We start from the raw sequence: 56902 nt of genomic DNA on the forward strand, positions 1-56902 counted from the left end.
GTGGAGGCCGCCTCGGGCGCCGAGCCCACGCTCGCCATTCCGGACACCATCAAGGCCCGGGACCGCAAGCGCATCCAGGCCTCGCGCTACCTGGAGGCCGCCAAGTCCTACCCCGCCGAGGAGATCGACAAGCCCGGCGCCGCCAAGAGCACGGCCGCCGAGCAGTAGCCGCCGCGCCTCACCCCTGCATCTGGGCCAGCCGGCGCGAGAGGTGCGCATCCCCTCCCGCGTCGATGGCGCGCAGGTGCTCCGGGAGGCTCCCGCCCGCCGCGCGAAGGTGGGCCTCCAGGGAGGGCTTGAGCCCCTCCCACCGGCTCCGCCACCCCGCCTCGGAGCTGCCACGCAGTTCGGGGCGCTCGGTGAGCAGGACGCCCAGGCGCAGGGCCAGCTCCGGATCTCCCAGCGCCTCCGCCTCTTGTGTCACGGTGCGCAGAGACGTGGGCGCCGAGACCGCCCCCTTCCACTGCTGCGTGGCCCGGACAAAGGCCGCCACATCCAGCTCCGCCAGCAGCCCCAGGGCCAGCCGCAGGGGCAACCGGGGCTTGCCCGGCGCCTCCACCACGCGGCCCATGAGCGCGTCGAGCACGGGCCGCACGGGCGTCGTGGGCGCAGGGTCCGCACCGCCCAGCAGCCGGAGCGCCCGCCGCGCCCGCCGCGCCTGACGGGCCACCTGCCAGCTTCGTTCGCCCAGTTGGGACTCCAGCGCCGCGAGCGCCTGCGCCGCCCCATCCACCTGCTGAGCGGTTGGCACCCGCGTGCGGACCCGCGGGGCAAGCACGGGCCGCGGCTCGGCGGCAGGAGTGGCCACGGGCGCGGGCGGGGGCGGGGCGTCGCCTGGCGTCACCTCCCGGTAGCCTTCGCGCAGCTTCTCCGCGACCTTGCGCTCGTACTCCCGGCTCGCGCTCTGCGCGTCGGGGAAGACCTTCTCCTTGCGCTGCCCCGCGGTGCCAATCCGGCCGTAGGTCACGATGAAGGTGGTGTCCTTCAATTCAGGGCTCCAGAACTTGGAGCTGGCCCCCTCGACGAATTCGAACCTGCGCATGGCTCCTGCTCCCTCGGTAATGATCAAAACATGTCCGGCATGACGGGCGGCGGACTGGAGAACACCGCAGCCGCCTGGCGCACGGAAGCCTCATCCGCCGTGAGCAGGCCCACCGAGCGCAGCGCCTCCGGCGTCAGGAAGCCCGTGTAGAGCGGCGCGAGCGTCCGGACGTTCAGCCGCAGCCGCCCCTCACCGCCCCGCTCCACCCGGCCCTGGCCGCCCGAGACGTGGAGCACGAAGCACCCCTGGTTCCCAGGGAAGAGCTCGTCCTCCACCTCCAGGTGCAGGGCCGCGGAGAGGCCCTCGGGATACCCGCGTGCCTCCAGGGCCGCCGGGACATCCAGGATCCTCAGCATCCAGTGGTAGAGCAGCTTCACCTGGTACGTCTGCTCCGGGAGCAGGAGGAGCCACGGCTCCGCGGCCCCGCCCGTCCACACGGCCTCCAGGGCCAGCGACTTGTGGTCGCTCAGGAAGCTCAGCAGCCGCCGCGCCGCCTCCGGGGTGAGGGCCACGAAGTCCGTGAGCGCCAGCTCCTGCTTGAACTCCACCTTGCGCCGGCGCACGAGGTAGACGTAGCCCTCCACGCCCTGGGCCCCCTCGACGAGAAAGCCATAGGCGGTCTCGTTGCGCGGACTGTGAACCCGGTTCCAGTGGTACGGCACGCGGTCGAGATACCCGTGCCGTGAGGCCGCATGGCGGCGGTAGACGTCCTTCAGCGCCGCCTGATCCGCCTCCGTCACCGGCCGCAGCGCCAGGGTCCGCTCGCGGAAGGCGAGCCCCTCCACCTGCACGCGAATCTCGTACCGGGAGCCCGCGGGCTCGTAGCCCACGCGCCGGTAGAGCGTCTGGGTGGACGGAAAGAGCACGGAGAGCGCCATCCCCGCCTCCCGCTGTTCCTGGAGGATCTCGCGCATGAACTGGGTGGCCGTGCCCCGGCCTCGCGCATGGGGGGCCACGCCCACCGCGCCCATCCCCACCATGGAGACCCGGCGCCCGCCGTACCACTGGCCCGTGGAAGTGGGCAGCGCCATGGCCACCACCTGCCCGTTCTCCCGCAGCACCCGGAAGTTCTCCAGACCGGCCTTGTCCAGGAACCCGAGCGCATCCTGAAAGGAGAACGCGAACGCCTGCGCCTCGATGTTGGCCATCGCTTCGCGCTCTTCCGCCCCTGCCGGGGGGCCAAACCGAGGCCTGTCCGTCACCATGAGTCCTCTGCTTTCGGATGAACCCCCGATAGTATTCCAAACCAACCGTGAACCTGTCCTGTCAATCCTGTGGCGCCCAGCTCGTGGTGGAAACCACGCTGCGCACCACCACGTGCCCTTACTGCGCGGCCCCCTCGGTGGTGGAGCGTCCCCCCACGCCAGACCGGCCCCGGCCCACGTTCGCGCTGGGGTTCGTGCAGCTTCCCGAGCGGGCCCGGGAGCTGGCGCGGGAGAACCTCCTGCGGCGCAGCTTCTGGGCCCCCTCCAGCGTCCGCAACGCCTCGGTCGAGGCCCTGCGCGGCATCTACGTCCCCGCCTACCTCTACAGCGTGCTGGTGCGCTCCGAGTTCTCCGCGTCCATCGGCGAGAACTACACGGAGACGGAGACGTACACGGCGACGGAGAACGGCCGGCAAGTCACCCGCACCCGGCAAGTCACCCGCACCGAGTGGCGCCCGCTCCAAGGCCAGCATGCGGAGTACGTCCAGGAGGTGCTCGTCACGGCCTCCTCGGGCCTGAACAACGACGAGCTCCAACACCTGGAGCCGTTCGATTTGCGGCAGCTCCGGCGCTATGACGATGCGCTCATCGCGGGATGGATCGCCGAGGAGCCCTCGCTCTCCCAGGAGCAGTGCCTGGAGCTGGCGCGGCAGGAGGTCCGCGGCCACATGAAGCAGCGGCTCGCGGCCTTCATGCCCGGCGACTCCCACCGGGAGCTGACCTTCTCGACCCAGTTCGACAACGAGGCGCTGTCGGTCTGCCTGCTGCCCGTCTGGGTCCTGGCGCTGCGCCATGACCCGAAGGCCCCCCCGCTGCGCTTCCTGGTCAACGGCCAGACGGGCGCCGTCCACGGCAAGGTGCCCGTCTCCTGGGTGAAGGTCCTCGCCGCGGTGTTGCTGGCCCTCCTGGTGCTGGGCGTCCTGTTCCTCCTCTTCTCGAAGTGAGCCCATGCCTTCCGTCGAGTTCCCGTGCAGGCGCTGCCACAGCGCGCTGGAAGCAGAAGATCTCCGCTGCACCGTCTGTGCCCTCCCCACGCCCGAGCGGGAGCGCGGGCCGGAGGGTCTGGTCAAGGCCCGCGTCACCCGCTGCGGCACCTGTGGGGCCGCGATCGCATACTCCGTGGAGGCCCAGGCGCCCCGGTGTGCCTACTGCACCTCGGTCATGCACACCGAGACCCAGGCCGACCCGGTGGACCAGGCCGACCGGTTCGTCCCCTTCACCGTCGATCCGGCGGCGGCCCGGCAGGCCTTGCAGGCGTTCCTGGGCAGTGGCGGCTTCTTCCGCCCCTCGGACCTGGCGAGCACCGCGGCCATCGACTCCCTGAAGCCACTGTGGTGGCCCGCGTGGGCGTTCGATGCCCAGGCCGTGGTGACCTGGACCGCCGACACCCACGAAGGCGCCCGGCGCAGTGACTGGGCGCCCCATGCCGGCGAGTCCCAGTTCATCCTCCGCGACATCCTCGTCTCCGCCTCCCGGGGCCTGACGTTGAAGGAGACCGCCCGGCTGTCCACCGCGTACGACATCTCCCAGGCCGTCCCCGGGCAGCAGGGGCCTTCCGATGCGCAGGTGGAGCTCTTCGACGTCACGCGCTCGGGGGCGCGCAGACAGATCCTCGCCGCGGTGCAGAGCGAGGCCCGCGCGCACATCGAGCGCACGGAGTTCGCCGGCCGCCGCCACCGGAACCTGAATGTCGCGGTGGTGCTGTCCGGGCTGAAGACCGGCCACCTCGAGCTGCCCGCCTACGTGCTCGCCTACCGCTACCGCCACAAGCTCTACCGGGTCGTCGTGAACGGCCAGAAGGCCACGTGCATCTTCGGGGACAGGCCCCTCTCGTGGGTGAAGGTGGTGCTCACGGTTCTCGCCACGCTGGTGCTGGTTGCGCTGGTGCTGCGCCTGCTCGCCTGAGGCGGGCGTCAGCCCTGGCGCTCGTCGCGGGTCGCGAGGATGTGCCGGTAGGGCACCACGCGGATGAGCTCATCCAGGGTGGTCAGCCCCGCGGCGATCTTCTCCAGGGCGTCATCGACCATCGTCTTGAAGAAGTGCTCCCGCGCGTACTTGCGGATCTGCGCGTTGTGGGCCCCCGCGACGATGAGATCCTGCATGCCCGGATCCACCAGAAGCAGCTCGAAGATGCCCACCCGGCTGCGGTAGCCCGTGTGATGGCAGTGGGCACACCCCCGCCCCTTGCGCGGCTGGATGCCGTCCAGCAGGGAGCCGAAGAGCACCTTCTGCTCCTCGGTGGGCACATCCTCCACCGAGCACTTCTCGCAGACGCGGCGGGCCAGCCGCTGCGCCAGGACGGCCAGCAGCGCATCCGCGATGTCCGTGTTGTCCAGCTCCAGGCCCCGCAGGCGCCCGATGGCCCCCACCGCGTCCGCGGTGTGCAGCGTGCCCAGCACGAGGTGGCCCGTGCGGGCCGCGTTGAGGGCGGTGCTGCCCGTCTCCAGGTCACGCACCTCGCCCACCAGGAGCACGTTCGGGTCCTGCCGCAGCAAGGCGCGCAGCAGGGTGGCGTAGGACATCTGCTGGCTGACCTGCTTCTGGTTGACCTTGGGGACGTAGTACTCGATGGGGTCCTCGGCGGTGATGATCTTCCGCCGGCCATCGTTGAGCTGCGCCAGGGCCGAATACAGCGTCGTCGTCTTGCCGCTGCCCGTGGGCCCCGTCACGAGCACGAGCCCCTCGGGGTTGACGAGCAGTTGCAGGAAGACGCGCTGCATCTCCGCGTTCATCCCGAGCTTGGCGACCGGGACGAGCCCCGCGTCCGAGTCGAGGATGCGGATGACGACGTCCTCGCCCGTGGGGCTCGGCACCACGCTCACGCGGTAGTCGATGGTCTTCCGGTCCTCCAGGCCCCGGTCGATGACGGCGCGGATGCGGCCATCCTGGGGCTTGCGGCGCTCGGTGATGTCCATCTCCGCGAGGATCTTGATGCGGCTGACCACCTCGTGGACCGTCTCCGGATCCATGTCCGTGTACATCTGGTGGAGGATGCCGTCGATGCGCAGGCGCAGGTCCACATCCCCCGGGTAGCTCTCGATGTGGATGTCCGAGGCCTTCTTGTCCACCGCCAGGGTGAGGATGTGGTTGACGAGCTCCACCGCGGACGGCTGGGACTTGGAGGGCGGAACGGGACGGATGACGACATTCGCCAGCACGCGGGGCCCGGCGCCGAAGCCCGCCTCCAGGGCGGATTCGATCTCGTAGCGGTTGAGCCGCACCGGCTGGATGGGCCGCTCCAGCAAGTCTCCAATCTGCTGGACCAGGTGCACGGCGTCCGGCTTCACCATGCCCACCGTCACCGGGGCGTTGGGCTGCTCGGGATCCACCTTGCCCAGCACCACCACCAGGTGGCGGCGGCAGAAGGGCTCGGGAAGAAGCCGCAAGGAGTTGCGATCCAGCTGAAACTGGGAGAGCTCGGCGAAGCCGTCGGGGCCGTTCGGCATGGGATTACTGAACGGTAAACTCTCGGGAGTACCCCGTATAGGGGCGAATGGCCCCATCCCAGCCGGACTTCCAGTCCCCGTCGTGCCGGATGCGGTACGTGCCGGGGAGCGCCGTGGCGGGGATCGTCCACTCGGTGGTGACGTGCGAGCACGCCAGCGTGGGCACGCAGTTGTTGCGCTCCCAGCGGTACTTCGTCTCCCAGTCCCAGTCGTACGCCACGGGGAGCCACGCCGAGCCCGACTTGCGCTGCACCTGGAGGAAGGAGCCCTGGCGCCGCAGGTTGTTCTTCGGGTGGCCGCCCCAGAACTTCACGCTCACCGTCTGGCCCCGCGTGTACGCGGCATTCGCCTGGGTCACGACGCTCCCGAACTCCACCCACAGCAGCTTGTCGTCGAACACCACCCCGGTCTGCAGGGTCGTCTGCTCGTTGCGCAGGTCCCGGGGCGTGGGGCCCGGGGGCACCGGGGCGCCCAGGCGCAGGGCCTCCGCCAGGCGCTCCGTCTCCTGCTGCACCGCGGCCAGCGTCCACGGCCCGAAGTGCGTGGAGGCCCCTTCGTAGTCCTGCTTCGCGTACTCCTCGCGCGTGACCAGGTAGCCCGCATAGGCGTTCGCCAGTCCGGCGATCACCACCTGCTCCACGCCCAGGGGCGCGAGCTGCCCCAGGACGGTCTGGCGCAGCCGCCGGCCCGCCACCGTCGTCATCTCGAAGGGCACCGCCACCAGCGCCAGGTTGCCCAGCGTCACCACCTGCAGCGGGAGCACCTCTGGCGTCCACGGGTAGGGCACCATCGTCCCCATCTCCAGCACGATGGGCTTCTCCGCCTGACAGGACGTCGTGGTGAGCCCGCAGGCGAACTCGCTCCACACCCCGTGGGTCTGCTCACACGTGGCCCCCTCGCGGCCGAAGCCCGGCCCATCCTCCGCGCCCGCCAGCATGGAGACGCCAATGGCCGCCTCACACGTGGTGCGCAGGAGGCCGTCCGTGTACTTCGGGGCCACGGTGACTTCGTCCATCTTCACGTAGGCATGCCGGTAATCCACCGCGCCCGTCACGGGCTGCGTGGCCCCCGCGTAGAGCTGCCTCGCCAGGGTGTACTGCTTGTGGCCCGACAGCTCCGTGCTCTCGAAGTCATTGGCCCCGCCGCCGTCCGTCCCGCCGTGGATGTTGGGCGTCACATCCCCTTCGTTGCTCTGGGCGAAGGCCGCGACGAACGTCTTCGAGGCGAGGTAGTCCGTGCCCTTCTCCTTCTCGAAGAGGTACGAGGCATAGCCCTTGTTGTCCCCGCTGATGAGCCGGTTGCCGTTGCCCATGGACGTGCCGTGCACGGCGAACCAGTTGAGGAGCCCCACCTCCGCGCCCTCCGCGCCCTGGAGCCGCAGCAGCGTCATGCGCTTGTCCGTGTCGTAGGGGCTCTGGCTTCGCTCCGCCGCGGGGTTGCGCAGGTACGCCTCGGGCGAGCGGTTGATGCTGGCGCCGAGCAAGTCCCCCGAGGCGATGCGCAGGCTGCCGGGCGCGAGGTTCGTGTGCGCCCGGACGATGGCCTGGACGATGCCGTCCACGATGGCCTCGAAGTTCTGCCGGTCGTACCCCAGGGTGGTCAGGTTGTAGAGCGCGTAGTGCGAAAATCCCCCGGGTCCGCTGTGGGTGTGCGTGGCGCTGAGCACCACGTTCTCCTCCGAGTAGAGGCTGCCGTAGCGCGCCCTCAGGCGCTCCACCACCTGCTGCCGCACGCCCTGGAAGATCTGTCCCGCGTCCGCGCTGACGAAGGCCACGCGCTTGCCGTTGCAGGGCGAGGCGATGACGAACGCGCGGGCGCGCAGGCGCTGGTGAATGCCCGCCGTCTTCTGGTCGAGCATCGCGTAGCCCATCATCCCCAGCTCCGCGGCGGGGCCGGTGATGTCGTAGATGCCCGAGCCCACCTGGAACGCGGTGTTGCCCGCGCACGCGCCCGTCAGCGCCCCCGGCTCCTCCTCGAGGGCGTCAGGCGCCCGATCGAAAACACCCTCCGGACTGCACGCGCCCAGTACGAGCACCAGCGCCCAGGGCCCCCAGGAACCCGCTGACTTTGGCATCATTCCACCCTCGGTCTGTTCGAAGCGCTTCCAGTCTACTCCTGCCCTGGCCAGGATGAGCCGCTGGATGCCTCGCGCCCGCTCCGGACCCCCAGCAGTTGACGAAGAGGCGCTGGTCCATCGGTTTCCCGGCCTGGACCGGCGGCTCCTCGGCGCCTACTACACCCCCGCCCCGCTGGTGGAGCGCACGCTGGGGCTTGCCCTGGCCCACCTGGGCCCCGGCCCCCTGTCCATCGTGGACCCCGCCTGTGGTGCCGGCGCGTTCCTGTCCGCCGCGGCCCGCTTGAGGCCCAAGGCCCAGTTGCTGGGCCTGGAAGTCACCGGGGAGGCTGCCCAGGTGTGCCAGGCCCGCGTGCCTTCGGCCGAGGTGCACGTGGGCGATGCCCTGCGGGGCGGCCTGGAGCCATTGCTCGCACGCATCCCCCGGGCCCACCGGGAGCTGTGGGTGGGCAACCCGCCCTACAACGGCACGTCCCCCGTGCTGAAGGACCGTGACACCTATGCCCGGCTCCGCGCGCTCCTGCCGCTCGCGCTGCCCCCCGGCACGAGCCTGCGGGACGACTTCGCCTTCTTCCTCCTCATCGCCGCGCACCGGCTCCGCACCCGCCCCGGGGTGCTCGCCTTCATCACCCCCTCCACCCTCCTCGACGCCTTCCTCTATTCCCCGCTGCGCCAGGCCCTGCTGGGCTCGCTGACGCTCCGCCAGGTGGTGGATCTGGGCGCGGGCGCGTTCGCCAACACCCAGGTCCGCACCTGCATCACCGTCTGGAGCTCCCTGCCCGCCCCTGCCGCCCCCATCCTCTTCGAGCGCGGAGCCGGGAAGACCGCCTTCACCCCCGCGCCCCCCGAGTGGCGGCTGGCCCCCACGCCCCCCGAGGCGGCGGAGCTCGACGCGCGCTGGCGGGCGCAAGGCGAGCCCCTCACCGAGCTGGTCCCCGTGAGCCTGCCCGGCGTGAAGACGCGCTTCGACGAGCTGCTCGTGGACGACGACCCGGAGCGGCTCCTCGAGCGCCTGCGCCACTTCGCCCGGACCCCGCCCCGGGGGCTGCGCGCCTTCATGAAGGCCCACGGCATCCCCAGCACGCTGCTGCCCAAGCTGCGCGCCCTCCAGGACGGCCCCGCCTTCCGCGTGGAGCCCGCCTGCGTGCGGCCCTTCTTCCGCTACGCCGGCGCCCGCCACCGGGGCGCGATTCCGCCCGAGGCCCGTGCCTTCTGCTACCTGGACCGGCGCCTCATTCCCCGCGGGGACCACCGGCTGCGCGGGCCGTATGATCCCCACCGCGGCGCGGTAAAGCTGCTCTTCAACGTGCGCGAGCTGCCGCTCTCCTCGGCCCTCCTGGAAGAGGAGGGCTGCGTGCACGACCACCGCCACGCCCGCTTCGCGCCCCTCTGGGTGCCCCAGCGCATCCGAGAGGAAGGGCTCGACGTCACCCGCGATGTGTCCTCCGTGCAGGCCCTGGGTCCCCTCGTCCCCAACCTCTCCCCGCGAGGCCTCGCCTGGGCGGAGCGGCTCGGAGGCCCCCTTCCCGCCTTCCGCGAGCTGGTGCGCTTCCTCAACGGCCCTCAGGTCCAGCAAGTCTGGGCCCCCGTCTTCGGCGCCTCTCGCGTCCTGCCCGTCCCCCTGGCCTCTTTACATGATAATAAAACTTAATTTAACAGATTTACAGGTCTTGACGGTCTTGACGCTTAAGAGCTAAGAATCCGTCTTGTGAGCGAGCCCGGGAAAACCCGGGTTCATTCACAACTCAACCCGCCTCATCCCCCGAGGTAGCACTCCATGACTCGCAAGCTCAACGCGCTGTCCACGGTTACGGCTCTGGTTGCAGGACTGGCTACGGCCCAAGGCTTCGCCGCTCCTTCCGAGATTTCCGTTCACCCCGACATGGTGTCGCAGATGCAGAAGGACTTCGGGCTCAGCGAGGCGCAAGTTCAGCGCCGGCTGGCGTTCGAGGCGGCGGTCCCGGGCATCGAGAAGTCCCTCAAGGGTGAGCTGAGCAACCGCTTCGGCGGCTCGTGGCTGAGCAAGGACGGCCTGCAGCTCATCGTCGGCGTCACCAACGAGGCCGACGCGGCCCTGGTACGCAGCGCCGGCGCCGAGCCCCAGATGGTCACCCACTCCATGGAGCAGCTCGAGGAGATCAAGGCCGCCCTGGACGGCAACGCCTGGAGCGCCGACAAGTCCATCCACGCCTGGTACGTCGATGAGCGCACCAACAGCGTGGTGATCGAGGCCGCGCCGGGCATGTCGCAGTGGAAGGCCCAGGGCTTTGCCGCCCTGGCTGGGGAGAAGAAGGCCGCGATCCGCATCGTGGAGTCGGCCGAGGCCCCCCGCCCGCTGGCCGAGATCATCGGTGGAGCTGCCTACTATATTAACAGCGCCGGCCGCTGCTCCGTCGGCTTCGCCGTGACCGCTGGCGGCTTCGTGACCGCGGGCCACTGCGGCAAGGCGGGCAACTCCGCCACGGGCGGCAGCGGCGGCGCGGGCACCTTCCAGGCCTCGTCCTTCCCCGGCAACGACTACGCGTGGGTGAAGGCCACCTCGAACTGGACCTCGACCAACAAGGTGGCCGGCATCAGCTCGCGCGTCGCGGGCTCCACGTCCGCCGCGGTGGGCGCGTCGATCTGCCGCTCCGGCTCCACGACGGGCGTGTACTGCGGCACCGTCCAGGCCAAGAACGCCACCGTCAACTACTCGCAGGGCTCCGTCTCCGGCCTGACCCGCACCAACGTCTGCGCGGAGCCGGGTGACTCGGGCGGCTCGTGGATGTCCGGCACCCAGGCCCAGGGCGTGACGTCCGGTGGCTCCGGCAACTGCTCCTCCGGCGGCACCACGTACTTCCAGCCGGTCGGTGAGATCCTCAGCGCCTACGGCCTGAGCCTGACCCGCTAATCGCAGCCCGCGACGGGCGCCTGGGCTGGCCGCCTCTTCCGCCAGCCCTGGCGCCCGTTCGCCGTTTCTACCGCCGCACCGCCGCCTGGGCCGTGGGTGTTCGAGTTCCGACGGGTTGACCGCTCCGGGAACTCCGCCCGCTTCAGCCCCACCTCCCCCGCCCGCATGATGGGCGCATGGCGAAGCTCTCCCCTGGAGCAACTGCGCGCTAGGACACAGTGGCGGTGACGCCACGGCCTGGAGCGGAAAAAGGCGGGGCTATGGTCCCCGGCTTCTCCAAGGAGGAACCATGCACCGCAGCCGTTTGGTTGGCATCGTCATCGACTGCAAGACGGAGGACTTCGACACCGCGGCCCGCTTCTGGAGCCAGGCCCTGGGCAGGCCCATTGGCCCCAAGGATCCCGAAAGCCCCCATTACGCGGACCTGAAGATGGAGCCGGATGAGCCCACCGTCCTCGTCCAGAAGGTGGACCACCCGAGCCGGGTCCACCTGGACATCGAGACGGACGACATCGAGGCGGAGGTGAAGCGCCTCGAGGCGCTTGGCGCCAAGCGGGTGGAGTTCATCAAGCGCTGGTGGGTCATGGAGGCGCCCACCGGCCAGCGCTTCTGCGTGGTGCGGCCCCAGCGCGACGGAAAGCTCGGGCCCCACGCGAACGAGTGGGGCCACACGCCCACCTAGACGTAGCCGAACCGGCGCCGGGCGAACCACTCGGCGCCCAGCAGTGCCACCAGCGCCACCAGGTAGTACCACCGGTCCCACAGGGGCTGGTCCTTCGCGCGGCCCACCTCCACCACCGGCGGATCCAACAGCGGCATCTCCGGCAGGCTGTCCAGGGGCAGGCGGTAGGACTTGCCCCCCGTCACCTTGGCGATCTGCTCCATCAGCGCCGGGCGCACCGAGGCATCCGACAGCTCCGGGCCCACCGCCCGCACCGCCACGGCGTCCTCGCCCTTGCCCAGGTCCGTCTCGCCCTTCTTGGCCGTGGCCAGCAGCTTGTACGGCCCCGGCTCGGGCGGCGGGAACTCCAGCCGCACCACGCCGTCGGCCCCCGCGGTGCCCGTCTGCACCGCCACCGGCTTCTGCGTGGCCACCGAGAACAGCTCCACCCGGACCTGCGCATCCTGCGCGGGCTGGTAGTCCGAGGTCCGCGCCGAGATGACCACGCCCACCGGCTTGCCCGGCTCCACGGACGGAGGATCCGCGGAGACCCGCAGCGTCGTCAGGTCCGGGTCCCTCACCAGCCAGCGCAGCGCGTTGCTCCAGAAGCGGTCATACGCGCGGTTGGGCGAGCCCTCCCGGTGCGCCGTGAACGCCCAGTACCAGCTCGCGTCCGAGGCCAGCGTCAGCGCCCGGCCCCGGCCGTAGTCCCACACCGCCACCAGCGGCGCGTTCTTCCCGTCCACCGTGTGGAAGGGGTGGTCGAGCAGCACCGTCGCCCCCTGCCGGGCCCGCGTGGAGTTGATGCCCGCCATGGGCGGCAGCTCCGCCCACGCGCTCTCGGTGCTGGAGGCCCCGCTGCCCAGCGCCGTCACCGGGTGGCGCAGCCCCTCGGGCGTCAGCCGGGCCTTGAAGAGCTCGGGGTTCGCCGGGCCCGCGGCCTCCACGGGCAGCGCCTCCATCAGCGTGGGCATCATCGCGCGGCCCTCGCCCAGCACGCTGTCGCCGCCAATCATCACGAACGCGCCGCCGTTGTGGACGTACTGCTCCAGGTTGCGCTCGAAGCCCGCGATGGACAGCTGCGGATCCACGTGGCCGAAGTTCTGGAAGATGACGACGTCGAACGTGGCCAGCTTCGTGTCGAAGATCTCCTCCATGGGGAAGGGAATCAGCGACAGCTCGCGCTCGGGGTTCACCACCCCCGTCTCATCCGTCTGCGTGCGCAGGATGTAGAAGGACACCATGTCCACGTTGGCGTCCTGGCGCAGCAGCCCGCGCAGGAAGCGCTCGTCCCACGAGGGCCGCCCGACGACGAGCAGCACGCGCACCCGGTCCCGGATGACCTTCAGGGTGAAGGAGCGGGTGTTGTTGTCGCTCACCGCCTCGTCCGGGAAGGTGGGCACCGTGACGGTGTAGACGAAGCGCCCCGTCTGGTCCGGGGTGAAGGTGAAGGCCACCGGCTTCATGTCGTCCTGCGAGCCGAAGCGCACCGACTTGCTCGCCACCGTCTTGCCCTCCTGGCTGAGCACCACGGGGATGTCCTTGCCGGAGAAGCCCCGGCCGTGGATCTCCACCTCCACGGTGAGCGAGTTGCGCACGAAGGCGAAGTCATCCACCTTCAGCCCTTCGATGGACAGGTCCTTGAGCGCCTCCTGGCCCACGGTGAAGGTGGACACCGGCACGCCCAGGTCCGCCAGCGCCGAGCGGGCCCGCCCCACCACGCCCGCGGACAGCTCCGCGTTGTCCGCCCCGTCGCTGAAGAGCAGCACGCCGGAGAGCTTGCGCGCGCCCTGGGAGCCCGCCCCCGCGGCCCGCAGCGCCGACAGCAAGTCCGTGGTGCCCGCGCGCGGCGGCTCGCTGGCGAGCGTGGCGGGCGTCACGGGGGCCAGCTCCGGGTCCACCCCGTACAGCTCCACCGTGAAGCGGTCCTGCAGCGCGGCGAGCTGCGGGGCGGCCCGCTCCAGGAAGGAGGCCACCTGCGCCGAGCGCGTGGGGCCGCCGGGCTCCACCGGGAAGCCCATGGAGGCCGAGCGGTCCACCAGCACCGCCACCCGGTTCTTCATCCGGGCCACCTGGAGGTTGCGGATGCCCGGCTCCAGCAGGAAGAAGAGGGCCGCGAGCCCCGCCCCCACCCGCAGCGTCCACAGCAGGACCTTGCGCCAGCGCGAGGGCTCGCGGCGCACGCCCCACGCCGCCAGCGCGATGCCGAGCGCGAGCCCCACGCCCAGGAGCACCAGGGCCCAGAGGGGCAACGGGGAGAGGCTGACGAATTTCCAGGCGTTGAAGGTCTGTGAGTTCATCAATCGCGCCCTACGGGGCCAGGGGTCCCGAGGTCAGCGCCGCTTGTTGAGGATGAGAGGAAGGTGGACGGCATCGTCCTTGTAATCCAGGCAGAGGGCATACATGAGCAGATTGATGCCCACGCGGATGGCCAGCTCCCGCTGCGGCTCGCCGCCAGGGGTGACGTCGAACTCGTAGTCGCCGCCCTCGCCGCGGCTCCAGGCCCCGGCCAGGTCATTCTGCGAGTACATCACCGCGGCGCGCTTGCCGAGCGTGGCGGCCATCATCTGCGGCTTGTGGAGGAACCGGCCGGGCGCCGCGTCCAGCAGGAAGAAGCTCTTGAAGACAACGTGCGAGGAAGGCACGTCCGTCAGGGGGCTCTGCGGCAGGATGCGCGCCAGCTCGCGGCGGAAGCTGGCGTCGAACCCGTCCCCGTCGCTGCCGTCGTTGGCATCCGCCAGCAGGAAGCCGCCAAACGTCAGGTAGCGCCGGAGGTTCTCCACCTCCGCGGGCTTCAGCGGCGGGAAGCCGCCCTCGCCCCCGAAGTAGAGGAAGGGGTACTCGAAGAGCTCGGGGCTGCTCAGCTCGAAGGGGCGCGCCTCGGGCAGCACCTCCACGGAGGTGCGCCGCTGCAGCTCCCAGGCAATGCGGCGAAGCCCCGACAGGCGCGTGTCCCAGGTGCCGCCATGCCGGGCCACGGCCGGAATGAAGCGGCTCTTCTCACCGAAGGCCGAGGCCCGGCGCGCCAGGAGGGTGCCGAGCGCGGCCGTGCCGAGCAGGAGGTTTCGACGGGTTACACGCCGCGCGGTCATGGGGTCTCTATATACCGTCGACGCGTCCTTGCATTCCCCGCTATAGAGCCCCCCCATGGTGAAAGGCGGACAGACCCCTCCGGAGGAGCCCCTCTCCGCTGGGATGCGTTCGGCCTGGAAGCAGGCGGAGGCCGGGGATGTCGCGGGCGCGCGCCGGGAGGCCCACCGCATCCTGGCCACCCCCACCAGCCCTCCGGAAGACCGGGCCCAGGCCGAGGAGCTGCTGCGCCGGACCCAGACGCCCCGGGCCCTCTACGGGTTCGCCTTGCTGGCCCTGGGTCTCCTCGTGCTGCTCGTCACGCTGGCGCTCTCGCGCTATTAAGATGGGCGTGGACGGACTCCTCCAAGCGCTCCAGGCGTATCAGACGTTCAACCCCCAAGGCTGGGTGAGCATCTACCGCCTGCTCCCCATGTGGGTGGGCATCGTGTGTGCCGCGGTTGGCCTGGGGCTCCTGCTGTTCGGCGGGGGAGGCGCCTTCCGGGCCGTGGCGGGCCCCGTCGGGGGGCTCATCGGCCTGTTCTGGACCGCCACGCTCACCGCCAAGCTGGGCCTCCCGGAGCTGACACCCCGGCTTCCCTCCTTCGTCGCCGCCGTGCTCGCCCTGCTGGGGTTCGCCTTCCCCGTGGTCGTCGTCTTCCTGGGCGTGGGCATTCCCCTGGGGTTGCTGGCCGGGCAGCTCGCGGGCCGCAATGACTTTCTGCTGGGCTTCGTGCCCGCCCTGTTGATCACCGGCCTGATCGGCGCCGTGTTCCAGCGCGTGGTGGCCACCATCGTCGCCTCGGCGGTGGGCGCCTGGCTGCTCGTCATCGGGGCGCTGGCGGCGCTGAACCAGTTCGGCGGGCTGGTGAAGGCGGTGACCCACCAGCCCTGGGGCGTCATCATCGCCGCGGGGTTGTTCACCCTGGCCGGCAGCGTGTACCAGCTTGCCGTGCGCCCCTCCCCCGAGGAGGCGGAGCGGCTGCGCGCCGAGCGCGAGCGGCTGAAGCTGCGCAAGGCCGAGGAGAAGGCGCTCGAAAAACGCTGGGGCGCCAAGTAGGCGTGGAACCCGGGTGACGGTGGCTGACCGGTACGCTTTACCTGCCGTGCCGCAGCGCGTAGAGTCCGCGCCCTTTCACCCAGGACACCCATGGGACAGGCCAGGCGCAAGGAGAAGGACAAGAAGTCTGGAAAGGTCTCGGAGAGCGCCCAGGGCCAGAGCCCGGAAAAGATGGAAACCTCGGAGGCCTCTGTTCCCGCGGAGCCCGGTTCTCCTTCCACCGCCCCCACCCCCGCCGCGCCAGCCGCCTGGTTGAAGCCCGAAGGCCTCTCCCGGCGGGGCTGGGCCCTCCTGGCTGCGGTGCTCCTGCTGACCCAGCTGCCCCTGCTGCACTACGTGCTGTTCCGGGGCCAAGCGCGCATCACCGCCCAGATTCCCTACCAGCAGGACTTCTCCAGCCCGTCCGTGGTGGACACGGACTTCTTCAGCACGGGCGCCTACTGGCGGGTCGAGGACGGCCAGTTGCTCGGCCCCGCCCCCAAGAACAACCCGCTCTGGCTTCAGGCCCGGCTGCCGGACGATGTGGCGCTCGAGTTCGACGTCCGCGCGGAGTACCCCGAGGGGGACATCCGCCTGGAGCTCTTCGGGGATGGCATCACCCCGGCGACGGGCTACGTGCTGGTGCAGGGCGGATGGAACAACACGCTGTCGGTCATCGCCCGCCAGGACCTCAACGCCCCCTCGCTCTCGACGCTCCAGCGGCAGGCCACCCGCCTCGCCCAGCAGCGCAAGCTGCCCTCGGCGGACCTGGTGGCTACGGGCCAGTTCCGCCCGGACACGCGGGTGCGGGTGGAGACCCAGGGCTTCCCCGTCCAGGCGGGCCGCGTCTACCGCTGGCGCGTGGAGCGGCGGGGCACCCTGCTGCGCTGGAGCATCGATGGCCAGCCCCTGCTCGAGCTGGATGATCCGTTCCCCCTCAAGGGACCCGGCCATGACCGGCTCGGCCTGTCGGGCTGGGAGTCGATGATCTTCTTCGACAACCTGCGCATCGTCCCGCTGGATGGCTCCGCCGCCGAGGCGGCCCTGCCCCCGCCGCCCCCGCCGCCCCCGTCGGGCCCCTTCGCCGACACGTTCGACCGGGACACCCTGGGGGACGCCTGGAATGTGACCAACCCCTCGGCCGTGAAGCTGGAGAACGGGGCACTGACCGTGCAGTTGGTCCACAACAAGCCCGTCTGGCTCAAGCAGCCCATCCCCACCGAGGCCACCATCGACTTCGACGTCTGGACGGATGATCCCGACGGCGACATCAAGGTCGAGGCCTGGGGCGATGGCCGGTCCTTCTACTCTGGAGATTTGCGGCTCCAGTACACCGCCAGCGGCTATGTCTTCATCTTCGGGGGCTGGCGAAACACCCAGTCCGCCATTGCCCGCCAGAATGAGCACACCCCGGACCGGGCCGTGCGGGACGGGAAGGCCGTGCAGCCGGGCAAGCGCTACCACTTCACCCTCACCCGCCGGGGAGACACCATCGACTGGAGCGTGGATGGCCAGCCTTTCCTGTCTCTAAAGGATCCAGCGCCACTGCGGGGCCCGCGACAGCAATATTTCGGATTTTCCGGCTGGAAGACGAAGGTCTCCTTCGACAATTTGAAGATACAACCGCTGTAGCAGCCATTGTCCGGCGGTTTCGAGGTACAGCACGTGCGCAGAGTGGGAATCTTCGGCTGGGGTGTTGTGGCTCCTCGCTCCCGGGATATCGACGCTTTCGAGCGAAACCTGTCATCCGCCGAGAGCTGGCTGTCGGCGTTCAACGGCTTCGGCCCGGACAACTTCCTCGTGGGGATGCCCGCGTTCGACTTCGCCGAGTACAAGCCGTGGATCGACGCGCGCTTTCCCCCCAACCGCTTCACGCAGCTCGAGAAGAAGGCCGGCCAGCCCACCCGGTACGCCATCGGCGCGTTCATCCAGGCGCTCAAGCAGAACCCGGGCCTGGAGCAGGAGCTGCAGTCCCTGGGCATCCGCACCCACGTCTACGTGGGCACCGGCCTGGGCGACCTGCCCACCATCCATGACATCACCCTGACGCTGCACCGCGCCCAGCGGCGGTGGGACCGGTTCTGGGCCGAGCCCGCGCGCAACGCGGCGCTGCGCCAGTGGCAGGAGACAAAAGAGCCCCGGCCGGGCCTGCCCCCCGCCCCCGAGACGGTGGACGTGCTGGAGCGGGACGAGGCCGAGGAGGCCTGGTGGCACTACTGGGCCGGCCAGTCCCCGGAGCTGCGCGAGTACCTCGCCGAGCTGAAGGAGATTGAGGGGCTGGGCGTGGAAGGGGACGTGGAGTCCGCCAAGCTCGCCGTCATCAAGGAGAAGCGCACCCGCAGCGCCCGGCTCCAGAAGAAGTGGAGCACCCCCGAGCCGCCGTGGAACTCGGTGTCCGCCAACCTCCTGTGGAACATCCACAACGCCCCGGCGGCGCAGATCTCCATGCTGGGCAAGCTCACCGGCATGACGTTCGCGCCCGTGGCCGCCTGCTCCTCCTTTGGCTACGGGCTGAAGCTGGCCATGGATGCCATCCACCGGGGCGATGCCAAGGCGGTGGTGCTGGGCATGGCGGATCCGCCGCCGCACCCGCTCACCGTGGGCGGCTTCTACAACGCCCGCGTCGTGGCCGCGGATGCCACCGTCTCCAAGCCCCTCACCGCCCTGCGCGGCACGCACATCTCGGGCGGCGCGGTGATGTGGATCGTCGGGGACCTGGAGCACTTCACCGCCAAGGGCTTCAAGCCCCTGGGCATGGAGCCCCTCACCGTGGGCGTCTCCGCGGACGCCGACCACATCATCACCCCCTCGCAGGAGGGCCCCACCCTGGCCATCCACGAGGCGCTCTCCCGCGCGGGCTGCACCCCCGCGCAGATGGGCACGTGGGATCTCCACGCCACCGCCACCCCCGGGGACTTCCTGGAGGTGCAGACGCTGCGCGGCCTGTTCCCCGAGTCGGTGCTCGTCACCGCCCGCAAGGGCACCTTCGGCCACGGCATGTCCGTGGGCGGCGGCTGGGAGCTGACGGCCCAGTACCTGGGCTATGCGCGCGGCAGCCTCTTCCCCACCCCGCTCCGGGAGGGCGAGCTCAACCGGGAGATCGGCAAGGTGCACAGCCGCTTCGTCTACGACCAGGGCGCGCCGGTCCCCGAGGGCTTCGCCGGCAAGCTCTCCATGGGCGTGGGCGGCATCAACGCCTGCGTCATCTCCCGCCCCTGGCGGTGACGCAGGCGCCCGGCCGGGCTCACCCCTTGGGCACGGCCACCAGGTCGAAGTCCGGGATGCGCTCGCGCATGAACTCGCGCATCCGGTTGATGAGCGCGGCTTCAATCTGCCGGGCCCGCTCGCGGCTCACCCCGTACTTGTCGCCAATGTCCTGAAGCGTGAGCGGCTCGTCGGCGGTGAGGCGGTGCTCGAAGATGTAGCGCTCCTTGCCCTCCAGCGACTGGGCGAACTCGGCCAGCTTCTCCCGGAACAGCTCCTTGAGCTGCTCGTTGCCCAGGCGCTCCTCGGCCCCCACCGCCGAAGAGGGCAGGAGGCGGTCGGCGCGCGAGGCCCGCGTCTCGTCCCCCATCGGCGCGTCGATGGACATCTCGTCGTGCCCCAGCCGCTGGTCCATCTCCACCACGTCCTGCTCGGTGACGTTGAGCCGCTCGGCGAGCAGCTTCGGGCTGGGCTCGAACCCCTGGGCGATGAGCTTCTCCTGCTCCTGGCGCAGCTTGAAGAAGAGCTTCCGCTGGGCCTCCGTCGTCCCCAGCTTCACCATCTTCCAGTTGTCCATGATGTAGCGGAGGATGTAGGCGCGAATCCACCACGCGGCGTAGGAGCTGAGCTTCACCCCCCGGTCCGGATCGTACTTCTTCACCGCTTGCATCAGCCCGATGTTGCCCTCCTGGACCAAGTCCAGCAGGGACAGCGGGTTGCGGTGGTACTCGTGGGCCAGCTTCACCACCAGCCGCAGGTTGGACGCCACCAGCCGGTAGGCCGCCCGCACATCCCCGGTTTGCTGGTAATTCTTGGAAAGCGCGTATTCCTCCTCCCGCTTGAGCAGGGGGTGGCGGGTCACCTCGGCCATGTAGGCCTGGAGGGGGTCCTTGCGCGCCACCCCCGCGTCCGCGGAGGGAACCAGGGCCCGGGCAGGGGCCCTGGGCGCCTCCAGCTCCTCGGCCTCGGCGTCCACCTCCTCCAGCTCCTCGGGAGCGGGCTCCAGGGACTCGGGGTCAACCGCCTCGGCCTCCTGCTCCTCGGCCTCCTGGGGGGCCCCGGCCTGCGGTTCGGAGGTTCCCGGCCGCTTCGCGCGGGGCCGGGAGGCCGTTCCATTGGTTCTCTTCCTCCCATTCGCCATGAGGGCTCCATACAGCAAAGTGCCACGATTGTTGCCAGAGGGTAATGCAGGGGCTATGCCCATGCCTGATGAGCGACATTCCGCAAGACCCGAACGCATCGGGCACCCCTGAGACCGAGGCACCTGGCCGTCCCGCTGAGTACGTCGCGGACGTCAGCTTCGAGGACCTCAATCTCTCTGAACCCCTCCGGCGTGCCATCGCCGAACGGGGCTATACCCACCCCACCCCCGTGCAGGCCAAGGCCTTCAAGCCTGTCATGGAGGGCAGGGATCTCATCGTCCGCAGCAAGACGGGCACGGGCAAGACGGCCGCTTTCGGACTGCCCCTGCTGGAGAAGATTCCCGCCGACGAGCGGCGCGTGCGCGCCCTCATCCTGTGCCCCACGCGCGAGCTGGCCCTGCAGGTGGCCGACGAGCTGCGGGAGCTCGGCAAGCACAAGGGCGTGAAGGTGGCGGCCATCTACGGCGGCGCCTCCATGAAGCAGCAGGAGGACGCGCTGGAGGATGGCACGCCCATCATCGTCGGCACGCCAGGGCGCGTGTTCGACCATATCGGCCGTGGCAACCTGAAGCTGGACGGGTGTGACCACGCGGTGCTGGACGAAGCCGACGAGATGCTCAACCAGGGCTTCTACGAGGAAGTCACGCGCATCCTCGACAGGCTTCCGAAGAACCGGCAGGTGCTGCTGTTCAGCGCCACGGTGCCCACGGACATCCAGAACCTGATTGCCCGCTACACCACCGACGCCGAGACGCTGCTCTTGTCCGGCGACGTGTTCACCGTCGAGCACATCCACCACATCCGCTACGACGTGTCGGATGCCTTCCCCAAGCCGCGCAACCTCATCTACGTGCTGGAGAAGACCGAGCCCCCCAACGCCATCATCTTCTGCAACACGCGGGATGACACGGCGCTGGTGACCGCGGTGCTCAACCGCAACGGCTTCGACGCGGAGCTGCTCAACGGGGACCTGCCGCAGAAGGAGCGCGAGCGGGTGATGGGCAAGGTGAAGCGCGGGGAAGTGGCCTTCATGGTGGCCACGGACATCGCCGCGCGCGGCATCGACATCTCCGGGCTGGAGTACGTCATCAACTACTCGCTGCCCGAGGATCCGGCGGTGTACCTGCACCGCGTGGGCCGCACCGGCCGCATCGGCAACAAGGGCACCGCCATCAACCTCTTCTCCGGCCGCGAGCTGGCCACGTACACCACGCTGGAGAAGAAGTACGGCATCAAGTTCGACCAGCAGGAGATGCCCGCCCCCGAGGAGGCGATGCGCCTGTGGACCGAGCGCCACGTGCGCGAGCTGCGCGAGGGGGCCTCGGGCTCCATCTTCGAGGGCTTCCTGCCCCTGGCCGCCCAGCTCAAGCAGCGCCCGGACGCCGATGACCTCGTCGCGTTCCTGCTCAAGTACTTCTTCAGCCACCTGCGCATGGAGAAGGCCCAGGCGGCGCAGGAGCCCGAGCGCCGGGAGACCCCCGAGCGCAAGTTCGAGGGCCGGCGCGAGGGACGCGAAGGCCGGGAGGGACGCGAAGGGCGTGAGGGCCGCAAGGACCGCGAGCGCGGCCGGGAGCGCGGAGAGCGGAGCGAGCGGGAGCGCGCGCCCCGCACCGAGCACGCCGAGCGGCATGCCCGTCCTCCTCGCCGGGATGAGCCCCGGCGCGGCAGCGGCGGCAGCAGCGGCGGCAGCGGCGGCGGCGCGTCGCTGGAGCCGGGCCCGGGCGAGGCCAAGCTGTGGGTGAACCTGGGCACCGCGGATGGCCTGGGGCCGGGCAGCATCGCCACGGCGCTGGAAGACGCGGGCGCCCCCGTGGGCAAGGTGGTGCGCGCGGAGCTGCGCCCCACGTTCGCCTACGTGTTCGTCGCCGAGGAAGACTGCGCGGCCTTCGAGACCCTCAACGGCAAGCAGCAGGGCACCAAGACGCTGCGGGTGGAGAAGAGCCGCCCCCGGAGCGAGCGCCCCGAGGGCGCGGCGCGTCCGCCCCCTTCGCCCGACGCCGGTCCCGGCGAGGTGAAGCTGTGGACCAACCTGGGCATGGATGACGGGCTGGACGAGGCGAAGTTCACCGCGGCGCTGGAGGCCGCGGGAGCCCCGGCCGGCAAGGTGCTCAAGGCCCTGCTCCGCCCCACCTACGGCTATGCCTACGTGGCGGAGGCGGATGCCCCCGCGTTCGAAGGCCTCAACGGCAAGCTGCACGGCGAGAAGGCGCTCAAGCTTGAGCGCCACCGGCCCCGCGGGGCGCGCGACGACCGGCGCCGCGAGCGCCGGGAGGAGCCGCCCGAGGTGCCTGGGCAGACCCGCCTGTGGGTGAACCTGGGCAAGCAGGACGGGCTCGATGACGCGGGCCTCACCGCCGCGCTCGAGGGCGCAGGGGCTCCGGCGGGCAAGATGGCCCGCGTGGAGCTGCGGCAGACCTACGCCTACATCTTCGTCGCCGACGAGGACGCCGCCGGTTTCGAAGCCACCCACGGCAAGCAGCACGGCGAGAAGACCCTCAAGCTCGAACGAGCCAAGAAGCGCTGACGCTCATCCCCGCGAGCCCCGGTCCTCCGGGGCTCGCTCCCGCCTCACCGCAGCCCCCTGGATCCCCCGCACATGAACGCCATCGAGGAGACCAACCACTACTTCCGCAAGGCCGCGCGCATCATGGACGTGGGCACGCCCATCGAGACGCTGCTCGCCACGCCGTTGCGCGAGGTGAAGGTGCAGGTCTCCATCGAGATGGACTCCGGGGAGATCCGCACCTTCATCGGCTACCGCATCCAGCACGACAACAGCCGGGGCCCCATGAAGGGCGGCCTGCGCTACCACCCGCTGCTGGACGCGGCCGAGTGCGCCTCCATGGCCTCTCTGATGACGTGGAAGACGGCGGTGGCCAACCTGCCCTACGGCGGCGCCAAGGGCGGCATTACGTGCGATCCCTCCCAGCTCAGCCTCAAGGAGCTGGAGCGCCTGACGCGCAAGTACGTGGACCAGGTGCAGGACGTCATCGGCCCCAGCCGGGACATCCCCGCCCCGGACGTCAACACCAACCCCCAGGTGATGGCGTGGATCATGGACCAGTACTCGCGCTACCACGGCCACTCGCCGGCGGTGGTGACGGGCAAGCCACTGGAGCTCTACGGCTCCAAGGGCCGCGAGGCCGCCACGGGCCGGGGGCTGCTCTACATCTGCCGGGAAATCCTCCGGGACGTGAACCTTCCGATGAAGGGCACGCGCGTCGCCATCCAGGGCTTCGGCAACGTGGGCAGCCACGTGGCCCGGCTGCTCTGGGAGGACGGGGCGGTGGTGGTGGCCGTCTCGGACATGCTGGGCGGGGTGCGCAACCCGCAGGGGCTGGACGTCGCCAGCCTCTTCGAGCACGTGCAGCGCACCGGCACCGTGACGGGCTACGGCGGCGGCCAGCCCTGCTCCCACGAGGAGGTGCTGGCGGCCGACTGCGAGGTGCTCATCCCCGCGGCGCTGGGCCATGCCATCACCCGGGAGAACGCCAACACCGTGCGCGCGCGCCTCATCGTCGAGGGCGCCAACGGGCCCACCTCGCCCGAGGCGGACGAGATGCTGGAGAAGCGGGGAGTCCTTCTGGTGCCGGACATCCTGGCCAACACGGGCGGCGTCACCGTCAGCTACTTCGAGTGGGTGCAGAACCTCCAGCACCTGGCCTGGGAAGAGGACCGGGTCAACGCGGAGCTGGAGCGCACGGTGAAGGAATCCTACGAGCGCGTGACGCAGATTGCCCGCTCGCGCAAGGTGTCACTGCGCACCGCGGCGTTCATCCTGGCCATTGGCCGGGTGGGCAAGGCCACGGTGATGCGGGGCATCTAAAGCCCCTGGCCTGTAGGCAACACACGGACACCCCGGGGCGCCTCCCTGCCGCACCGCCCCTTTCGCGGGGGCCCTGCTTCCGGTATGGGGCCGCGCCATGGTGACCCTCCAGGACATTCTCGCGGCGCGGGAGCGCATCCGCGGCGCGATCCGGCCTTCGCCCTGCCCCGCTTCGGACTACTTCACGGAGCGCACGCGGTGCTCGGCCGTCGCGTTCAAGATGGAGAACCTGCAGCGCACCGGCGCCTTCAAGGAGCGCGGGGCGCTCAACAAGCTGCTGACGCTCACGGCCGAGGAGAGGGCGCGCGGCGTCGTCGCGGCCTCGGCCGGCAACCACGCCCAGGGGCTCGCCTACCACGCGCGCCGGTTGGGCGTGAAAGCCACCATCGTCATGCCGGAGCGCACCCCGCTCATCAAGGTGTCCCGCACCCGGGATGAGTACGAGGCGCGCGTGGTGCTCAAGGGCGCCAACTTCGATGAGGCCTACGCCGAGGCGCTCCGCATCCAGGCGCAGGAGAACCTCGTCTTCGTCCACCCGTTCAATGATCCGCACGTCATCGCCGGCCAGGGCACCATCGGGCTGGAGCTGCTGGAGCAGGTGCCCTTCGTGGACATGGTGCTGGTGCCCATCGGCGGCGGCGGGCTCATCTCCGGCGTCGCCTGCGCCCTCAAGGAGACCAACCCCCGCATCCAGGTGGTTGGTGTGCAGGCCGCCTCCATCGCCAGCATGAAGTCCTCGCTGGAGGCAGGCCAGGTGACGGAACTGGCCCCGGGGGCCACCATCGCGGAGGGCATCGCCGTGCGCAAGCCGGGAGACCTCACCTTCCCCATGGTGCGCAAGTACGTGGACGAAGTGGTCACCGTGGACGAGGAGGAGATCGCCAACGCCATCCTCCTGCTGCTGGAGCAGGAGAAGAGCGTGGTGGAGGGCGCCGGCGCGGTGGGGCTGGCCGCGCTGGTCAACGGCCACGTGCCCCGGGCGGTGGGGCGCAACGCCGTCGTGCTCTTGTGCGGGGGCAACATCGACATGAACGTCATCAGCCGCATCATCGAGCGGGGCCTGGTGAAGGCCGGGCGCCTCGTGCGGCTGGAGGTGAGCATGCCGGACCGGCCCGGCATGCTGGCCCGGCTGACGGCGCAGGTGGCCGAGCAGCGGGCCAACGTGGTGGAGATCCACCACAACCGGGCCTTCTCCAAGACGGGCCTGGGCGAGGCGATGGTGGGCCTGACGCTGGAGACCACCGGCCGCGCCCACATCCAGGAGCTGCTTGGGGCGCTGGCCCGGCAGGGCTGGCAGGCCACCGAGGAGACCTGACGGCCAGGAGGCCCTCCAAGGGGCCGGCTGCCCGGGGGCCTTCAATCTTCCGGGGGGGCTCGGCCATACTCCGGGGGCCATGAGCCCACACCTGCTTGCCCTCGTTCTTGCCGCCTCGCCTCCGCCCGAGCGGGCGCAGCAGCTGGCCCAGCAGAAGGCCTGGGAGGAGCTCTACCTCGCCTACGCCACCGCCTCGCCCCAGGACTACCCCGAGGCCCAGCGCAAGACGATCGCCAAGCCCCTGCTGAAGGGGTGCGAGGCCCTGGTGGCCGGGGACGCGGTGATGGCGTACTCGCTGGGCGAGCGCGCCGTGGCCTTCGAGGAGACGGCCCCGGGCTTGAAGTGCCTGGCCCGCGCGGCGCTCGGCTCGGATCAACGCGGCACCGCCGAGGAGGCCCTGCGCAAGGGGCTGGAGCGCTTCCCCAAGGAAGGCGCCTTCGGCCTCGAGCTGGGCAAGCTCCTCCTGGAGGACAAGGACGGGCCCGGCGCCGTGGCGGCGCTCACCCGGGTGCCCTCCGGCGCCCCACAGGCGGGCCTGGCCCGGCAACTGCTCCAGAAGGCCCGGGGGCTGGCCTCCGAGGCGAGCCAGGCCCGCTCCCAGGCCGAGGCCATCGAGCGGCAGATGAACGGGGAGGCCCCGGCGGGCGGCGGGACGCTCCAGCACGCGGTGGCCACGGGGACCGGAGAGACCCAGTCCACCGGCTATGGCTCCAGCCTGGGCGCCGACGGCATGCGCACCCGCGTCAACCGGCGCTTCGTGGTGAAGTACTTCAACAACAACCGCGACTTCGGCCAGCGCGCCGACTACGAGGGCCGCATCGTCGCCGCGCTCGACGAGGCCTACGAGCACACCCGCACGATGCTCGGCGAGGCGCGCGAGTCCCCCGTGGACGTCGTCCTCTACACGCGCGAGGAGTTCCGCACCCACCGCGGGGAGGCCTGGGCGAAGGTGGCCGCCGGGCTCTATGCGGATCAAGCCATCCGCATCAACGACGCGGCCGAGCTGACCCAGCGCACCAAGGCCACCCTCGTGCACGAGTACGTCCACGCCGCGCTCGATGAAATCTGCGGCGGCGGGCACCAGCTCCCCACCTGGCTCAACGAGGGGCTGGCCGAGTACGTCGAATGGCGCTACATGGGCTCCGACGGCCCGCCCCGGGAGACCGCCGACATGCTCCAGGCGGCGGCCCGGGGCAACAAGCTGCCCAGCCTGGCCAAGCTGTCCCGGGACATGCTGGTCCGCCAGGCCAACCCCGCCCTGGCCTATGCCACCTCCGCCACGGCCGTCCGGGAGCTGATCCGCCGGGGGGGCACCTCCAAGCTGCTCACCCTCGTCCGGGACGTGGGGCAAGGCACCCGCTTCGATCAGGCCCTCCTGACCCACTACGGGCTGGACGTGGCCCGGCTGGACGAGGATGTCCAGTTCGCCGCCTCGCGCAGGTAGGGAGCAAACGAGCCATTCTGATACGTTTACCCGTAGGCAGGACTCTCCTACACTTTCGCCTTCAAATTTGCGCTTCAGGCGTTCTGGCGGGAACCTCCACCCCGTCTACGCCCTACCCGTAGCAAGGTGGACGGATGTCCGACACGCGCGCGGCGATGAGAGAGTTCCGCTTCCTCGATGAGAAGCGGAAGACGGGGAGTCTGTCTCCCCCAGAGGAGGCCCGTTGGAACGAGCTGCGAGGACACCTCGGTGTCCAAGACGCGCCGGTCCAGGAGCCGCCTGCGGCCGAGGCCTATCCGCAGCAGCCCCAGGGCTACTACGGCCAGGATGGCCAGTGGTACGCCTACCCCGAGGGGTACCCTCCCCCGGCCTACCCACCCCAACCCCAGTACCCGGGCTATCCGCAGCAGCCCCAGGGCTACTACGGCCAGGACGGCCAGTGGTACGCCTACCCAGCCCCGTACCCCCAGCAGCCTCAGGGCTACTACGGCCAGGACGGCCAGTGGTACGCCTACCCGGCCCCGTACCCCCCGCAGGCCTATGATCCGAATCAGGCCTACGCCCAGGGCTATGATCCGAACCAGGGCTACGCCGGGTACCCTCCGCAGCAGGGGTATGATCCGAACCAGGCCTACGATCCGAACCAGGCCTATGCCGGGTACCCTCCGCAGCAGGGGTATGATCCGAACCAGGCCTACGATCCGAATCAGGCCTATGCCGGGTACCCTCCGCAGCAGGGCTACGATCCGAACCAGGGCTATGCCGGGTACCCTCCGCAGCAGGGGTATGATCCGAATCAGGCCTACGATCCGAACCAGGGCTATGAGGGCCAGCCCCAGGCATGGCCCGCGGAGCCGAGCCAGACCTACGCGGGCTATCCCCCGCCTGAAGCGGATGCGAACCCGGAGGCCTATGCCCCGGAAGCGGAGGCTGCCGAGGCCACGCCCGAGGCTTCCTGGCAGGAGCCCTCGGCCTCGCCCGAGAGCATTCAGCTGGGCTCGGAGGACGTCGACATCCCGTCGTTGAGCGGCCCTGCGCCCTGGGCCACGGAGGCCCAGCCCCAGGAGCCCCAGGCTGCGGCCGCCGAGGAACTCTCGGAGGCGAGCGCCAGTGAAGTGACCTCCGCGGACGACCTCATGGAGGTCTCCGACGCCGACGTCACCGACGTGGAGAGCGTGCCGGAGGAGTCCTCCTTCGAGGAAGCCTCCCCCGCCGAGGCGCCCTCCGCTTCGTTCGAGGCGGTCCCCGAGCTGTCCGAGGAGCCGATGGAGTCCTCGGAGGCCATCGAGCTTCAGGGGGACGATGTCGACCTGATCGACGCGGACTCCGATGCCGTGACCGAGGCCGTCCCGGAACAACCTGCCTCCGAGAGCCCCCTGGAGGCCTCCTTCGAGGGGCTCTCCTCCATGGATGCCCCCGCCCAGCCCGAGCCGGCCGCGTCCATGGACGAGCTGGCGCTGGACAGCACGGACATGGTGGCGGACGAGGCGCCGGTGGAAGCCTCCTCCATGGAGGAGCTGTCCCTGTCCACCGCGGACATGGCCGCCGAGGCCCCCGCGCAGGAGGCCTTCCAGCCCGAGCTGGAGATGAGCCCCGCCGTGGAGAGCGCGGACAGCGTGCCGGCGTTGGACGCCTTCCCCGCCGAGGAGTTGCCGCCGCCCGCGGAGGCCGAGGCCCCCACGTTCGATGTCTCCGAGCTCGAGATGTCCCCCGCGGGCGAGGCGGAAGCCGCGCCCCAGGCCCTGGCCGCCGAGCCCGAACCGGAGCCCACCGCCGCGGAGCCCACCCTCGAGGTGGCGGACCTGGGCGCCGAGATGGAGCCCGCGCCGGAGGCCTCGCCTTTCCCCGCCAGCGAGACGCCGCCTTCACTCCAGCTTCGCCCGGTCCAGGTCGCTCCCGACCTTCAGGCGGATACCGTCGAGCTCGAAGAGGACTTCAGCGCCTCGGCTCCTGACGCGGCCCCGGACGTGTCCTGGAACGCGGAGCCAGCCGAAGCGCCCGAGGCCGCGCAGTTCCATCCCCCGTCCTTGCCGTCCGAGGAGATCGACCTCGACGGCAATCCGGAAGAGGCCGTTCCCCTCGCGACCCACGCAGACTTCGCCCAGGAATCGGCCCCGCAGACCTCGTGGGAGTCGGACCGGGCCATGGCCCTTCCCGACGCGTCCGCGCAGGACGGTGTCATGGAGCTGGCGGATTCGTCCGCGGACCTTCAGCCCATTGTCCCTGAAGGGAGCGATGGCTGGAGCGCCGAGCCTGCTTCCGCGGAGACTCCCCTGGAGCTTCAGCCCGTGGCCCCCGAGGCGGGCGACGGCTGGAGCGCCGAGCCCACCCCGGCGGAGCCTTCCCCGGAGCTTCAGCCCCTGACCTCCGAAACGGGCGACGGCTGGAGCGCCGAGCCTGCCTCGGCAGAGCCTTCCCCGGAGCTTCAACCCCTGACCTCCGAAACGGGCGACGGCTGGAGTGCCGAGCCTGCCCCGGCGCAGCCTGAGCCCGTGGAGCTACAGTCCGAGTGGGGCTCGCCCGAGGGAGAAGCGGCTCCGGCAGAGGCCTCCGCATGGGCTGATCCCGCGCAGCCTGCCGCGGCGGACTGGGCGGCCCCCACCGGAGACGACTCCGCGTGGGCCAGCCCCGAGACCACCGCCTCCTCCACCGAGTGGGGAACCCCCACGGCCCAGGAAGCCGCCCCTGCCGCGATTCCCTCGGAGTGGGGAGACGCACCCGAAGCCTCCGTCCCCCCCGAGGCGCCCGGCTCCCAGTGGGCCGTACCGCCTCCCGAGACGCCCTCCGAGTGGGGCTCGGTGGACGCAGCCACGGATGCCCCGCCGGCCCAGCCGTCCGCATGGGAGCCCCCTGCGGAGAGCCCGCCCGCCGAGTGGGGGGCTTCCGAAGAGGCGCAGCCCGTCCTCGAGGCCACGCCCGCGGAACAAGATGCCCCCTGGGGCGCCGCGCCCGAGGCCAGCCCTCAGGCCGAGTGGACGGAGACGGCCGAAGCCCCTGCCTGGTCCGCGGCCGAAAGCACCCCTGCCACGTCCGCGTGGGAGACGAACCCCGCGGAGCCGCCCCCGGCCGCTCCGGCCGCTGCCTCGTCGGACGATGAGTGGACGGAGACCCCATCGGAGGAGCCCGCACCAGCCCTGGGATGGGCCACCGACGCCTCTGGCACTCAACAGCAGGCCGCGGACTGGGCCGAGCCCGAGCCCGAGTGGGCCAAGAACCCTCCCGCGCGGGACCAGTTCGGCACCTCTTCGGAGATCAACACCTGGGGAACGGAGCAGGAGGCCGACTACAGCTTCCAGGGACAGTCCGCCCCGGTGAGCCCCTTCGCCGAGCCGATGGAGAACCTGGAGTCCGGTGCCTCGCGGCCGGTGCCCGAGGCGTCCGCCTTCGCGTCCCCCACCGAGGAGGTTCCGGAGCCGGATCTCATCATCGACGATGTGCCGCCCGCGGCCCCCATCGAGGCAGCCGAGTCCGAGCCGAGCATCGACGTCACCTTCGAGGACGCGCCGCCTCCGCCCCCGCCTCCCGCCGAGGAGCTGCCCGTGGTGGAGCTCGCCGACGTGGAGTTCGCGGAAGAGCCCGCGGCGGCCGTCCCGGTGGCGATGCCCCCGCCCCCGCCCGCGCCCCCTGCGCCCGCACGCGCCTTCGCGAGCGCTCCCGTGGCGCCCCCGCCCCCGCCGAGCCTTCCGTCCATCGACATCGAGGAGGCGCCGCTCTTCGAGCCGGTGGGCAATCCGCTGGAGTTCCAGGCCGCCCAGGCCCCCTCCTGCTTCGTGGAGGGCGAGCACCGCGTCATCATCCACACCGTGGAGGGCCAGGTGAAGCGCGGCACCATCCGCGATGTGGACCTGCTCGACGAGAACATCGCCCTGGAGCAGCAGACTGGCTTCACCCCGGAGCGCATCCCCGGCAAGCGCATGAAGGCCATCTTCTTCATGCTGCCTGCGGGCGCGCGCCAGCCGCAGGCCGAAGGACAGAAGATCCGCGTCACCTTCAATGACGGCCGCCAGGTCGCCGGCTTCTCGCGCGACTTCAAGACCGACGGACAGGGCTTCTTCCTCATCCCCGCGGACAACCGCACCAACACCGCGCGCATCTTCGTCTACCGCTCGAGCATCCAGGCCATCGCCGAGGGGTAGTGCCCCGCAAAAAGAAGAGGGGCCTCGTCACCGAGGCCCCTCCGAAGGGCGTTCACGCCGGAGCGTGCGCCAGGACTACTTCTTGGCGGGCGCCGCCGCGGCCGGGGCCGCATCCTTCTTCACGAGCTCCAGGTCGATCATCACGTTCACCTCGTCGCTCACCGCCACGCCACCGGCCTCCAGCGCCTGATTCCAGGTCAGGCCAAAGTCCTTGCGGTTGAGCTTCGTCGTCGCGGAGGCACCACGGCGCGTGCCACCCCAGGGATCCTTGATCTCGGTGGACGAAGACTCCACGTCCAGGGTGACCGGCTTCGTCACACCGTGGAGCGTCAGGTCGCCCATCACCTTGAACTTGTCCTTGCCGTCGGCCTTCACGCTCTTCGACTTGAAGGTCATGGCCGGGTACTTCTCGACGTCGAAGAAGTCCGGGCTCTTCAGGTGCGCGTCGCGCTTGGGCTGGTTGGTGTTGATGGTCGTCGTGTCGACGCTCGCGGTGATGGTCGTCTTGGAGGGATCCTTGTCGTCCAGGTTCACCGTGCCGGTGACGCTGCCGAACTCGCCCGCCACGTTCGTGATCATCATGTGCTTCACGGTGAACTTGGCGGACGAGTGCGCGGAATCAATCTCCCACGTGGACGCGGCGGCGATGGAGGGCACGGCAAAGACGGCGGCGGCGATGGCGGACTTCAGCAGCATGTTCATGGATGTTCTCCCGTGATGCGGTTCAAGCGCGCAGCGCGAAGCTGCGCATGGACAAAGTTCCGTGATGAAAGCCCTCGAAGACCGGCATGAGGCGGTCCTCGGGGAGGGCAGCACCGAGGACGAAAGAGAGCGGAAGGAAATGCTCGGCGGTTGGATGCGCCAGGCGCGCATTCGGTGCGCGCATCCAATCGAGCAGGCCAGAGAAGTCGCGGGCGTCCAGGCGCTCCGCCACCCAGGTGTCGAACGCCTGGGCCCAGGACTCCGAGGGCGCGGCCTTGTCCGGGAACAGCCGCCGCAGGTTGTGGCTCACCCCGCCGCTGCCCAGCAGCAGCACGCCCTGGGAGCGCAGCGGGCGCAGCGCCTGCCCCATGCGCATCACGTCCTCGGCCGAGGCGCCCCGGGGCATGGACACCTGCACCACCGGGAGGCTCGCCTCGGGCAGCGCCAGCCGCAGCGGCACCCAGGTGCCGTGATCCAACCCGCGCCCGGCATCCGCCGCGCTCGCGAAGCCCGCGGCCGCCAGGAGCGCCACGGCCTCCTGGGCCACCTCGGGGGCGCCCGGGCACGGGTACGTCAGCCGGTAGAGCGCCTCCGGAAAGCCGCCGAAGTCATAGATGAGGGGCGGGGTAGCGCTCGCCGTGACGCGCACGCCTCCCGGGGTCTCCCAGTGCGCGGAGACCACCACGAGCGCCCGGACGCCGTTCACGCTCTCGCCGAAGCGGCGCAGCGCCTGCGGGTAGGCATCCGTGTCCAGCGCCACCAGGGGCGAGCCATGGGAGACGAAGGCCGCGGGGGCCACGGTGGACGCGCCCGCCCGGGGCCCTACCGTCTCCGAGATGCCCGCCACGCCGACGGCCGCGGCCATCTGGAGCACCTCGCGCCTGTCGAACCCCGAGCCCATGGGGCTCGTCCATAGCAAGGTGGGGACCAACGTCAACTATCGTTCAACTGCCCGGAATCACTCCGGCCATTTCCCCTCCCCTGGCACCCCTGCTCTCAAAATGATAGGAGAGGCTCTCTTTTTGAGAGCACCCTGCCCTATGACCCACCGTTTGGACCTCAAGGATTTGCTGTCGTTCGACCCGGAGGGCGGCCTCATTCACTTCGCGGGCCAGCGGGCCCTGCTGATGGATGCCGTGGCGCTGGGGCTCCTGCGCAAGGAGCTGATCTCCATGCTGGGGATGACGGCCGCCCGGGGCATCCTGACACGGCTGGGGTATGCGCACGGCTGGCGGACGGCGGAGGCCATGAAGACGGCGCTGCCGTGGCCGGACGAGAGCTTCTGGCGCCGGGCGGGCGGGCGTCTGCACACCCTTCAGGGCCAGGTGCTGCTGGAGCCCGTGGAGCGGGGCCCCGAGGATGGGCCCGCGCCGTTCGCGGAGGCCCTGTGGCGCGAGTCCTACGAGGCCGAGCAGCACCTGCTGCACGTGGGGCAGGCGGATCAACCGGTGTGTTGGAGCCTCACGGGGTTCGCCAGCGGGTACATGAGCTACTGCAACGGCAAACCCATCTACTGCCTGGAGACGCGCTGCGTGGGCAAGGGGGACGCGGTCTGCCAGATCCTCGGCAAGTCCGCCGAGGAGTGGGGCTCCACGTGCGTGGAGGCGCTGAGCTTCTACGAGACGCGGTGCATGGAGGGGGTGCTCGCCCAGGTGACGGAAGCCCTCAAGGAGGCCGAGCAGAAGCTCCGGGTGAAGCGGCGCACGCTGGCGCGCGTGGTGGGCGAGTCGGAGGACCCCTCCGGGCTGGTGGTGCGCACGGAGGGCATGCGGCGGGTGCTCGCCCTGGCGCGGCGCGCGGCGAAGGTGGACTCCACGGTGCTCATCACCGGCGAGAGCGGCGTGGGCAAGGAGCGCGTGGCCCGGCTCATCCACGACGAGTCCGAGCGGGCCCACAAGGCCTTCGTGGCCGTCAACTGCGCGGCCGTCACGGAGAGCCTCCTGGAGAGCGAGCTGTTCGGCCACGCCAAGGGGGCCTTCACCGGCGCCACGCATGACCGGCCCGGCCTCTTCGAGGCGGCCAGCGGCGGCACCCTCTTCCTAGACGAGGTGGGCGAGGTGCCCCCCGCCATGCAGGCCCGGCTGCTGCGCGCGCTCCAGGAGAAGGAGGTCCGCCGCGTGGGAGAGAACCAGAGCCGCAAGGTGGACGTGCGCGTGGTGGCCGCCACCAACCGCAACCTCTTGGAGGAGGTGAGCACGGGCCGCTTCCGGCAGGACCTCTACTACCGGCTGCGCGTCATCGAGCTGAAGGTGCTGCCGCTCCGGGAGCGGCGGGACGACATCCTGCCGCTGGCCCGGCAACTGCTCGCCGAGGCTTCGGAGCGGCTGGGCCGCAAGGTGGCCTCCTTCTCCCCCGAGGTGGCCGACCAGTTGCTGCGCTACGGGTGGCCGGGCAACGTGCGCGAGCTGGCCAACGCCATCGAGCGCGCGGTGGCGCTGCACGAGGGCACACGCATCGAGCGGGACGACTTACCGGAGGAGGTCCGCGAGGCCCAGCCCAGCATCCTGCCGGGCAGCGCGCCCCGGACGCTGGAGGACATGGAGCGCGAGTACATCCTCGCGGTGCTGGCACACAACAGCGGCAACCGCTCGCGCACCGCGGAGCAGCTCGACATCGGACTAGCCACGCTCTACCGCAAGCTCAAGCAGTACGGCCACCCGGAGGTGGCCAACTGAGTCAGTTGAGGTACTGGTCGTCCGAGCGCTCCTCGCGCACCACGCGCATGTTGCGCGAGCGGTTGCGAAGCTGGCGCTGGAGCTTCCAGTGCTGGAAGTGCAGCAGCAGGCGGCGGGGGCTCGCGCCGCGCACGTAGACGAAGATGAGCACCAGGCCAATCACCTCCGGCAGCTGGCGCAGCAGCCCCTCCACGGGGCCTCCGCCGCTGGTGAGCACCGACAGGAACACGAAGCCCGCGCCGATGCCGGCCAGCGCGTTGCCCGACAGCGGGATGCCCCAAAAGTTCGCCTGTCCCTTGCCAATGGTGAGCCCGTACGCGACCCACAGCACGCTGGTGAGCACCGTGCCGCCCGGGTAGATGGCGGCCACCGGCACCAGGAAGGTGGTGATGGCGGTGGTGAGAAACCCGGCCGCCACGGTGCAGCCCAGCCCCACCAGCAGGAACTTGCGCGTGCCCCAGGTGGCCTCCAGCCACCCACCGATGGACCAGATGATGAGCGCGCCGAAGAGGATGCCCAGGGGGCTCGTCTCGATGAACGCGTACGTGAAGGGCTGCCAGAGGAAGCTGCCCAGCGTCCCCGGCACCAGCAGCAGCAGGCCGCCCTGGGCGTTCCGCGTCAGCAGGAACATCACCGAGCCAGCCACCAGCGCCAGCGCCAGTTTGGCCGCCGTCGACTCCAGGCCGGAGAACCCTCCGCCTCCTCCGCCAAATCCCCCGCCCGAACCACGCATCGGTCGCATCCGTCCTCCTCCAGGCTCGCGCTTCGAGCCGCCTAAAGGTGGTGGAAGCCACGCCCGTTCGCAACCACTTCGTCGCCTACTGGTCGCTCTAAATGACGAAGGGCGCCCCCCCTCGAACGAGGAGAGCGCCCTGCGCACACGTCCGGCGGCCCTCTGGCCGCGGCCCTCAGGCCTTCGGCCGGTAGAACAGCGTGATGGTCAGACAGTGGAACTCCTTGTCCGACGACTGCGTCACCACGCGGTCCACCACCTCCACGTTGGGGTTCTCCTTGAGCCACTTGGTGATGTTTTCCCCCATGTTCTCGCGATCACGCGCGAGCGTGGTGGAGAACACCTTCACACCCGTGAAGTTGGCAACGCCCATTCCGACCCTCGTTTAAAACCAGCGATTCCGCACCTTTACCGCGAGTCCGTACGCCCATCAAGAAACGGCGCCGATTTTCCGGCGCGCGCGCCGGATTGCCCGGGGGGCGCCGCACTCAGCGTACGACCCGGCGGCCCTGGCAGCCGACCTCATCCTTGCAAGCGGGACCGATCCCATCCGGGTGTGCGTGAAAAGGGGTCTTGTCGCTCTCCTCCACCCCACAGAGCACACACTTGCGCTTGCGGTTGCGGCGCTCGGCCCGCCGCTGCTCGGCGATTTCCTTGGCCCGTTCCCGGGCCGTCTTCGCGTCCAGCTCGTTGCTCATCTCGTGTCCCGGTTGAGAAGTCCGTCCCCAGCTCAGAGCGCCTCGACCAGCAGCGCAATCCCCTGGCCCCCGCCAATGCAGGCCGAACCGATACCATAGCGGGCCCCCCGGCGCTTGAGCTCGTACACCAGGCTCAGGGTGATGCGCGCGCCCGAGGCCCCCAGCGGGTGGCCCACCGCGATGGCGCCGCCGTTGACGTTGGTCCGGTCACGTGGCAGGCCCAGCTCCTTCTCCACCGCCAGGTACTGCGGGGCGAACGCCTCGTTCACCTCGAACAGGTCCACGTCCCCCAGGCCACACTGGGCGCGCTCCAGCAGCCGGCGGATGGCCGGCGCGGGGCCAATGCCCATCACCTTCGGGTCACACCCGGAGATGCCCCAGTTGACCAGCCGCGCGAGGGGCTTCAGCCCGTGCTGCTTCACGAAGCTGCCGGTGGCCATCACCATGGAGCCCGCGCCGTCGCAGATGCCGCTGGCGGCGCCCGCGTGCACCACGCCGTCCTTCTTGAAGAGCTTGGGCAGCTTGCGCAGCCCCTCCACGGAGGTGTCCGGACGGTTGTGCTCGTCACGGGAGACCACCGTGTCCCCCTTCTTCCCCTTCAGGGTGATGGGTGAAATCTCTTCCTGGAGCCGCCCTGCCTCCTGGGCCGCCGCGAAGCGCTTCTGCGAGAGCACGGCGTACTCGTCCACCGCGTCCTGGGAGAGCTGGTAGTCCACCGCGAGCTGCTCGGCCGTGAGCGCCATGGCCATGCCGGTGTGGCTGTCGGTGAGCGCGCTCCAGAGCATGTCCTCCAGGCCGCCCTTGCCCAGCGGCAGCCCCCAGCGCGCGCCGCGGATGACGTGGGGCGCCTGGCTCATGGACTCGGTGCCGCCTGCGAGCACGCACGCGGCCTGTCCGGTGAGCATCATCTCCGCGGCGGTGATGAACGCCTGGAAGCCCGAGCCGCACAGCCGGTTGACGCCCAGCGCCGGCACCGGCACGGGCACGCCCGCGCGCAGCCCCACGTGGCGGGGCAGGTAGATGGCGTCCGCGCTCGTCTGGACGACGTTGCCGTAGACGACGTGCTCGACGTGCTCGGGCGAGACGCCGGCCTGGGCCAGGGCCGCTTTCGCGGACTCCACCGCCAGGTCCGTGGCGCTCAGGTCCTTGAGGCTTCCCCCGTAGGTGCCAAACGGGGTGCGCTTGCCGGACAGGAAATAGATCTCTTCGTTCTTGGAGGCGGTCTTCATGGGCAGGTGCTCCGGGGCCGCGGGCCCTGGGGGCCCCTTACCTACTCACAACCGGCGCGCCATGCACGCACGACGTGAACTCGTTTCAGCCCCCGCCGGGCTTGCCCCCCAGGAAGGCGCTCACCAGGATGGCCAGCGCCGCCACGGCCCACAGCAGCCCCGTGAGGTTCTGCCGGCGAACCTCCTTCTGGCCAAGCCCTCGGTACCATGACCGCCCGGTCTCCACGCGGCCCTCCCAGGTGAACGTTCCCGAGGGCTCCAGCCCCTCCAGCCGCTTGAGGTGGGCCCGGAAGAGCCGCTCCGGCGGTGCGTCCTCCAGCCCCCCCGAGCGGTAGCGCCCTGGAATGTCCAGCGCCGTACGCTTGTAGCCCGCGGTGATGACGAACCCCCCGGAGACCAGGGGCGTCAGGAAGTAGAGCCGGGGCAGCCCCTCCGGGGAGAGGTGGAGCGTGGCGAAGACGCGCTCGGAGGGGTGCGCGTAGTCATACGAGCGGGTGGCGCGCCGCAGCCGGGGCTTCTCCTCGTGGCTGCCGAGCGCATCGAAGCCCAGCGCCTGGAGCCGGGAGGCCAGCGGCTCCAGCTCCGCGGGCAGCTCCATCTGGTCCGCGGGGTCCTCGGGCTCCACGCGGACGCTGGCCGGAAACAGGAAGAGCCAGGCCCGCCAGGCATTGAGGAACAGCAGCGCCACGGCCAGCCCGAGGCCCGCGAGCACGGTGGCCAGCTCGATGAAGACGTTCATGGGGGCAGTCCGCGGCACGGAACCATGGGGCGGCACTCTAGCCCGCGCGCAGGTCCCCCCGCTGGACTCCTTCCCCCCGCAGCTGGGCCGCCAGCGCCAGCAGCCCCGGGGCATTCGCCGCGCGGAAGGCCCGCTCCGCCGCCTCCAGCGCCTGGGTGGCCTCCAGCGGCGAGCGCCCGCACCACCGCTCCGCCAGCGCCAGGTTCACCAGCCCCGTCTGCAGCACGTTGCGCGACTCCTCGGCCACCGCCAGCGCCCGCTTCAGGTGCCCGAGCCCCTCCTCGAAGGGGACCAGGGGCGCCAGGGCCCTCCGGGCGAGGATTTCATCGAAGGGGTTCTCCGTCAGGGGCTCCAGGGCCCGCGCCAGGGCCGCCTCCGCGGCCTCGCGCGCGGCGGCCTCGCGCCCCTGCGCCCGCTCGAAGCGCGACTGGTAGACGCGCACCAGCGTCTCCAGGCAGCAGGGCTTGTCGCTCGCGGCGGCCAGCGCCCGGGGCAGGGACTCGCGCGCGGCGAGCCCATCCCCGGCGAGCACGTCCCGGCAGGCCTCGAACACCTGCATGCCCAGTTGCAACGCCCGGTCCTCGGGCAGTCCCCGGGCCACCGTCTGCCCCCGGGCCAGCACCGCGTCCACCTGCGCCGGCTCGCCCCGCTCCAGGTGGAACGGGGGCAGGTAGAGGGCGAGGTTGCGCTCGGGCAGCCGCGGGTTGCCCAGCTTGCGGATGAGCTCCGTCTTCTCCGCGTTCACCGGGGCCAGCGCCGCGGCATCCCCGGTGAAGCAGGCGCGCACCAGCTGGGTGAAGAGGTGGTTCATGCGGATGTCGCTGAACCCGTACGCCTCCGCCACCTCGAAGCCGTCGCGCGTGGCCTCCGCGTCCAGCGGCTCGCCGCGCAAGGCGCGGACCATGTTGAGGAAGTAGCACCCCATGCCCAGCGCCCACGCCAGCCACCGGGAGGGACGGCCGCCCACCGCGTCGCGGAAGGCCCGCAGCCGCTCCACCTGCTCGCGCTGCGCCCGGAGCACGCCCGCGAAGTGGCCGGTGTGCAAGCAGAGCCCCGCCCGGGCGATGAGCACCCCGGCCCGGTAGGGCGAGTCCACCGGCTGCTCCGTGTCCAGCCGCTCCACCAGCCCCCGCAGGTCCTCCGCGCGGCCCAGGAGGGCCAGGGAGATGGCCTGAAGGATTTGCAGCTCCGCCTTCTTCCAGAACACGTCCACGGGACGGGGCGAGGTGCCCAGGACAATCCCCCGGAACACGTGGCTCAGCCGCGCGGCCCGCTCGCCCTCGGGGGCCGTGCGCGCCCCATCGAGCTGCTCGAGCGCCTCCAGCCGGCCCGCGGCGAGGTCCACCGTGGCCTCCCAGTGACAGAAGAGCTTCTCCGCGTACGTCAGCGCGGTGGGCGGCTCGCTCGTGTGGCTCACCTCGATGAGCGTGGCCCACGTCTGGACGAGCTGCGCGTTGCGCTCGGGGGACGCCGGCTCCTGCTCCAGCAGCGAGGCCGCCTCCTTCAAGAGGAGCGTGGCATCCAGCAGCGCCTTCGCCTCGATGGACGCGTGGCCCGCGCGCAGCAAGGGCTCGATGGCGCGCCGGGGCTGCGTCGAGCGGGCGAAGTGGTAGCCCACGGCCCGCTGCGCGGCGGGACTGTCGCTCCCGAGCGACCGGAGCACCTCGGCGACGCGGCCGTGGAAGGCCCGGCGGGCGTCCTCCGACGTGCTCTCGTAGAGCGCCTGGTGCACCGCATCGTGCGTGAAGATGTAGCGCCCCTCCGAGAGCTGGAGGAACTGCCGGGCGAGGATGTCGTCGAGCGCCTGGAACAGATCCACTTCGATCATGCCCGCGAGCGCTCGCACCATGGGCAGCTCCAGGCTGCGGCCGGCCGGGGCGAGCCTTCGCAGCAGCGCCACCCGGTCCGGGGGCACCGTGTCGAGGCGGGCCAGCACCGCCTGCTCGATGGTGGCCGGCAGCGGACACGTGGACAGGTCGGATTCGGCCCGCCACCGTCCCCCCACCCGCCGCAGCGCCTCCTCCTCCACCAGGGCGCGCAGGCACTCGGTGGCGAAGAACGCGTTGCCCGCGGTGGTGGCGTGCAGCCGCGTCACGAAGCCGGGCGGCACCTCCAGCCCCGGGAGTGCCTGCTGCAAGAGCGTCTCCATGTCCCGGGCCGTCAGCGGCGCCAGCTCCATGACCGTGGCGAGCCCCTCGTCCACCGTCTGGAAGGCGAGGCTCAGCCGGCTCAGCATGTCCGGCCGGAAGGAGCCCACCACCAGGCCGCGCGAGTGGTGCAGCGCCCGGATGATGACGTTGAGCACCTCCACCGTGGCGGAGTCCGCCCACTGGAGATCCTCGAAGCACAGGACGAAGGTGTGCCGCTGCGCGAGCGCCTGCAGCCACTCGGTGAGCGCGCCGAAGAGGGCGATCTTCTCGGCATCCTCGTCCTTGAAGCGCGGGCAGGGCCCCACGGCCAGCGCGGGCGCCACCCGGCCCAGCACCGGCCCCAGGCGCTCGCCCAGCTCCGGGGACGTCAGCGGGACGAGACACCGCAGCGCCTGCGCCACGGGCGCCAGCGGCGCGAGCCCCTCCGCGCGGCACTGCCCCAGGCCATAGGCCATCTCCGCCAGCTTCGCCTGCAGCTCGAACTCCTGGAGCAGCCGGGACTTGCCCACCCCCGTGGGGGCCCCGACGAGCAGCGCGCGGGACTGGCCCCACTCGGCCTCCGCCAGGCTGTGCATGAGCCGCTCCAGCTCCCGCTCGCGGCCGACGACTTCCGGCACGTGCAGGTAGCTGGCGCGGGCGGCCAGCGGCTCCTCGGGCAGGGGCTGGCCACTGGCCTGGCACAGCGCATCCAGCAGCGCGCCCGCGTCCTGGAAGCGGTCGCGCGGGTCCTTCGCCAGCAGCCGCAGGATGATGTCCTCCAGCGCGGGCTCCACGGCACAGAGCGTGGAGGGCTTCGGGGGCTGCCGGGTGAGGTGGTCGGCCAGCAGGGCCGACTGGTTGCGCCGCTTGAAGGGCAGCCGCCGGGTGGCCAGGAAGTAGGCCATCACCCCCAGCGAGTACAGGTCCGCGCGCCCATCGATGCTGGCGCCGCGCTGCCACTCGGGCGCCATGTACTCCAGGGTCCCCTTGAGCTTGCCGGGGCTGGGGGTGCCCAGCTGGTGCATCACCCCGAAGTCCATCAGCTTCACATCCCCGGTCTCGGTGATGCGCACGTTGCTGGCCTTGATGTCGCAGTGGACGTACAGCCGCGCGTGGATGAAGGCCAGCACCTGCGCCATCTGGATCAGGATGCGGTAGATGGTGGGCGTATCCAGCAGCTGCTCGCGCGCCAGCACGCTCAGGTCCTTGCCACCTACCACCTCCATGGTGATGAAGCGGTTGCCCGAGGCCGTCATGCCCCAGTCGAACACCTGGAGGGTGCCCGGGTGCTGGAGCTTCGTCATGGCGTAGAACTCGTGCCGGAACATCAGCACCAGCTCCTCCACCTTGGCCGGGCTCAGCCCATCGGGGACCTGCATCTCCTTGAGGGCCACGGCGCGCATTTCCTGGAGATCCTCCGCCAGCCAGATGCGCCCCATGCCCCCCGCGCCCAGCACCTCGATGATCTGGTAGCGGCCCTTCACCAGGGTGCCCGCCTCCAGCGAGCGGCGCACCACGGGCCGCACCCCTTCCTGGAAGAGCGAGGTGCGGCTCCGGTCCTCCAACGTGCCCAGCGTCGGGCTACGCTCGTCGAGGACTGAAGTCTTTTCTTCGTCGCTCATCACGGCGCGGATGGGAACAGGGACGAGTGCGGAGGCCAGAGCGTGAGATATCACCTTTCAGTACCCAGATCTCCTTCTGCGGATCCCCACGCCGTCCCGGCCCATTCGGAAGAACGGGCGCTGCACCGCGCCGGGCCGGACGCGAGTCCTTGCGACAAGACGCTACGGGCTTGAGTTAACGGCCTGTTTTTTTGTCATCAACCTCCCGAGGGGCCAAGCGAGGGGCACACACACGCCGCGAGGCTGGCTCGGGGGGCAAGCGGGCCCCGGACAGCGTGCCTGGGCGTGCGCATCGTCTTCCTGGAGGCCCCATGGGGGCCCTGCGCCCCCGGCGAGGAGACGAACGATGCGAGCCTTCCCCCTCTTCGGACTTCCCCTCCTGCTGGGCGGGGCCCTGATGACGGCGTGCGGCGGAACGGACCCCGGGTTCCTGGGGCCGGAGGCCTTGCGCCAGGCCACGGTGACGCTCGTCCCCGGCCACTGCGCCGGGGTCATCGTCGAGGATGGGCGCCACCTGCTGACCGCGGCCCACTGTGTGGACCCGCAGGCCCCGCGCATCGAGGCGGAGCTGCCCGGCGGGGCGAGGGTGAGCGGCCAGGCCCTGCGCATCGACCCCGGACAGGACCTGGCCCTCTTCCAGCTCGATGCGGTGGCCCCCGTGACGCCCCTGCCCCTCTCCCCGGAGCTGCCCACCCCGGGCGAGCCGCTCCTCTTCGCGGGCCGCCCGGATCGCCCGGGGGAACTCCAGCAGGTCTGGCTCGAGCGGCTCGGCCGGTGCCCCTCGCTGCCGGACGTGCCCCAGGCCCTGTTCACCACGCTGCGCGGGGAGAAAGGCGACTCGGGCGCGCCCGTGGTGGATGCCCAGATGCAGGTGGTGGGGCTGGTCCACGGGGGCGCGGCCTGCAGCATCGCCGCCCCCACGGCGAGCTTCGCCCCGGTGGTACGGCAGTCCGTCGAGGACGAGCTCCTCGCCGCGCAGTGAGGGAGGCCCCCGGAAAGCCATGGGTCCATATGGACCCCTTTCTTTCCGCGCCCTTGCGGGAGATGCTTTGTCCTCCGTAGGACGCAACCCCCCTCGGCGGCTCTCAGTGGGCTTGGGCCCGCCGGGAACTCTCACTTCGAGCCCTTACCCCCATGAAGCCTCGGGTTCTCATCGTGGAGAATACCTGGACGATGCGGGAGACGTTGCGCCTGCTGCTGTCCGGGGAATTCGAGTGCTCGGTGGCCGCGGACGGGGAGACCGGACTCGCGCAGCTGCTGGAGCACCCGGTGGACGTGCTCGTCTCCGACGTCGGCCTGGACGGGATGGACGGCTATGAGCTGTGCTGCCGGGCGCGGGCCGAGCCGCGGCTGCAGCACCTGCGCATCCTCTTCGTCAGCGGCCACATGCCCCGGCTCAACGCGCCGGCCTGCTGCCAGCCGGACGCGTACCTCGTCAAACCCGTGAAGCCCCCGGTGCTCATCGCCCACCTGCACGCCCTGCTCCACCCGGAGCCGGCCGAGCTGCCCCTGCGGGTGGGCCGGCAGCACTGAGGCCCGCTGCCCCCCGGCCCAGGCTGTTGGCCGTGGACAGGAGGCGGGGCTTTCTCATTCTCCCTCGGGGGCCACGGGCTATGCTGCGCCGCCCTTCTGCCCGAACCGAGGTGCTGCTTGATCAACGCCCTGACCCGCGTTCCCCCTGCCCAGAACGAGCCCATCCTCTCCTACGCGCCCGGCGCCCCCGAGCGCGCCGTGCTGCAGAGCGCCCTCCAGCGGATGGCCTCCGAGCGCCTCGACATCCCGCTCATCATCGGCGGCAAGGAAGTGCGCACCGGCAAGACGGATGAAGTGCGCATGCCGCACAAGCACTCCCACGTGCTGGCCACCCTGCACGAGGCGAACGCGAGCCACGTGGAGCAGGCCATCCAGAACGCGCTCTCCGTGAAGGACGCGTGGAGCCAGATGCCCTTCCAGGAGCGCGCCGCCATCTTCCTGCGCGCCGCGGAGCTGCTGGCCACGCGCTACCGCCCGCTGCTCAACGCCTCCACCATGCTGGGCCAGTCGAAGACGGCCCACCAGGCGGAGATCGACGCGGCGTGCGAGGCCATCGACTTCCTGCGCTTCAACGTGGCCTTCGCCGAGCAGCTCCTGTCCCAGCAGCCGCTGAGCGCGCCGCAGACGTGGAACCTGACGGACTACCGCCCCCTGGACGGCTTCGTGCTCGCGGTGGCGCCCTTCAACTTCACCTCCATCGCGCTCAACCTGTGCACCGCCCCGGCGCTCATGGGCAACGTGGTGCTGTTCAAGCCGGCCTCCACCGCGGCCTACAGCGCCTGGTTCGTCATGGAGCTGCTGCGCGAGGCGGGGCTGCCGGATGGCGTCATCAACTTCCTGCCCGGCGATGGGCCCACCATCGGCAACGTGGCGCTGACGAGCCCGCACCTGGGCGGCATCCACTTCACCGGCTCCACGCCGACCTTCCAGGGCATGTGGCGCACCGTGGGCGAGAACATCCACCGCTACAAGCAGTACCCCCGGCTGGTGGGGGAGACGGGCGGCAAGGACTTCATCTTCGCCCACGCCTCGGCGGCGGATGACGTGGACGCGCTGGCCACCGCCATCGTGCGCGGCGGCTACGAGTACCAGGGGCAGAAGTGCTCGGCCGCCTCGCGCGTCTACATCCCCGAGTCGATCTGGCCCAAGCTCAAGCCGCGCCTGCAGGAGTTCATCTCCGAGCTGCGCATGGGCGATGTGACGGACTTCCGCAACTTCATGGGCGCCGTCATCGACGAGAAGTCCTTCAAGAAGGTCTCTTCCTACATCGAGCTGGCGAAGGCGGGCGGCGCCGAGGCCTCCATCGTGGCCGGCGGCGACGCGGACCGCAGCGAGGGCTGGTTCGTGAAGCCCACGCTCGTGCAGCTCACCAACCCGCGCCACCGCATCATGCAGGAGGAGATCTTCGCCCCGCTGGTCGGCGTGCACGTGTACCCGGACGCGCGGTTCGAGGAGACGCTGCGCGAGTGTGACCAGGCGGCCACGTACGCGCTCACGGGCGCGGTGTTCGCGCGGGACCGGAAGGCCATCTCCACCGCGTCGCGCGAGCTGCGCCACGCGGCCGGCAACTTCTACATCAACGACAAGCCCACGGGCGCCGTCGTGGGGCAGCAGCCGTTTGGCGGCTCGCGCGCCTCGGGCACCAACGACAAGGCGGGCTCCATGCTCAACCTCGTCCGGTGGACCTCTCCGCGCACCATCAAGGAGACGTTCGTTCCCCCCACCCGCGTGCCGTACCCCTTCATGCAGGGCTGAGCCGGATGCCATTTCAGGGACTTGGTGGACTGGAGACGTACGCGCTCGAGGATGGCGGCTGCCGCGTGGAGGTCATCCCCTCGCGCGGGGCCCTCATCACCCGGATGACGGTGGACGGGGACGAGGTGCTCTTCCTGGACGAGAGCACCGTGGTGGACCCCACGAAGAACGTGCGCGGCGGCATTCCCGTGCTCTTCCCCGCCGCCGGGCGGCTCCCTGGGGATACCTACCCCGTGGAGCGGCAGGCGTACACGATGGCGCAGCACGGCTTCGCCCGGAAGCTGTCGTGGACCGTGCGGCAGGTGGAGAAGTCCCTGCTGGTCATGGGGCTCTCCTCCTCCGAGGAGACGCTGCGCCAGTACCCCTGGCGCTTCGATGCGCAGATTGCCCTGTCGCTGGAGGGCTCCCGGCTGACGATCGACTTCGATCTGGAGAACCGGGACACGCGCCCGCTGCCGTTTCACCTGGGCTTCCACCCCTACTTCCAGGTGGCCCAGGCCGCCAAGGCACAGTCCCGCGTGGAGACGGACGCCACCCACGCCTGGGACAACCAGCACAGCGTGGAGATCCCCATCACGGGGCTGGACCTGACGGCCTCCGAGGTGGACCTGCACCTGAGGGACCACTCCCGCCCGGGCACCACGCTGCACCGGGGCCCGGGACGAAGGCCCGTGCACCTGTCCTGGAGCCCCGAGTTCCGGGTGCTCGTGGTGTGGACGCTTCAGGGGCGCGACTTCGTCTGCGTGGAGCCCTGGACGGCCGCCGCGGGGGCGCTGGCCACCGGTGAAGGACTGCTCACCGTGCTGCCCGAGGAACGCCTGTCGCTCGCCTTCGACATCGAGGGCTGAGCAAGGTTCATGACACAATCAGCCCTCTTGCCGAGGCCGCAACGGACGCAAGAGGCCCGCGTCATTGAGCAGCGCATGAACACGGTCCGCCAACGCGACATGCGCCTCGTTGACGGCACAGAACCGCTCAGGGGTTGGGCAGGGCAGGCGTACCCCCAAGAGGGCCCCTGTCCTTCCTACGCTCCGGGGCCCGGAGCCCGGTGGAACAGGGATGACGCATGGCGGCGAATCATGATTAGTCCGATAAAATCGCCAGAACAGGTTTACCTGTAAAAACATTTTAATCGTTTTATAATGGACTTGAGCCACCCATTCCGCGCTGGCACCCTCCCAGAGGATTCATCCCATGAAGATGAAGACGTTCATCACCAGCCTGTCTTTTGGTTCCCTCCTGATGGCGTGCGGCGGGATGGAGGCGGACACCGCGCCGACGGACGCGCCGACGCTGAACACATTGGCCGCGCTCCGGCCCGCGGACGCCAGGGTCTTGGGACAGCCGACGGATCGGGTGTTGCGGGTGTACAACAACAACATCGAAAACCTGGTCATGAACAACTCCGACGGGACCTGTACCCGCGTCTCGGGTACGGACCACCTGAAGTCGATACTCGTCGACGACGCGGGGAAGACCGGAACCTCCGGAGTGGTCGCTCCCGATCTGCTCATCGTGCAGCAGATACGCGGTACCGGGCAGGCAGAGGCCTACGCCGACCAGCTCTCCGCCATGTTCGGGCTGCCGGCGGGGACGTACAAGGCGATCGTTGTCTGGTCCGATCCCGAGTCCTGGGGAAGTACCCACAAGTGCAGTGATCAGTCGTTGGGCGACTTGAAGAAGAAGCAGACCAACGGAATCATCTACAACACCGGGCGGTTGAGTCTGGCCGCCGGCGACGTCTCGGCCTACTGGAGTGCCGGGTGGCTCAAGCCGGGAACGCCGTACAACGGGGGGGATGGATGCACCCTGTACAAGCCGCCGGACAGCGATCCCGACACCACGGATCAGTACAAGTGGAAGCGCACCAGCGCCATCGCAGCGCGCTTCACCATCAAGGCGACCGGGACCACGGTGTTCGCGGCGACCATGCACCTTCCGCAGGAGAACTCGGCGAACGCGTGCGCGGGTGACAAGGACACCGGCATCAAGGGGACCGGTATCCACCTCGGGGCGGACGCGACCCGCTTGATGAACGCATCGACGATCCGCATCGTGGGCATCGACGCGAACCGCAAGAACATCTCCTCGACCACGCTCAGCGATCAGGGCATGACCGGCTACGGTACGGCCGCCACGAACGGGGCATCCAAGATCGACTACCTGTTCGTCAAAGGGGCCGTGCAACCGTCGCCGATCAACTACACGGTGAGTGGTACGAAGTCGAACCACCGCGCGCTGTACGCCTTCATTAACTTCTAGCGGGCAGCGTCAAGAAGCCATCAGGCGAGGCGGCGGAGCATGAGGCGCATCATGCCACGCTTCCTTCCAGCCACGATTGACACCGCCGCACCTCGGCTCCCGCTCGTGCATCCGCGCCTCGTCTCCGCCCGCTTTTGTTTGCACTCACCCCGTGCCGGTGGGGCGCTCTCCTGAAGGAGGGAGGAAGGCCATGTCGTGCTGGCCCCAGAGCGGCGGCTGCGTCTCTCCCGTGAAGGCCCGGAGCTGGCGGTAGTCCCGGTACTCCGCCTGGAGCGTCAGCAGGTCTCCGGCCTGGACCCGCTGGTCTCCCTGCGGGTGGAGAATTTCCTTGTCCCCCCGCCGCAGGGACAGCGCCAGGGTGCCGAAGCGGTCGCGGATCTCCGAAACGGTGATGCCCGGCAGCCCCGTGCGCGCCTCGAAGATGGACACCACCATCAGGTGCCCGCACACCCGGAACGAGTGGACGATGCGCGGATCCAACGCCGCCAGCGCCATGGCGGGCGCCGCCAGCGACGAGCTGGAGAGCGCCTCCGCCTTGAACGTGTCGCGCACCTTCGCCACGAGGTCGTCATCGAACAGGCGGATGACCACCCGGATGTCCGGGTTGAGCCGCCGCGCGTCCAGGGCGATGTTCAGGTTGGCCAGGTCATCGTCCGTCGAGCACACGATGGCCGAGGCCGCCTTCACGTTCAGGCGAGGCAGGCACTGGGGGCTGCGGATGTCGTCGATGAGCAGCGGCACCTGCTCGTCCCGGAGGACGTTGACGAAGGCGGCATCCTCCTTCTTCTCCACCACCACCACGTCCTTGCCCATGGAGCGCAGCTGATCCACCACCCGGAAGCCCACGCGCCCCGCCCCGCACACGATGATGTGGCCCTTCAGCGTCTCGGCGATCACTTCGATCCACTCCTTGTCGCTCTTGTGCTTGGCGAAGAACAGGTACGCGAAGCGCACCACCCCATCCACCACCAGGGCGATGCCCACCGGAGGCACCACCATGTTGAGCAGGATGCCCATCCAATCGTCCGAGCAGTCCAGCGACGGCTGCCCGAACAGCAGGAAGTAGACGTGATGCAGCGCCTTGCCCGCCCCCACCGGCTCACCGTTGGGCCCCTGGCACCGCCACTGGAACAGCGGCGGCGCCCCCAGGAACAAGACCGCCGTCAGCACCAGGGTGATGCGGAAGCGCTTGATGAGCGCGCGCAGGTACCGGAGGTTGGCCACCACGCGCCAGCGTGGAGGAGGCGTGTCCATCATGGCGAGGGGTGGATGCCCGCGGCGGCCTCGGCCCGCGCCCGGCGGCGCTCCAGCAGCCACACCGCCAGCACGCCCAGCTCGTAGCAGAGCAGCATCGGGCCGGCCATGAGGGACAGGTTCACCACATCCCCCGTGGGCGTGAGGATGGCCGCCGCGATGAGGCACACCACGAAGGCGTGGCGCTGGTACTTGAACAGCCACCGGCTCTTCACCACGCCCACCACCCCCAGCAGCGCCATCACCAGCGGCAGCTCGAAGATGACGCCAAAGGCCAGGATGAGCACCAGCACCAGCGAGAGCTGCTCGTTCATGGTGAGCATGGGGCGCGTCCACTTCAGCGCCGCGTGCTCCGCCTGCGCCGCCGCCAGCTCCTTCTGCAGCCGCCACAGCCCCGCCAGCTCCTCGGCGCGCGTGGGAGCCCCGCCCGCGAGCAGGCTCGCGGCGCGGTCCATCGCCTCGGAGGCCGCCGGGAAGTCCTTCCGGCCAAACGCCTCCACCGCCACCACCCGCTGCTCCACCGCCTGGCCCAGCACGGCCCGCCCCGGGGCCCCGAAGCCGTCCGCCGCGGCATCCAGCAACTGGCCGAGCCCGTTCAGGCGCGCCGCCAGCTCCACGCTCTCGGCGGGCACCGGCCGCGGCGCCCCGGGCTTGCCCTCGCCGGAGGCCTCCAGCGCCTCACTGGCCGACTTCGCCAGCTGGCCTGCCCGTTCCACCTCGCCCACCCGGAGGAACCGCAGGGTGTCCTCCGTTCTCAGCCGTCCCGTGTCCAGCCGGGACTCCAGCGCGGCGGTCTCCTCCTCGTTGAGGAGGAACTTGAACATGGAGGGCAGCACCGCGAAGTAGCAGAACATCGCCCCCAGGAAGAACGCCATCGAGCCCAGAAACACGAAGGGCGAGGCGAAGCGGCGCTCCTCCGGGTAGAGACCAGGCGAGACGAAGCCCCAGATCTGCCAGAGGATGACGGGCGTGGTGAGGAAGATGCCGCAGTACACGCCCACCTTCATCAGGACGTTCAGCTCCTCGATGCCCGAGGTGTAGATGAGCGCCCGGCTCTCCGGGGGCAGCGCCGCCAGCACCGGCCGCATCAAAATCCCGAAGATGGGCTTGGCGAACAGCAGCGAGATGGTGCCCAGCACGAGCACCGCGAGGGTGCACTTCATCAGGCGCTGGCGAAGCTCCGTGAGGTGCTCCGCCAGGGACATGCGCAGATCGGGATCGAAGGAAGGAAGTGCCAAGTCTAGCCCTGCTTCGGCGAGTTACGGGCCACCGTACCCGGGATGGGGGCAAAGGCCGGCAGCGGCTCCTCCTGCCCCGGCTCCTCTCCATCCGTCTTCACGGCCACGGCGGCCGGAGCCGCCTCGGCCCCTTCCGCCACCGCCACCGCATTGGGCGCCGGTGCCACGCCCTCGTGCCCCAGCACCTCCGCGGGCGACGGCAGGGCCGCCATCGCGGGCCCCATACTGGGGAGCGAGGGTGCCACGGGCGGCAGGGGGGCCGCGGGCGGGGGCGCGGGCTCCCGCTGGAACTCCTGGTCCATCTGGTAGAACTCGCGCATCACCACGGTGCGCACGTCATCCGTCTGGCGCCGGAACTCGCGCAGGAACTTGCCGATGCCCCGTGCCAGCTCCGGCAGCCGCTGCGGCCCAAGGATGAGCAGCGCGGCCACCAGGATGAAGATCATCTCGCCTGCGCCGATGTTGAACATGAACGGACGGCTCCACGGAAGGCAGACCCAGGTTATCGCGCCCTGGCGCGGCGGGTGCAACCCACAGATGCCGGATAGCGGCCTCCTGGCACCGTGGTTGTCCGGCAGGCGGCCGGCCCCCGGCCCCGGGAGGGGGCCCCCGGCGGCCCCGGCGCCCAGGAGGGCTTAGACCCGGAAGCGCCGGACCTCGCCCCGCAGCACCTCGGCCTGCTTCTGGAGGTGGTCGATGGCCTCCTCCAGCTGACGCACCGAGCGCGTCTGGTGCTCGGACACGGTCTTGATGGTGTCCACCGCCTTGAGCACCTGCTCGCTGCCCTTGGTCTGCTCCTTCTGGGCGCGGTTCAGGTGGGTGACCATGTCGTTGATGCTCTCGATGGAGCGCGTAATCTGCTTGCTGCCCTGCGTCTGCTCCTGGCTGCTGCGCTGCACGTGCGCGGTGATGACCTTCATCCGCTCGGCGCTCTTGATGATCTGCTCGCTGCCCTTGGCCTGCTCGTTGGAGGCCTTGGAGATCATCTGCACCGTCTCGGAGATGCGCTGGATGGCCGTGGTGACCTGGCGGCTGCCCCGGGCCTGCTCCACCGTGGCGCGGGCAATGGCCTTCACCATCTGCGTGGCCTTCTGGGCGCTGTCGTTGATCTTCCACAGGGCCCCTTCGGCATCCCGGCCCAGCAGCACGCCCTCCTCCACGTTCTTCACGCCCTGGTTCATCACCGACACGGCGTTGCGGCTCTCCTCCTGGATGCTGCGGATGAGCTCGGCGATCTCCTTGGTGGACGCGCCCGTGCGCTCGGCCAGGTCTTTGATCTCCTCGGCCACCACCGCGAAGCCCTTGCCGTGCTCGCCGGCCTGCGCGGCGATGATGGCCGCATTCAGCGCCAGGAGGTTCGTCTGCTCGGCCACGTCGTCGATGACGTTGAGGATGTTGCCAATCTCGGAGATGCGCCGGCCCAGGCTCTCGATGACGCCCGCGGCGGTGCGGCTCGTCTCCTTGATGCGGTCGATGCCGCTGAGCGTCTTCTGCAGCGACTCCACGCCCGACTGCGCGTCCTCGGACACCTGCTCGGACAGCCGCGCCGTCTCGTTGGCGTTCGTCTCCACCTGGCCGATGGAGGAGTCCATCCGCTTGATGGACACGGAGGTCTCCTCCGTGGAGGCCGACAGGCCGGAGATGTTGGTGGCCACCTCGCGGATGGAGAAGGACATCTCCTCGATGGCGCTCGTGGTCTCCTCCACGCTGGCCGTCATGGACTGCACGTTCTCGGCCACCTCGTCGTTGGTGGCGGCCATCTCCATGATGGAGGAGCTGCTCTGCTCGGCGCTCTGGTAGAGCACCTCCACGTTCTCCGCGATGCCCCGGAGGCTCGCCAGCATCTCCACCATGGAGGTGGAGGTCTCCTCCACGCGCGACTGCACCGTGGAGGCGCCCGAGGACACCGTGGTGCCCGTGCGCGAGATCTGCTCAATCACCCCCGCCAGGCTCTCCGACACGCCCCGCACCCGGCCCAGCGTCTCGCGCCAGCTCAGGGCGATGCGGTTGAGCGCCTCGGCCAGCTTCCCCAGCTCGTCCGCCGCGCCCACCTCCACGCGCCCCGTCAGGTCCGACTCCGCCAGGCGGCGCGCCATGGACATCATCGCCTCCAGGGGGTGGAGGATGAGCACCCGGGAGATGGGCAGGAAGAAGAGCATGACGATGAGCAGGCCCAGCCCGAAGATGGCCAGCACCGTCCACCGCAGCGAGACCACCTCGGAGGTGAGCGCGTCGGGGTTCATCGCCATCACCACCCAGCCGGTCCCGTTGTCCAGGGGCTCGACGATGAGCCGGGTGCCGCCCGCGAGCTGGGGATCCGTGCCCATGCGGTTGCGCAGCAGGTGCTCGGTGGCCAGTTCGATGCCCTCGGGGCGCCGGCCGCTGGAGGCCACGAAGTCGCCCTTGCGGTCGAGCAGCGCGGCGAACTGGACGTCCTCCTCACCCCGGAGCGGCTCGAAGAGCCCCTGCAGGTGCTCGCCGGGCTTGATTTCCAGCTTCTGGCTGAAGACCAGGCGGGCGAGCTGCTGGGCCTTGAGGTGCCCGTGTTTGGAGAGATCCCTGTCGAGGAAGTCCTCCACCCGCTCCTGCACCACGAAGGCCAGCACCAGGAACAGCACTGCCTGCGCCAGGGTGAAGTACCCGAAGAGGACGCCTCGAAGACCCAATCTCTGAAAGCGGCGAGCCAAGGGCCGCAATCTACGGAGGGAATCCGACAAAGGGCAAGGAACGGAAAGGTCCCCTTCCCCCCGGAAGGGTAAGATTCGAGGATACCCGTGGCACCACCCTCCGCGGCGAGTAGGTCCCGGGTTGCCGACGCTCCGAGTTTCCCCGCCATGACGCTTCCGACCCTCCTCTTCACGGATCCCCTCTTCCTCCAGCACGACCCGGGCCAGGGACACCCCGAAAGCCCCGCCCGGCTCCGGAGCATCCTCTCGGTGCTCGCCCGGGCGCCGGTGGCGGGAACCCAGGTGCGCTCGCCCCGCTCGGCCACCCCGGCGGAGCTGGCCTCCGTGCACACCCCCGAGCTGCGCCACGCCCTGCTGGAGATGGCGGGGCAGCGGGGGCAGATCGACGCGGACACCCTCGTCTCCCCGGACAGCTACGACGCGGCCATCCTGGCTGTTGGAGCCGCCGTGGGCGCGGTGGAGGAAGTCATGGCGGGCCGGGCACGCAACGCGTTCGCGCTGGTGCGCCCCCCCGGCCACCACGCCGAGCCGGGGCAGGCCATGGGCTTCTGCCTCTTCAACAACGTGGCGATCGCCGCCGAGGCGGGGCGGAAGCTGGGCGCCGAGCGCGTACTGGTGCTCGACTGGGACGTGCACCACGGCAACGGCACCCAGGCCGCCTTCGAGTCCCGTCGGGACGTGCTCTACCAGTCCGTGCACCAGTACCCCTACTACCCAGGCACGGGCGCCCCACACGAGGTGGGACAGGGCGCGGGCGAGGGCTTCACCGTCAACTGCGGACTGCCCGGCGGCGCGACGGATGCGGACTACCGGTCCATCTTCGAGGATCTGCTCCTGCCCGTCGCGGACGCGTTCCAGCCGCAGCTCGTGCTGGTGTCCGCAGGGTTTGATCCGCACCGGAGCGATCCCATCGGCGGGATGATGGCGACCGAGCGGGGCTTCGCCGCGATGTGCTCCGCGGTCCGGTCCCTGGCCGAGCGCGTGTGTGGGGGGAAGCTGGTCCTGGTGCTGGAGGGGGGCTATTCCCTGGAGGGGCTGTCCCAGTCCGTCCATGCCTGCACCGAGGTGCTCACGGGCCGCCAGGACTCCTTCCCGGCAGGGGACACCTCTGCGGACGCGGCCCAGGCCATCGCGCGGAGCCGCGCGGCGCTGCGGCCCTACTGGTCCTGCCTCTGAGGGCTCACCACGAGGCCATGCTCACCGGCTCCGGCGGATCCTCCGGCGAGGCGAACCGCTCCACCGTGTGCAGCAGGTCATCGAGGTCCACGGGCTTGCGCAGGTAGCCCGCGGCGCCCAGCCGCGCCACGTCCCGGGAGCTGACGCCCTGGCCCGAGACGACCACCACCGGGATGGAGGCCAGCTCCGCGTTGGAGTTCTGCTCGGCCCGGAAGGCCCAGCCGCTCACGTCGGGCATCATCAGATCCAACAGGATGAGCTCCGGCCGCAGCCCTCCCTTGAGCTGCTCCAGCGCCTCGCGGCCATCGTGCGCGACGGCCACGTGATACCCCTCCATCTCCAGCGCGTCTTGGAGCGCGAGCAAGATGTCATGATCGTCGTCGACGACAAGCAAGCCGCTCGAATGCTCCATGGGTCTCTCCTTTGGCTCCCCTGACGGTGACGACGGTCGGGGACAGGTGCCACCCCACCACCCGAAGGGCGCCCAGCAAGGGGGCAAGCAGCGCCCGCGCTTCCGGCATTGCTTTCCATGCGGACAAGGGCGCTACGGCACACCCGGCGAAGCATCCTTATCTAGAAAAGAGACGCAGCTTTCCCTTTCGGACAGATGACACCCATGCACCCCATGACCAGCGCTTTTCCCGAGAATGAGATGGGCCGGCGGGCGGCGCAGGAGGCCGGAATGCCGGGGCTTGCCGGGAGCGAACACGCCGAACATGCCCTGCTGCTGCTGGCGGAAGTGGGCCGCCTGCTCTCCGTTCAGCGCGGCGGCCTGAAGCCCGTTTTGCGGCGGATCGCCCGGTTGACGACCTCGGGCCTCGCCAGCTTCTGCTTGATGAAGCTGGTGCGCCCCAATGGCCAGCTCGAGCGGGTGGCCCTGGCCCACCAGAACCCCGAGGCCGAAGCCCAGCTCCGCGCCATGCCCCACCAGTTTCACCAGGACAGCATCTGTAGCCCCCTGGTGGATGCGCTTCACAGCGGCACCTCGCAGTTGCTCGTGAACTACCCCGTGGAGATCCGCCGGCGGCTCCCCGTGCTGCCCGAGCACCTCGCCCAGCTCGAACGGCTGGATCCCCGCTCTCTGATGGTGGTGCCGCTCGTGGGCCACCGGCGCGTCCTCGGGCTGATGCTGCTGGCCCGCAGTGGCACCCTGCCCCCGTTTGATGCCACGGACCTCATCGTCGCCGAGGAGCTGGCCCGGAGCATCGCCGTCTCGCTCGATGACTCCCGCCTGCTGCGGGAGGCCCGGCGCGCCGAGCGGCGAGCCCGGTTCCTGGCCCGCTCCAGCCGCGTGCTCGCCGGTTCACTCGACTACCGCGCCACGCTGGACCAGGTCGCCCGGCTCGCGGTGCCGGCCGTGGCGGATCTCTGCGCGGTGGACATGCTCGAGGAGGACGGGACCATCAGCCGGCTCGCCGTGGCGCACCGGCACTCCGAGCAGATCTCCCGGGTCTGGGAGCTGGCGCACCGCTGGCCCTCGCACCTGGAGGATCTCTATGGCCCGGGACGGGTCATCCGCACGGGCGAGCCCGAGCTGCGAAGCGAAATCCCGGACACGGGCCTGCCCCGCGCGGCGCGGGACTCCGAGCACCTGCTCAGCCTGCGCGGCCTGGAGCTGGAGTCCTATCTGGTGGCGCCCCTGAAGGCCCGGGGCCGCACGCTGGGGTCCATCACCTTCGCCTATACGGGCTCACACCGCTCCTACCGCCGCTCGGACCTGCGGCTGGCGATGGAGCTGGCGGCCCGCGCGGGCCTGGCCGTGGACAACGCCCTGCTGTACGGCGCCTCGCAAGAGGCGGTGCGGCTGCGGGACGAGTTCCTCGCCGTCGCCTCGCACGAGCTGAAGACGCCGCTCACGCCCCTCAACCTGCGGCTGCAGAGCCTGCGGCGCGAGCTGGAGCGCCGGGGAACGCCCGTGAACCCCGCCCGGGTCCAGGAGCACGTCGCGGCGCTCCAGCGGCAGTGCAAGCGGCTGGGCACGTTGGTGGACAGCTTGCTGGATGTCTCGCGCCTGGAGGCGGGCGTGTTGGTGCTCGACCGGGAGTTTTTGGACCTGACGGCGCTGGTGCGAGACGTCATCAGCCGGTTCTCGGCCCAGGCGGCGCGCACGGGCACGCCCCTGGACGTCCAGACGGTGGGTCCCATCGTGGGCAACTGGGACCGGGTGCGGCTGGAGCAGGTGGTGAGCAGCCTGCTGAGCAACGCCCTCAAGTACGGCATGGGCCACCCCGTCCACATCCGGGTCGAGCAAGGCCCCGCGGGGGCCCGCTTCACAGTGCGCGATGAGGGCATTGGCATCTCCCCGGAGAACCTGTCGCGCATCTTCGAGCGGTTCGAGCGGGCGGTCTCCGCGGAGCACTTCGGGGGCCTGGGGCTGGGGCTCTACCTCACGCGCCACCTCGTCGAGGCGTTCGGGGGCTCCATCCACGCCACCAGCCAGCTGGGCAAAGGCGCCACCTTCCAGGTGGACCTCCCCCTGGCCTCACCCACGTCTTGACGTACACCGGCCCCTGGCCCAGCGTGCCCGCCACAACTGGCAGCCAGGGGATGACAGATGAAGCAGATGCACTACGGAACGGCCTTGGTCACCGGGGCCTCGAGCGGCCTGGGACGCGGACTGGCCCTGTGGCTTGCCCGGCGGGGCACGCGCGTGTTCGCCGCGGCCCGGCGGCAGGAGCAACTGGACGCCCTGGCCCAGGAGGCGCGCGCGGCCGGGGCCACGCTGGAGCCCGTGAAGATGGACGTGGCCCAGGCGGACGCCACGGTCGAGCGCATCCGCCAGCTCGACGCGGACTGCGGGGGATTGGACCTGGTGGTGGCCAACGCCGGCGTGGGCGGCGCCACCTCCGGCAAGCAATTTCCCTGGGAGTTCACCAAGCAGATGATCGACATCAACGTCACCGGCGCGGTGGCGACGCTGGGCGCGGTGCTTCCACAGATGGTGGAGCGCGGCCGGGGCCACCTGGTGGGCATCTCCAGCCTGGCGGCGTTCCGGGGCCTCCCCACCCGCGCGGCCTACTCCGCCTCGAAGATCTTCCTCTCCTCCTTCATGGAGAGCCTGCGCGTGGACCTGCGCGGCTCGGGCGTGCGCGTCACCTGCATCTACCCCGGCTGGGTGAAGAGTGAAATCACCGCGAAGAACACCTTCCCCATGCCCTTCCTGATGGAGACGGAGGAGGCGGTGGAGCGCATGGGCAACGCCATCCTGCGCGGCGAGCCCGTCTACGCCTTCCCCTGGCAGATGACGCGCTTCATGAAGCTGCTCCAAGCCCTGCCCAACCCCCTCTTCGATGCCTTGATGAGCCGGCGCCGCTGAACCGCGTCCCGGCCGGCCCTCACGCCCGGGCCTCGCCTCCGGACGCGGGCGGCCGGTCCGCCGACACGGTGAGCAGGCCGTGGAGCACCAGGAGCACCACCGTGTACCCCAGCAGCTGGGAGGCCACGACTGCGACGCCCAACTTCTCGGCCACGAAGCCCGCGGCGCTCGGCAGCGCGGCGACGCCCAGCGTGCCCGCGCTCACCTGGAAGCCCACCGCGTGCGCGGCCACGTCCTTGCCCACCCGCCGGGGCGTCTCCGACATGAGCGCCGGGAAGATGGGCGCGAGCGCCAGGCCCAGCAGCCCCAACCCGACGGGCGGAGGCACCGCGGGAATCGTGAACAGGAGCGCGCCCACCACGGCCAGCCCCGTGCTCAGCCGCAGCATGCGCACCGGCCCCAGCCGCTCCACGATGAAGCCCGACAGGACGCGGCCCACGAACAGGCTGCCCCAGTAGAAGCTCGTCCACGTGCCGGCCTCCGCCGTGCTCAGGCCCCGGCCCTCCTTGAGCACCGTGTAGGACCACTGGCCCGCCGTCACCTCCACGCCCGTGTAGAAGAAGAAGATGAGGCTCTGCAGCTGCACCCGGGGCCGGCGCAGGGCCTCCCAGCCGGAGGCGGCCGGCCGCACCGTGGCTGGGCGGCTCTCCCCTTCCGCCGC

46 protein-coding genes (2 of these 46 cut by a window edge) are annotated in these 56902 nt (G+C 70.3%); 24 read left to right on the forward strand and 22 right to left on the reverse strand.

The window, feature by feature from the left end; all coding sequences use genetic code 11:
- A protein-coding gene (locus tag KY661_RS16220; RefSeq protein WP_225411056.1) for a hypothetical protein crosses the window boundary here: on the forward strand, positions 1-168 show its 3' portion. It extends 624 nt beyond the left edge of the window; the window shows 168 of its 792 coding nt (coding positions 625-792); its start codon lies beyond the left edge, outside the window; its stop codon occupies positions 166-168.
- A gap of 10 nt (positions 169-178) precedes the next feature.
- Here KY661_RS16220 and KY661_RS16225 read toward each other — a convergent pair whose 3' ends face one another.
- On the reverse strand, positions 179-1042 hold the full coding sequence (locus tag KY661_RS16225) for a WGR domain-containing protein (RefSeq protein ID WP_225411057.1): 864 nt from the start codon (positions 1040-1042) through the stop codon (positions 179-181).
- A 23-nt stretch (positions 1043-1065) separates the two neighbouring features.
- A complete protein-coding gene (locus KY661_RS16230) occupies positions 1066-2247 on the reverse strand; it encodes a GNAT family N-acetyltransferase (protein WP_225411058.1) in 1182 nt (393 codons plus the stop codon).
- Positions 2248-2294: 47 nt separating this feature from the next.
- Between KY661_RS16230 and KY661_RS16235 the strand changes: the two genes are divergently transcribed.
- Positions 2295-3191, forward strand: coding sequence for a hypothetical protein (locus tag KY661_RS16235; protein ID WP_225411059.1), 897 nt, complete (start codon positions 2295-2297; stop codon positions 3189-3191).
- Positions 3192-3195: 4 nt separating this feature from the next.
- Positions 3196-4152, forward strand: coding sequence for a zinc ribbon domain-containing protein (locus KY661_RS16240; protein ID WP_225411060.1), 957 nt, complete (start codon positions 3196-3198; stop codon positions 4150-4152).
- 8 nt (positions 4153-4160) lie between these two features.
- On the opposite strand, the gene KY661_RS16245 is transcribed toward KY661_RS16240, so the two are convergent.
- Positions 4161-5693, reverse strand: a complete 1533-nt coding sequence (locus tag KY661_RS16245; RefSeq protein WP_225411061.1) for a GspE/PulE family protein — start codon at positions 5691-5693, stop codon at positions 4161-4163.
- Positions 5694-5697: 4 nt separating this feature from the next.
- Positions 5698-7767, reverse strand: coding sequence for a neutral/alkaline ceramidase (locus tag KY661_RS16250; protein ID WP_225411150.1), 2070 nt, complete (start codon positions 7765-7767; stop codon positions 5698-5700).
- 67 nt (positions 7768-7834) lie between these two features.
- Between KY661_RS16250 and KY661_RS16255 the strand changes: the two genes are divergently transcribed.
- The 3 genes from KY661_RS16255 to KY661_RS16265 all read left to right on the forward strand — a co-directional run bounded on the left by KY661_RS16255 (position 7835) and on the right by KY661_RS16265 (position 11339).
- Positions 7835-9418, forward strand: a complete 1584-nt coding sequence (locus tag KY661_RS16255) for an HsdM family class I SAM-dependent methyltransferase (RefSeq protein ID WP_225411062.1) — start codon at positions 7835-7837, stop codon at positions 9416-9418.
- A 126-nt stretch (positions 9419-9544) separates the two neighbouring features.
- Positions 9545-10657, forward strand: a complete 1113-nt coding sequence (locus KY661_RS16260; RefSeq protein WP_225411063.1) for a S1 family peptidase — start codon at positions 9545-9547, stop codon at positions 10655-10657.
- A 289-nt stretch (positions 10658-10946) separates the two neighbouring features.
- Positions 10947-11339: a VOC family protein gene (locus tag KY661_RS16265; protein WP_225411064.1), complete on the forward strand. Its 393-nt coding sequence runs from the start codon at positions 10947-10949 to the stop codon at positions 11337-11339.
- Here the strand turns inward: KY661_RS16265 and KY661_RS16270 are convergent.
- Together KY661_RS16270 and KY661_RS16275 are read right to left on the reverse strand one after the other, a co-directional pair.
- Positions 11336-13618, reverse strand: coding sequence for a glutamine amidotransferase (locus KY661_RS16270; RefSeq protein ID WP_225411065.1), 2283 nt, complete (start codon positions 13616-13618; stop codon positions 11336-11338). The genes KY661_RS16265 and KY661_RS16270 overlap by 4 nt on opposite strands.
- 33 nt (positions 13619-13651) lie before the next feature.
- Entirely contained in the window at positions 13652-14410 is a 759-nt protein-coding gene (locus KY661_RS16275) for a DUF4159 domain-containing protein (RefSeq protein WP_225411066.1), read from the reverse strand.
- A gap of 103 nt (positions 14411-14513) precedes the next feature.
- On the opposite strand from KY661_RS16275, the gene KY661_RS37285 reads away from it, so the two are divergent.
- The 4 genes from KY661_RS37285 to KY661_RS16295 all read left to right on the forward strand — a co-directional run bounded on the left by KY661_RS37285 (position 14514) and on the right by KY661_RS16295 (position 18651).
- Positions 14514-14732 carry a molecular chaperone DnaJ gene (locus tag KY661_RS37285; protein WP_263437078.1) on the forward strand — a complete coding sequence of 73 codons (219 nt, stop codon included), beginning with the start codon at positions 14514-14516 and terminating at the stop codon, positions 14730-14732.
- 1 nt (position 14733) lies between these two features.
- Positions 14734-15447, forward strand: a complete 714-nt coding sequence (locus tag KY661_RS16285; protein WP_225411067.1) for a hypothetical protein — start codon at positions 14734-14736, stop codon at positions 15445-15447.
- Positions 15448-15537: 90 nt separating this feature from the next.
- A complete protein-coding gene (locus KY661_RS16290) occupies positions 15538-17058 on the forward strand; it encodes a DUF6250 domain-containing protein (protein WP_225411068.1) in 1521 nt (506 codons plus the stop codon).
- 33 nt (positions 17059-17091) lie between these two features.
- On the forward strand, positions 17092-18651 hold the full coding sequence (locus KY661_RS16295) for a beta-ketoacyl synthase N-terminal-like domain-containing protein (protein WP_225411069.1): 1560 nt from the start codon (positions 17092-17094) through the stop codon (positions 18649-18651).
- A 19-nt stretch (positions 18652-18670) separates the two neighbouring features.
- Here the strand turns inward: KY661_RS16295 and KY661_RS16300 are convergent, their stop codons facing one another.
- Positions 18671-19771 (reverse strand): sigma-70 family RNA polymerase sigma factor, encoded by a 1101-nt coding sequence (locus tag KY661_RS16300; RefSeq protein WP_225411070.1) that lies wholly within the window; start codon positions 19769-19771, stop codon positions 18671-18673.
- Between the two features lie 68 nt (positions 19772-19839).
- Between KY661_RS16300 and KY661_RS16305 the strand changes: the two genes are divergently transcribed.
- The 5 genes from KY661_RS16305 (at position 19840) to KY661_RS16325 (ending at position 30493) form a co-directional block, all read left to right on the forward strand.
- Complete coding sequence (locus KY661_RS16305; RefSeq protein ID WP_225411071.1) at positions 19840-22296, forward strand: DEAD/DEAH box helicase; 2457 nt, start codon at positions 19840-19842, stop codon at positions 22294-22296.
- Between the two features lie 72 nt (positions 22297-22368).
- Positions 22369-23598, forward strand: a complete 1230-nt coding sequence (locus KY661_RS16310; protein WP_225411072.1) for a Glu/Leu/Phe/Val family dehydrogenase — start codon at positions 22369-22371, stop codon at positions 23596-23598.
- A gap of 97 nt (positions 23599-23695) precedes the next feature.
- The gene (ilvA, locus tag KY661_RS16315) at positions 23696-24913 is read left to right on the forward strand and encodes a threonine ammonia-lyase (protein ID WP_225411073.1); all 1218 of its coding nucleotides are present in this window, start codon (positions 23696-23698) and stop codon (positions 24911-24913) included.
- A 79-nt stretch (positions 24914-24992) separates the two neighbouring features.
- Positions 24993-26357 carry a peptidase MA family metallohydrolase gene (locus KY661_RS16320; protein ID WP_225411074.1) on the forward strand — a complete coding sequence of 455 codons (1365 nt, stop codon included), beginning with the start codon at positions 24993-24995 and terminating at the stop codon, positions 26355-26357.
- 134 nt (positions 26358-26491) lie between these two features.
- A complete protein-coding gene (locus KY661_RS16325; protein ID WP_225411075.1) occupies positions 26492-30493 on the forward strand; it encodes a DUF6982 domain-containing protein in 4002 nt (1333 codons plus the stop codon).
- A gap of 75 nt (positions 30494-30568) precedes the next feature.
- Here KY661_RS16325 and KY661_RS16330 read toward each other — a convergent pair whose 3' ends face one another.
- Both KY661_RS16330 and KY661_RS16335 read right to left on the reverse strand, forming a co-directional pair.
- Positions 30569-31195, reverse strand: coding sequence for a YceI family protein (locus KY661_RS16330; RefSeq protein WP_225411076.1), 627 nt, complete (start codon positions 31193-31195; stop codon positions 30569-30571).
- Positions 31196-31217: 22 nt separating this feature from the next.
- Entirely contained in the window at positions 31218-32096 is an 879-nt protein-coding gene (locus KY661_RS16335) for a dioxygenase family protein (RefSeq protein ID WP_225411151.1), read from the reverse strand.
- A 139-nt stretch (positions 32097-32235) separates the two neighbouring features.
- On the opposite strand from KY661_RS16335, the gene KY661_RS16340 reads away from it, so the two are divergent.
- Positions 32236-33870 (forward strand): sigma-54-dependent Fis family transcriptional regulator, encoded by a 1635-nt coding sequence (locus tag KY661_RS16340; protein ID WP_075007604.1) that lies wholly within the window; start codon positions 32236-32238, stop codon positions 33868-33870.
- A 1-nt stretch (position 33871) separates the two neighbouring features.
- Here KY661_RS16340 and KY661_RS16345 read toward each other — a convergent pair whose 3' ends face one another.
- The 6 genes from KY661_RS16345 to KY661_RS16370 form a co-directional block, all read right to left on the reverse strand.
- Positions 33872-34612 (reverse strand): rhomboid family intramembrane serine protease, encoded by a 741-nt coding sequence (locus tag KY661_RS16345; RefSeq protein ID WP_075007603.1) that lies wholly within the window; start codon positions 34610-34612, stop codon positions 33872-33874.
- Between the two features lie 166 nt (positions 34613-34778).
- Positions 34779-34976, reverse strand: coding sequence for a hypothetical protein (locus KY661_RS16350; protein ID WP_225411077.1), 198 nt, complete (start codon positions 34974-34976; stop codon positions 34779-34781).
- Between the two features lie 115 nt (positions 34977-35091).
- A complete protein-coding gene (locus tag KY661_RS16355; protein WP_075007601.1) occupies positions 35092-35301 on the reverse strand; it encodes a hypothetical protein in 210 nt (69 codons plus the stop codon).
- Between the two features lie 32 nt (positions 35302-35333).
- A complete protein-coding gene (locus KY661_RS16360) occupies positions 35334-36530 on the reverse strand; it encodes an acetyl-CoA C-acetyltransferase (RefSeq protein ID WP_225411078.1) in 1197 nt (398 codons plus the stop codon).
- An 85-nt stretch (positions 36531-36615) separates the two neighbouring features.
- On the reverse strand, positions 36616-37269 hold the full coding sequence (locus KY661_RS16365; protein WP_075007599.1) for a hypothetical protein: 654 nt from the start codon (positions 37267-37269) through the stop codon (positions 36616-36618).
- A gap of 37 nt (positions 37270-37306) precedes the next feature.
- Positions 37307-41020 carry a serine/threonine-protein kinase gene (locus KY661_RS16370; protein ID WP_225411079.1) on the reverse strand — a complete coding sequence of 1238 codons (3714 nt, stop codon included), beginning with the start codon at positions 41018-41020 and terminating at the stop codon, positions 37307-37309.
- Between the two features lie 346 nt (positions 41021-41366).
- Between KY661_RS16370 and KY661_RS16375 the strand changes: the two genes are divergently transcribed.
- The 4 genes from KY661_RS16375 (at position 41367) to KY661_RS16390 (ending at position 45156) form a co-directional block, all read left to right on the forward strand.
- The gene (locus KY661_RS16375) at positions 41367-42002 is read left to right on the forward strand and encodes a S1 family peptidase (protein ID WP_225411080.1); all 636 of its coding nucleotides are present in this window, start codon (positions 41367-41369) and stop codon (positions 42000-42002) included.
- A gap of 152 nt (positions 42003-42154) precedes the next feature.
- Positions 42155-42553 carry a response regulator transcription factor gene (locus KY661_RS16380; protein WP_075007597.1) on the forward strand — a complete coding sequence of 133 codons (399 nt, stop codon included), beginning with the start codon at positions 42155-42157 and terminating at the stop codon, positions 42551-42553.
- Between the two features lie 117 nt (positions 42554-42670).
- Entirely contained in the window at positions 42671-44308 is a 1638-nt protein-coding gene (gene pruA, locus KY661_RS16385) for an L-glutamate gamma-semialdehyde dehydrogenase (RefSeq protein ID WP_225411081.1), read from the forward strand.
- Between the two features lie 5 nt (positions 44309-44313).
- Complete coding sequence (locus KY661_RS16390; protein ID WP_225411082.1) at positions 44314-45156, forward strand: aldose epimerase family protein; 843 nt, start codon at positions 44314-44316, stop codon at positions 45154-45156.
- Positions 45157-45174: 18 nt separating this feature from the next.
- Here the strand turns inward: KY661_RS16390 and KY661_RS37730 are convergent, their stop codons facing one another.
- The gene (locus tag KY661_RS37730; RefSeq protein WP_398577201.1) at positions 45175-45435 is read right to left on the reverse strand and encodes an Imm52 family immunity protein; all 261 of its coding nucleotides are present in this window, start codon (positions 45433-45435) and stop codon (positions 45175-45177) included.
- Positions 45436-45502: 67 nt separating this feature from the next.
- Here KY661_RS37730 and KY661_RS16395 point away from each other — a divergent pair, with 67 nt between their 5' ends.
- The gene (locus KY661_RS16395; protein ID WP_225411083.1) at positions 45503-46570 is read left to right on the forward strand and encodes a hypothetical protein; all 1068 of its coding nucleotides are present in this window, start codon (positions 45503-45505) and stop codon (positions 46568-46570) included.
- Positions 46571-46714: 144 nt separating this feature from the next.
- Here the strand turns inward: KY661_RS16395 and KY661_RS16400 are convergent, their stop codons facing one another.
- The 4 genes from KY661_RS16400 to KY661_RS16415 form a co-directional block, all read right to left on the reverse strand.
- Positions 46715-47827, reverse strand: coding sequence for a potassium channel family protein (locus KY661_RS16400; protein ID WP_225411084.1), 1113 nt, complete (start codon positions 47825-47827; stop codon positions 46715-46717).
- Positions 47824-49029, reverse strand: a complete 1206-nt coding sequence (gene tatC, locus KY661_RS16405) for a twin-arginine translocase subunit TatC (RefSeq protein ID WP_225411152.1) — start codon at positions 49027-49029, stop codon at positions 47824-47826. Before tatC ends, KY661_RS16400 begins: the two co-directional genes overlap by 4 nt.
- A 35-nt stretch (positions 49030-49064) precedes the next feature.
- Positions 49065-49532: a Sec-independent protein translocase subunit TatA/TatB gene (locus KY661_RS16410; protein ID WP_225411085.1), complete on the reverse strand. Its 468-nt coding sequence runs from the start codon at positions 49530-49532 to the stop codon at positions 49065-49067.
- Between the two features lie 165 nt (positions 49533-49697).
- On the reverse strand, positions 49698-51749 hold the full coding sequence (locus KY661_RS16415; RefSeq protein ID WP_083423256.1) for a methyl-accepting chemotaxis protein: 2052 nt from the start codon (positions 51747-51749) through the stop codon (positions 49698-49700).
- A gap of 147 nt (positions 51750-51896) precedes the next feature.
- On the opposite strand from KY661_RS16415, the gene KY661_RS16420 reads away from it, so the two are divergent.
- On the forward strand, positions 51897-52925 hold the full coding sequence (locus KY661_RS16420; RefSeq protein ID WP_225411086.1) for a histone deacetylase family protein: 1029 nt from the start codon (positions 51897-51899) through the stop codon (positions 52923-52925).
- 4 nt (positions 52926-52929) lie between these two features.
- On the opposite strand, the gene KY661_RS16425 is transcribed toward KY661_RS16420, so the two are convergent.
- A complete protein-coding gene (locus KY661_RS16425; protein ID WP_225411087.1) occupies positions 52930-53337 on the reverse strand; it encodes a response regulator in 408 nt (135 codons plus the stop codon).
- A 270-nt stretch (positions 53338-53607) separates the two neighbouring features.
- Between KY661_RS16425 and KY661_RS16430 the strand changes: the two genes are divergently transcribed.
- Together KY661_RS16430 and KY661_RS16435 are read left to right on the forward strand one after the other, a co-directional pair.
- The gene (locus KY661_RS16430) at positions 53608-55422 is read left to right on the forward strand and encodes a sensor histidine kinase (RefSeq protein WP_225411088.1); all 1815 of its coding nucleotides are present in this window, start codon (positions 53608-53610) and stop codon (positions 55420-55422) included.
- A gap of 57 nt (positions 55423-55479) precedes the next feature.
- Positions 55480-56241 (forward strand): SDR family NAD(P)-dependent oxidoreductase, encoded by a 762-nt coding sequence (locus KY661_RS16435; protein ID WP_225411089.1) that lies wholly within the window; start codon positions 55480-55482, stop codon positions 56239-56241.
- Positions 56242-56260: 19 nt separating this feature from the next.
- Here the strand turns inward: KY661_RS16435 and KY661_RS16440 are convergent, their stop codons facing one another.
- Positions 56261-56902, reverse strand: partial view of an MFS transporter gene (locus KY661_RS16440; protein ID WP_225411090.1) — the 3' portion only. 570 nt of this gene lie beyond the right edge of the window; 642 of the gene's 1212 nt are visible here — the last part of the coding sequence; its start codon lies beyond the right edge, outside the window; the stop codon is at positions 56261-56263.

This window comes from Allostigmatella hybrida (assembly GCF_020103775.1).
GTDB lineage: Bacteria > Myxococcota > Myxococcia > Myxococcales > Myxococcaceae > Hyalangium > Hyalangium aurantiaca.

What these genes read in the sequence shown, in the direction of transcription:
- KY661_RS16410 (WP_225411085.1), bottom strand. Translation starts at nt 49,532, where the DNA reads ATGTTCAACATCGGCGCAGGCGAGATGATCTTCATCCTGGTGGCCGCG.
- KY661_RS16435 (WP_225411089.1), top strand. Translation starts at nt 55,480, where the DNA reads ATGAAGCAGATGCACTACGGAACGGCCTTGGTCACCGGGGCCTCGAGC.
- KY661_RS16320 (WP_225411074.1), top strand. Translation starts at nt 24,993, where the DNA reads ATGAGCCCACACCTGCTTGCCCTCGTTCTTGCCGCCTCGCCTCCGCCC.
- KY661_RS16305 (WP_225411071.1), top strand. Translation starts at nt 19,840, where the DNA reads ATGAGCGACATTCCGCAAGACCCGAACGCATCGGGCACCCCTGAGACC.
- KY661_RS16225 (WP_225411057.1), bottom strand. Translation starts at nt 1,042, where the DNA reads ATGCGCAGGTTCGAATTCGTCGAGGGGGCCAGCTCCAAGTTCTGGAGC.
- KY661_RS16285 (WP_225411067.1), top strand. Translation starts at nt 14,734, where the DNA reads ATGGGCGTGGACGGACTCCTCCAAGCGCTCCAGGCGTATCAGACGTTC.
- KY661_RS16265 (WP_225411064.1), top strand. Translation starts at nt 10,947, where the DNA reads ATGCACCGCAGCCGTTTGGTTGGCATCGTCATCGACTGCAAGACGGAG.
- KY661_RS16240 (WP_225411060.1), top strand. Translation starts at nt 3,196, where the DNA reads ATGCCTTCCGTCGAGTTCCCGTGCAGGCGCTGCCACAGCGCGCTGGAA.
- KY661_RS16365 (WP_075007599.1), bottom strand. Translation starts at nt 37,269, where the DNA reads ATGAACGTCTTCATCGAGCTGGCCACCGTGCTCGCGGGCCTCGGGCTG.
- KY661_RS16420 (WP_225411086.1), top strand. Translation starts at nt 51,897, where the DNA reads ATGACGCTTCCGACCCTCCTCTTCACGGATCCCCTCTTCCTCCAGCAC.
- KY661_RS37730 (WP_398577201.1), bottom strand. Translation starts at nt 45,435, where the DNA reads ATGTTTTTACAGGTAAACCTGTTCTGGCGATTTTATCGGACTAATCAT.
- KY661_RS16360 (WP_225411078.1), bottom strand. Translation starts at nt 36,530, where the DNA reads ATGAAGACCGCCTCCAAGAACGAAGAGATCTATTTCCTGTCCGGCAAG.
- KY661_RS16335 (WP_225411151.1), bottom strand. Translation starts at nt 32,096, where the DNA reads ATGGGCTCGGGGTTCGACAGGCGCGAGGTGCTCCAGATGGCCGCGGCC.
- KY661_RS16325 (WP_225411075.1), top strand. Translation starts at nt 26,492, where the DNA reads ATGTCCGACACGCGCGCGGCGATGAGAGAGTTCCGCTTCCTCGATGAG.
- KY661_RS16260 (WP_225411063.1), top strand. Translation starts at nt 9,545, where the DNA reads ATGACTCGCAAGCTCAACGCGCTGTCCACGGTTACGGCTCTGGTTGCA.
- KY661_RS16430 (WP_225411088.1), top strand. Translation starts at nt 53,608, where the DNA reads ATGCCGGGGCTTGCCGGGAGCGAACACGCCGAACATGCCCTGCTGCTG.
- KY661_RS16355 (WP_075007601.1), bottom strand. Translation starts at nt 35,301, where the DNA reads ATGAGCAACGAGCTGGACGCGAAGACGGCCCGGGAACGGGCCAAGGAA.
- ilvA (WP_225411073.1), top strand. Translation starts at nt 23,696, where the DNA reads ATGGTGACCCTCCAGGACATTCTCGCGGCGCGGGAGCGCATCCGCGGC.
- KY661_RS16400 (WP_225411084.1), bottom strand. Translation starts at nt 47,827, where the DNA reads ATGATGGACACGCCTCCTCCACGCTGGCGCGTGGTGGCCAACCTCCGG.
- tatC (WP_225411152.1), bottom strand. Translation starts at nt 49,029, where the DNA reads ATGTCCCTGGCGGAGCACCTCACGGAGCTTCGCCAGCGCCTGATGAAG.
- KY661_RS16290 (WP_225411068.1), top strand. Translation starts at nt 15,538, where the DNA reads ATGGGACAGGCCAGGCGCAAGGAGAAGGACAAGAAGTCTGGAAAGGTC.
- KY661_RS16310 (WP_225411072.1), top strand. Translation starts at nt 22,369, where the DNA reads ATGAACGCCATCGAGGAGACCAACCACTACTTCCGCAAGGCCGCGCGC.
- KY661_RS16255 (WP_225411062.1), top strand. Translation starts at nt 7,835, where the DNA reads ATGCCTCGCGCCCGCTCCGGACCCCCAGCAGTTGACGAAGAGGCGCTG.
- KY661_RS16270 (WP_225411065.1), bottom strand. Translation starts at nt 13,618, where the DNA reads ATGAACTCACAGACCTTCAACGCCTGGAAATTCGTCAGCCTCTCCCCG.
- KY661_RS16245 (WP_225411061.1), bottom strand. Translation starts at nt 5,693, where the DNA reads ATGCCGAACGGCCCCGACGGCTTCGCCGAGCTCTCCCAGTTTCAGCTG.
- KY661_RS16370 (WP_225411079.1), bottom strand. Translation starts at nt 41,020, where the DNA reads ATGAGCGACGAAGAAAAGACTTCAGTCCTCGACGAGCGTAGCCCGACG.
- KY661_RS16390 (WP_225411082.1), top strand. Translation starts at nt 44,314, where the DNA reads ATGCCATTTCAGGGACTTGGTGGACTGGAGACGTACGCGCTCGAGGAT.
- KY661_RS16250 (WP_225411150.1), bottom strand. Translation starts at nt 7,767, where the DNA reads ATGCCAAAGTCAGCGGGTTCCTGGGGGCCCTGGGCGCTGGTGCTCGTA.
- KY661_RS16340 (WP_075007604.1), top strand. Translation starts at nt 32,236, where the DNA reads ATGACCCACCGTTTGGACCTCAAGGATTTGCTGTCGTTCGACCCGGAG.
- KY661_RS16425 (WP_225411087.1), bottom strand. Translation starts at nt 53,337, where the DNA reads ATGGAGCATTCGAGCGGCTTGCTTGTCGTCGACGACGATCATGACATC.
- KY661_RS16330 (WP_225411076.1), bottom strand. Translation starts at nt 31,195, where the DNA reads ATGAACATGCTGCTGAAGTCCGCCATCGCCGCCGCCGTCTTTGCCGTG.
- KY661_RS16275 (WP_225411066.1), bottom strand. Translation starts at nt 14,410, where the DNA reads ATGACCGCGCGGCGTGTAACCCGTCGAAACCTCCTGCTCGGCACGGCC.
- KY661_RS16350 (WP_225411077.1), bottom strand. Translation starts at nt 34,976, where the DNA reads ATGGGCGTTGCCAACTTCACGGGTGTGAAGGTGTTCTCCACCACGCTC.
- KY661_RS16230 (WP_225411058.1), bottom strand. Translation starts at nt 2,247, where the DNA reads ATGGTGACGGACAGGCCTCGGTTTGGCCCCCCGGCAGGGGCGGAAGAG.
- KY661_RS16395 (WP_225411083.1), top strand. Translation starts at nt 45,503, where the DNA reads ATGAAGATGAAGACGTTCATCACCAGCCTGTCTTTTGGTTCCCTCCTG.
- KY661_RS16375 (WP_225411080.1), top strand. Translation starts at nt 41,367, where the DNA reads ATGCGAGCCTTCCCCCTCTTCGGACTTCCCCTCCTGCTGGGCGGGGCC.
- KY661_RS16345 (WP_075007603.1), bottom strand. Translation starts at nt 34,612, where the DNA reads ATGCGACCGATGCGTGGTTCGGGCGGGGGATTTGGCGGAGGAGGCGGA.
- KY661_RS37285 (WP_263437078.1), top strand. Translation starts at nt 14,514, where the DNA reads ATGCGTTCGGCCTGGAAGCAGGCGGAGGCCGGGGATGTCGCGGGCGCG.
- KY661_RS16380 (WP_075007597.1), top strand. Translation starts at nt 42,155, where the DNA reads ATGAAGCCTCGGGTTCTCATCGTGGAGAATACCTGGACGATGCGGGAG.
- KY661_RS16300 (WP_225411070.1), bottom strand. Translation starts at nt 19,771, where the DNA reads ATGGCGAATGGGAGGAAGAGAACCAATGGAACGGCCTCCCGGCCCCGC.